General features: G+C 69.2%; 60 protein-coding genes (1 of these 60 cut by a window edge). 36 read left to right on the forward strand and 24 right to left on the reverse strand.

Annotated features, from left to right (window positions below; genetic code table 11):
- Positions 1-169: 169 nt before the first annotated feature.
- The 3 genes from AC0B9F_RS20535 to AC0B9F_RS20545 are packed head-to-tail and all read right to left on the reverse strand — an operon-like array spanning position 170 to position 1,824.
- Complete coding sequence (locus tag AC0B9F_RS20535) at positions 170-802, reverse strand: class I SAM-dependent methyltransferase (RefSeq protein ID WP_472004598.1); 633 nt, start codon at positions 800-802, stop codon at positions 170-172.
- Between the two features lie 27 nt (positions 803-829).
- Positions 830-1,144, reverse strand: coding sequence for an AzlD domain-containing protein (locus AC0B9F_RS20540; protein WP_472004601.1), 315 nt, complete (start codon positions 1,142-1,144; stop codon positions 830-832).
- Positions 1,141-1,824 carry an AzlC family ABC transporter permease gene (locus AC0B9F_RS20545; protein WP_472004604.1) on the reverse strand — a complete coding sequence of 228 codons (684 nt, stop codon included), beginning with the start codon at positions 1,822-1,824 and terminating at the stop codon, positions 1,141-1,143. Before AC0B9F_RS20545 ends, AC0B9F_RS20540 begins: the two co-directional genes overlap by 4 nt.
- A 71-nt stretch (positions 1,825-1,895) precedes the next feature.
- Between AC0B9F_RS20545 and AC0B9F_RS20550 the strand changes: the two genes are divergently transcribed.
- Entirely contained in the window at positions 1,896-2,471 is a 576-nt protein-coding gene (locus AC0B9F_RS20550) for a helix-turn-helix domain-containing protein (RefSeq protein ID WP_472004606.1), read from the forward strand.
- Between the two features lie 102 nt (positions 2,472-2,573).
- Here AC0B9F_RS20550 and AC0B9F_RS20555 read toward each other — a convergent pair whose 3' ends face one another.
- Complete coding sequence (locus AC0B9F_RS20555) at positions 2,574-2,777, reverse strand: cold-shock protein (protein ID WP_067240544.1); 204 nt, start codon at positions 2,775-2,777, stop codon at positions 2,574-2,576.
- 288 nt (positions 2,778-3,065) lie between these two features.
- Between AC0B9F_RS20555 and AC0B9F_RS20560 the strand changes: the two genes are divergently transcribed.
- On the forward strand, positions 3,066-3,914 hold the full coding sequence (locus AC0B9F_RS20560; RefSeq protein WP_472004610.1) for a menaquinone biosynthetic enzyme MqnA/MqnD family protein: 849 nt from the start codon (positions 3,066-3,068) through the stop codon (positions 3,912-3,914).
- Between the two features lie 366 nt (positions 3,915-4,280).
- On the opposite strand, the gene AC0B9F_RS20565 is transcribed toward AC0B9F_RS20560, so the two are convergent.
- Complete coding sequence (locus AC0B9F_RS20565) at positions 4,281-8,831, reverse strand: FtsK/SpoIIIE domain-containing protein (RefSeq protein ID WP_472004612.1); 4,551 nt, start codon at positions 8,829-8,831, stop codon at positions 4,281-4,283.
- Positions 8,832-9,087: 256 nt separating this feature from the next.
- On the opposite strand from AC0B9F_RS20565, the gene AC0B9F_RS20570 reads away from it, so the two are divergent.
- The 4 genes from AC0B9F_RS20570 (at position 9,088) to AC0B9F_RS20585 (ending at position 13,411) form a co-directional block, all read left to right on the forward strand.
- Positions 9,088-9,393 carry a WXG100 family type VII secretion target gene (locus AC0B9F_RS20570; protein WP_472004614.1) on the forward strand — a complete coding sequence of 102 codons (306 nt, stop codon included), beginning with the start codon at positions 9,088-9,090 and terminating at the stop codon, positions 9,391-9,393.
- A 600-nt stretch (positions 9,394-9,993) separates the two neighbouring features.
- Positions 9,994-11,397, forward strand: coding sequence for a hypothetical protein (locus AC0B9F_RS20575; RefSeq protein WP_472004616.1), 1,404 nt, complete (start codon positions 9,994-9,996; stop codon positions 11,395-11,397).
- Positions 11,398-11,732: 335 nt separating this feature from the next.
- Positions 11,733-12,392: a hypothetical protein gene (locus tag AC0B9F_RS20580; RefSeq protein WP_472004618.1), complete on the forward strand. Its 660-nt coding sequence runs from the start codon at positions 11,733-11,735 to the stop codon at positions 12,390-12,392.
- An 11-nt stretch (positions 12,393-12,403) separates the two neighbouring features.
- Complete coding sequence (locus AC0B9F_RS20585) at positions 12,404-13,411, forward strand: hypothetical protein (RefSeq protein ID WP_472004620.1); 1,008 nt, start codon at positions 12,404-12,406, stop codon at positions 13,409-13,411.
- Between the two features lie 200 nt (positions 13,412-13,611).
- Here AC0B9F_RS20585 and AC0B9F_RS20590 read toward each other — a convergent pair whose 3' ends face one another.
- From AC0B9F_RS20590 to AC0B9F_RS20615, 6 genes are all read right to left on the reverse strand, one after another.
- Complete coding sequence (locus AC0B9F_RS20590; RefSeq protein WP_472004622.1) at positions 13,612-14,049, reverse strand: hypothetical protein; 438 nt, start codon at positions 14,047-14,049, stop codon at positions 13,612-13,614.
- Between the two features lie 118 nt (positions 14,050-14,167).
- Complete coding sequence (locus tag AC0B9F_RS20595) at positions 14,168-15,058, reverse strand: hypothetical protein (protein ID WP_472004623.1); 891 nt, start codon at positions 15,056-15,058, stop codon at positions 14,168-14,170.
- 3 nt (positions 15,059-15,061) lie between these two features.
- Positions 15,062-15,727 (reverse strand): hypothetical protein, encoded by a 666-nt coding sequence (locus AC0B9F_RS20600; RefSeq protein WP_472004625.1) that lies wholly within the window; start codon positions 15,725-15,727, stop codon positions 15,062-15,064.
- Positions 15,724-16,425, reverse strand: coding sequence for a hypothetical protein (locus tag AC0B9F_RS20605; RefSeq protein WP_472004627.1), 702 nt, complete (start codon positions 16,423-16,425; stop codon positions 15,724-15,726). The genes AC0B9F_RS20600 and AC0B9F_RS20605 overlap by 4 nt, the downstream gene beginning before the upstream one ends.
- Before the next feature lie 15 nt (positions 16,426-16,440).
- Positions 16,441-17,691, reverse strand: coding sequence for an enoyl-CoA hydratase/isomerase family protein (locus AC0B9F_RS20610; RefSeq protein WP_472004629.1), 1,251 nt, complete (start codon positions 17,689-17,691; stop codon positions 16,441-16,443).
- A 7-nt stretch (positions 17,692-17,698) separates the two neighbouring features.
- Complete coding sequence (locus AC0B9F_RS20615) at positions 17,699-18,007, reverse strand: hypothetical protein (protein ID WP_472004631.1); 309 nt, start codon at positions 18,005-18,007, stop codon at positions 17,699-17,701.
- Between the two features lie 571 nt (positions 18,008-18,578).
- Between AC0B9F_RS20615 and AC0B9F_RS20620 the strand changes: the two genes are divergently transcribed.
- The 6 genes from AC0B9F_RS20620 to AC0B9F_RS20645 all read left to right on the forward strand — a co-directional run bounded on the left by AC0B9F_RS20620 (position 18,579) and on the right by AC0B9F_RS20645 (position 22,509).
- Positions 18,579-18,884, forward strand: coding sequence for a WXG100 family type VII secretion target (locus AC0B9F_RS20620; protein ID WP_472004614.1), 306 nt, complete (start codon positions 18,579-18,581; stop codon positions 18,882-18,884).
- Between the two features lie 172 nt (positions 18,885-19,056).
- Positions 19,057-19,362 (forward strand): hypothetical protein, encoded by a 306-nt coding sequence (locus AC0B9F_RS20625; protein ID WP_472004633.1) that lies wholly within the window; start codon positions 19,057-19,059, stop codon positions 19,360-19,362.
- Entirely contained in the window at positions 19,359-20,648 is a 1,290-nt protein-coding gene (locus tag AC0B9F_RS20630) for a putative T7SS-secreted protein (protein WP_472004635.1), read from the forward strand. The genes AC0B9F_RS20625 and AC0B9F_RS20630 overlap by 4 nt, the downstream gene beginning before the upstream one ends.
- Before the next feature lie 45 nt (positions 20,649-20,693).
- Positions 20,694-21,281, forward strand: a complete 588-nt coding sequence (locus AC0B9F_RS20635; RefSeq protein WP_472004637.1) for a hypothetical protein — start codon at positions 20,694-20,696, stop codon at positions 21,279-21,281.
- Positions 21,281-21,949, forward strand: coding sequence for a hypothetical protein (locus AC0B9F_RS20640; protein ID WP_472004639.1), 669 nt, complete (start codon positions 21,281-21,283; stop codon positions 21,947-21,949). The genes AC0B9F_RS20635 and AC0B9F_RS20640 overlap by 1 nt, the downstream gene beginning before the upstream one ends.
- Entirely contained in the window at positions 21,946-22,509 is a 564-nt protein-coding gene (locus tag AC0B9F_RS20645; protein ID WP_472004641.1) for a hypothetical protein, read from the forward strand. Before AC0B9F_RS20640 ends, AC0B9F_RS20645 begins: the two co-directional genes overlap by 4 nt.
- 158 nt (positions 22,510-22,667) lie before the next feature.
- Here AC0B9F_RS20645 and AC0B9F_RS20650 read toward each other — a convergent pair whose 3' ends face one another.
- From AC0B9F_RS20650 to AC0B9F_RS20665, 4 genes are all read right to left on the reverse strand, one after another.
- A complete protein-coding gene (locus AC0B9F_RS20650) occupies positions 22,668-23,261 on the reverse strand; it encodes a hypothetical protein (RefSeq protein ID WP_472004643.1) in 594 nt (197 codons plus the stop codon).
- A gap of 14 nt (positions 23,262-23,275) precedes the next feature.
- Complete coding sequence (locus AC0B9F_RS20655) at positions 23,276-24,334, reverse strand: hypothetical protein (RefSeq protein WP_472004645.1); 1,059 nt, start codon at positions 24,332-24,334, stop codon at positions 23,276-23,278.
- Entirely contained in the window at positions 24,322-24,996 is a 675-nt protein-coding gene (locus AC0B9F_RS20660) for a hypothetical protein (RefSeq protein ID WP_472004646.1), read from the reverse strand. Before AC0B9F_RS20660 ends, AC0B9F_RS20655 begins: the two co-directional genes overlap by 13 nt.
- A gap of 372 nt (positions 24,997-25,368) precedes the next feature.
- Positions 25,369-26,115, reverse strand: coding sequence for a hypothetical protein (locus AC0B9F_RS20665; RefSeq protein WP_472004648.1), 747 nt, complete (start codon positions 26,113-26,115; stop codon positions 25,369-25,371).
- Positions 26,116-26,525: 410 nt separating this feature from the next.
- Between AC0B9F_RS20665 and AC0B9F_RS20670 the strand changes: the two genes are divergently transcribed.
- The 11 genes from AC0B9F_RS20670 (at position 26,526) to AC0B9F_RS20720 (ending at position 34,840) form a co-directional block, all read left to right on the forward strand.
- Positions 26,526-27,242, forward strand: coding sequence for an SAF domain-containing protein (locus tag AC0B9F_RS20670; protein ID WP_472004651.1), 717 nt, complete (start codon positions 26,526-26,528; stop codon positions 27,240-27,242).
- A gap of 17 nt (positions 27,243-27,259) precedes the next feature.
- Entirely contained in the window at positions 27,260-28,108 is an 849-nt protein-coding gene (locus tag AC0B9F_RS20675; RefSeq protein ID WP_472004653.1) for a hypothetical protein, read from the forward strand.
- On the forward strand, positions 28,105-29,412 hold the full coding sequence (locus AC0B9F_RS20680) for a CpaF family protein (protein WP_472004655.1): 1,308 nt from the start codon (positions 28,105-28,107) through the stop codon (positions 29,410-29,412). Before AC0B9F_RS20675 ends, AC0B9F_RS20680 begins: the two co-directional genes overlap by 4 nt.
- Before the next feature lie 41 nt (positions 29,413-29,453).
- Positions 29,454-30,386 (forward strand): type II secretion system F family protein, encoded by a 933-nt coding sequence (locus AC0B9F_RS20685; protein ID WP_472005307.1) that lies wholly within the window; start codon positions 29,454-29,456, stop codon positions 30,384-30,386.
- On the forward strand, positions 30,383-31,303 hold the full coding sequence (locus AC0B9F_RS20690) for a type II secretion system F family protein (RefSeq protein WP_472004657.1): 921 nt from the start codon (positions 30,383-30,385) through the stop codon (positions 31,301-31,303). Before AC0B9F_RS20685 ends, AC0B9F_RS20690 begins: the two co-directional genes overlap by 4 nt.
- Positions 31,304-31,379: 76 nt before the next feature.
- Complete coding sequence (locus AC0B9F_RS20695) at positions 31,380-31,631, forward strand: hypothetical protein (protein ID WP_472004659.1); 252 nt, start codon at positions 31,380-31,382, stop codon at positions 31,629-31,631.
- A gap of 102 nt (positions 31,632-31,733) precedes the next feature.
- Positions 31,734-32,159 (forward strand): TadE family protein, encoded by a 426-nt coding sequence (locus tag AC0B9F_RS20700; RefSeq protein WP_472005309.1) that lies wholly within the window; start codon positions 31,734-31,736, stop codon positions 32,157-32,159.
- The gene (locus tag AC0B9F_RS20705; protein WP_472004661.1) at positions 32,160-32,591 is read left to right on the forward strand and encodes a TadE/TadG family type IV pilus assembly protein; all 432 of its coding nucleotides are present in this window, start codon (positions 32,160-32,162) and stop codon (positions 32,589-32,591) included.
- Positions 32,588-33,073, forward strand: a complete 486-nt coding sequence (locus AC0B9F_RS20710) for a TadE/TadG family type IV pilus assembly protein (protein WP_472004664.1) — start codon at positions 32,588-32,590, stop codon at positions 33,071-33,073. The genes AC0B9F_RS20705 and AC0B9F_RS20710 overlap by 4 nt, the downstream gene beginning before the upstream one ends.
- A 55-nt stretch (positions 33,074-33,128) precedes the next feature.
- The gene (locus AC0B9F_RS20715; RefSeq protein ID WP_472004666.1) at positions 33,129-33,785 is read left to right on the forward strand and encodes a hypothetical protein; all 657 of its coding nucleotides are present in this window, start codon (positions 33,129-33,131) and stop codon (positions 33,783-33,785) included.
- On the forward strand, positions 33,785-34,840 hold the full coding sequence (locus tag AC0B9F_RS20720; protein WP_472004669.1) for a hypothetical protein: 1,056 nt from the start codon (positions 33,785-33,787) through the stop codon (positions 34,838-34,840). The genes AC0B9F_RS20715 and AC0B9F_RS20720 overlap by 1 nt, the downstream gene beginning before the upstream one ends.
- Before the next feature lie 238 nt (positions 34,841-35,078).
- Here the strand turns inward: AC0B9F_RS20720 and AC0B9F_RS20725 are convergent, their stop codons facing one another.
- The 6 genes from AC0B9F_RS20725 to AC0B9F_RS20750 all read right to left on the reverse strand — a co-directional run bounded on the left by AC0B9F_RS20725 (position 35,079) and on the right by AC0B9F_RS20750 (position 38,831).
- Positions 35,079-35,270: a SitI3 family protein gene (locus AC0B9F_RS20725; RefSeq protein WP_472004671.1), complete on the reverse strand. Its 192-nt coding sequence runs from the start codon at positions 35,268-35,270 to the stop codon at positions 35,079-35,081.
- Positions 35,271-35,292: 22 nt separating this feature from the next.
- A complete protein-coding gene (locus AC0B9F_RS20730) occupies positions 35,293-35,427 on the reverse strand; it encodes a hypothetical protein (protein WP_472004673.1) in 135 nt (44 codons plus the stop codon).
- A 99-nt stretch (positions 35,428-35,526) separates the two neighbouring features.
- Complete coding sequence (locus AC0B9F_RS20735; protein WP_472004675.1) at positions 35,527-35,862, reverse strand: hypothetical protein; 336 nt, start codon at positions 35,860-35,862, stop codon at positions 35,527-35,529.
- Between the two features lie 15 nt (positions 35,863-35,877).
- On the reverse strand, positions 35,878-36,504 hold the full coding sequence (locus AC0B9F_RS20740) for a hypothetical protein (protein ID WP_472004677.1): 627 nt from the start codon (positions 36,502-36,504) through the stop codon (positions 35,878-35,880).
- On the reverse strand, positions 36,501-37,202 hold the full coding sequence (locus AC0B9F_RS20745) for a hypothetical protein (RefSeq protein ID WP_472004678.1): 702 nt from the start codon (positions 37,200-37,202) through the stop codon (positions 36,501-36,503). The genes AC0B9F_RS20740 and AC0B9F_RS20745 overlap by 4 nt, the downstream gene beginning before the upstream one ends.
- Positions 37,203-37,253: 51 nt before the next feature.
- Entirely contained in the window at positions 37,254-38,831 is a 1,578-nt protein-coding gene (locus tag AC0B9F_RS20750) for a WXG100 family type VII secretion target (RefSeq protein WP_472004680.1), read from the reverse strand.
- 424 nt (positions 38,832-39,255) lie between these two features.
- Here AC0B9F_RS20750 and AC0B9F_RS20755 point away from each other — a divergent pair, with 424 nt between their 5' ends.
- The 5 genes from AC0B9F_RS20755 to AC0B9F_RS20775 all read left to right on the forward strand — a co-directional run bounded on the left by AC0B9F_RS20755 (position 39,256) and on the right by AC0B9F_RS20775 (position 45,719).
- Positions 39,256-42,255, forward strand: coding sequence for a BTAD domain-containing putative transcriptional regulator (locus tag AC0B9F_RS20755; protein ID WP_472004682.1), 3,000 nt, complete (start codon positions 39,256-39,258; stop codon positions 42,253-42,255).
- Positions 42,252-43,004 (forward strand): prepilin peptidase, encoded by a 753-nt coding sequence (locus AC0B9F_RS20760; protein WP_472004683.1) that lies wholly within the window; start codon positions 42,252-42,254, stop codon positions 43,002-43,004. Before AC0B9F_RS20755 ends, AC0B9F_RS20760 begins: the two co-directional genes overlap by 4 nt.
- An 85-nt stretch (positions 43,005-43,089) precedes the next feature.
- Positions 43,090-44,289, forward strand: coding sequence for a cyclic dehypoxanthinyl futalosine synthase (gene mqnC / locus AC0B9F_RS20765; RefSeq protein ID WP_472004685.1), 1,200 nt, complete (start codon positions 43,090-43,092; stop codon positions 44,287-44,289).
- Between the two features lie 7 nt (positions 44,290-44,296).
- Positions 44,297-44,902, forward strand: coding sequence for a hypothetical protein (locus tag AC0B9F_RS20770; RefSeq protein ID WP_472004686.1), 606 nt, complete (start codon positions 44,297-44,299; stop codon positions 44,900-44,902).
- 121 nt (positions 44,903-45,023) lie between these two features.
- Complete coding sequence (locus tag AC0B9F_RS20775; RefSeq protein WP_472004688.1) at positions 45,024-45,719, forward strand: demethylmenaquinone methyltransferase; 696 nt, start codon at positions 45,024-45,026, stop codon at positions 45,717-45,719.
- Here AC0B9F_RS20775 and AC0B9F_RS20780 read toward each other — a convergent pair.
- Both AC0B9F_RS20780 and AC0B9F_RS20785 read right to left on the reverse strand, forming a co-directional pair.
- Positions 45,706-46,038, reverse strand: a complete 333-nt coding sequence (locus AC0B9F_RS20780) for a PASTA domain-containing protein (protein WP_472004690.1) — start codon at positions 46,036-46,038, stop codon at positions 45,706-45,708. The two genes, AC0B9F_RS20775 and AC0B9F_RS20780, sit on opposite strands and share 14 nt — an antisense overlap.
- Positions 46,039-46,132: 94 nt before the next feature.
- A complete protein-coding gene (locus AC0B9F_RS20785) occupies positions 46,133-46,639 on the reverse strand; it encodes a GNAT family N-acetyltransferase (RefSeq protein WP_472004692.1) in 507 nt (168 codons plus the stop codon).
- Positions 46,640-46,736: 97 nt separating this feature from the next.
- Here AC0B9F_RS20785 and AC0B9F_RS20790 point away from each other — a divergent pair, with 97 nt between their 5' ends.
- Entirely contained in the window at positions 46,737-48,029 is a 1,293-nt protein-coding gene (locus AC0B9F_RS20790; protein ID WP_472004694.1) for a geranylgeranyl reductase family protein, read from the forward strand.
- A gap of 337 nt (positions 48,030-48,366) precedes the next feature.
- Here AC0B9F_RS20790 and AC0B9F_RS20795 read toward each other — a convergent pair whose 3' ends face one another.
- Positions 48,367-49,206, reverse strand: coding sequence for a C40 family peptidase (locus AC0B9F_RS20795; RefSeq protein WP_472004696.1), 840 nt, complete (start codon positions 49,204-49,206; stop codon positions 48,367-48,369).
- A 766-nt stretch (positions 49,207-49,972) separates the two neighbouring features.
- Here AC0B9F_RS20795 and AC0B9F_RS20800 point away from each other — a divergent pair.
- The 7 genes in view from AC0B9F_RS20800 to AC0B9F_RS20830 are tightly spaced (at most 14 nt apart) and all read left to right on the forward strand, a layout consistent with a single transcriptional unit that may run on beyond the window.
- Positions 49,973-50,332, forward strand: coding sequence for an NADH-quinone oxidoreductase subunit A (locus AC0B9F_RS20800; RefSeq protein WP_003992243.1), 360 nt, complete (start codon positions 49,973-49,975; stop codon positions 50,330-50,332).
- A gap of 14 nt (positions 50,333-50,346) precedes the next feature.
- Positions 50,347-50,901: a NuoB/complex I 20 kDa subunit family protein gene (locus AC0B9F_RS20805; protein ID WP_007383964.1), complete on the forward strand. Its 555-nt coding sequence runs from the start codon at positions 50,347-50,349 to the stop codon at positions 50,899-50,901.
- On the forward strand, positions 50,898-51,653 hold the full coding sequence (locus AC0B9F_RS20810; protein ID WP_472004698.1) for an NADH-quinone oxidoreductase subunit C: 756 nt from the start codon (positions 50,898-50,900) through the stop codon (positions 51,651-51,653). The genes AC0B9F_RS20805 and AC0B9F_RS20810 overlap by 4 nt, the downstream gene beginning before the upstream one ends.
- Entirely contained in the window at positions 51,650-52,990 is a 1,341-nt protein-coding gene (locus AC0B9F_RS20815; RefSeq protein WP_472004700.1) for an NADH-quinone oxidoreductase subunit D, read from the forward strand. Before AC0B9F_RS20810 ends, AC0B9F_RS20815 begins: the two co-directional genes overlap by 4 nt.
- Positions 52,987-53,853 (forward strand): NADH-quinone oxidoreductase subunit NuoE, encoded by an 867-nt coding sequence (gene nuoE, locus AC0B9F_RS20820; RefSeq protein WP_472004702.1) that lies wholly within the window; start codon positions 52,987-52,989, stop codon positions 53,851-53,853. Before AC0B9F_RS20815 ends, nuoE begins: the two co-directional genes overlap by 4 nt.
- Positions 53,853-55,199, forward strand: a complete 1,347-nt coding sequence (gene nuoF, locus AC0B9F_RS20825) for an NADH-quinone oxidoreductase subunit NuoF (RefSeq protein WP_472004704.1) — start codon at positions 53,853-53,855, stop codon at positions 55,197-55,199. The genes nuoE and nuoF overlap by 1 nt, the downstream gene beginning before the upstream one ends.
- Positions 55,196-55,633 carry the 5' portion of an NADH-quinone oxidoreductase subunit G gene (locus AC0B9F_RS20830; RefSeq protein WP_472004706.1) on the forward strand. The gene runs 2,067 nt beyond the window's last position, so 438 of the gene's 2,505 nt are visible here — the first part of the coding sequence; the start codon lies at positions 55,196-55,198; the stop codon falls past the right edge of the window. The genes nuoF and AC0B9F_RS20830 overlap by 4 nt, the downstream gene beginning before the upstream one ends.

Here is a 55,633-nt window from a genome sequence, read left to right on the forward strand (position 1 = left end):
GCGGGGGTGGGGGGTGTCCGTCCTCGGTCCGGCCGGCCGTTTCCGACGCGCTCGCTGTTGGTCGGTGCCGGACGCTGCGGGCGGACACCCCCCACCCCGTCCCCTTCCCGCCGCGCGCGACTGCGGCGCCATCGTGGCGGGTGTCCGTCGTGCTGCTGGGGCAGGTGCGTCAGGCGCGGCGGGTGATCAGGAAGGCCTGCCGGGCCGTTTCTCCGCGGGCCGTGTCCTGCTCCTTCAGCGTTCGGGACAGGGGGGTGAAGCCCGCGGAGGTGAGCAGTGTGGTCATGTGCTCGGGGTCGCGGCGCAGGAAGTCGAGTGTGACCGGGTGGCCCCAGGGTTCGCTGAGGCGGCGTGGTTCGGCGCCGGCCTGGAAGGCGAGGAGGAGCGGGGCGCCCGGGGCGAGCACCCGGTGGAGTTCCGCGAACAGATCGGGGAGTTCGTCCACGGGCGTGTGGATCGACGAGTACCAGGACACCGCTCCGGCGAGAGCCCCGTCGGGCAGGTCCAGCTTCCGCATCGAGCCCTGGACGAACCGGAGGCCGGGGTACTCGCGGCGGGCGACCGTGAGCATGGCCTCGGAGAGGTCGAGGCCGAAGACGCGCAGTCCCAGGGATGCCAGGTGCGCCGTGGTCCACCCGGGACCGCACCCCAGATCGGCCACCTCGCCGCCGGAGTCGACGAGTTCGGCGAACGCGGTCAGCAGCGCCCGCTCCAGGGGCTGCGCGGCCAGCGTGGTCCGGAAGTGCTCGGCGTAGTCCTCGGCGACGGCGTCGTAGAAGGCGCGGGTTTCGGTGTCTGTCATGACGGCGCACCCTAGTGGCGGCCACTGTCAGGCGACCCCCGCCGCCCGCAGCAGCGCCGTCGTCGCCGCCGCGCCCAGGACGACCACGACGAACGGGGCCCGCCGCCAGGCCAGGACGCCGCCGGCCAGCACCCCGGCCGGCCGTGCCCAGCCCGCGAAGCCCCCGGCCTCGGTCAGCGCCCCGGTCGCCAGCAGGGCGACGAGCAGGACGACCGCGCCCGTCGACAGCAGCTCCTGGAGCCGGGGCGGAACCGTGACGCGTCCGTGCAGCACCGGGCCGACCAGCCGGAACGCATACGTTCCCGCGGCCAGCGCGAGGATCATGGCGGCCGTCGCGTTCATCGCCGTATCCCCTTCACGGCGGCCAGCCCGGCGAGCGCCAGCAGGACGGGGACGCCGGCCGGGACGAGCGGGGTGGCCGCCACGGCGACCGCGGCGCCGAGCAGTGCGCTGCGCCGTACGGCGGAGTCGGCGCGCAGGGCGGGCAGCACCAGCGCGACGAGTACGGCCGGGAAGGCGGCGTCGAGGCCGTAGGTCGCGGTGTCGCCGAGCGCGCTGCCGGCCAGGGCGCCGCCCAGGACGCCGAGGTTCCAGACGGCGAACAGGCCGATGCCGGAGATCCAGAACGCGGCCCGGCGGCGCGCCGGGTCGGACTGGGCAAGGGCGAAGGCCACGGTCTCGTCGGTGACGAGGTGCGCGCCGACGAGCCGGGCCAGGCGGCCGGTGCCGATCACGTCGGCCACGGCGAGGCTGAAGGCGATCGTGCGGGTGTTCAGCAGCAGTCCGGTCGCCGCGGCGGCGAGCGGCCCGCCCCCGGCGAGCAGGATGCCGACCGCGCTGAACTGGGCCGACCCCGCGTACACCAGCAGGGACATCACCACCGGCACCCACATCGGCAGCCCGCCCGCCACGCAGACGGCGCCGAAGGACACGCCGACGACTCCGCTGGCCACCCAGACGAGGGAGGCGTCGCGGGTGAGAGGTGTCAGGATGGACGGTGGTGTTCGGAGCAGCGAACGCATGTTTTCTACGATGAACGGCCGGATGGGCGTTCGTCAAGGCGAACGATCGTAGTGATGGAGCGAACAGGATCATGACTGCCGACGGTTCCCCGACCCCGCCCCGCCTGCCGCTGGAGTGGATCGCCGCGAGCCTGCGGCGCGAGCGCAACCGGGCCGGCCTGTCCCTGTCGGAGCTGGCCAAGCGGGCCGGGATCGCCAAGTCGACGCTGTCCCAGCTGGAGGCGGCGAGCGGCAACCCGAGCATGGAGACGATCTGGGCGCTTGCGGTGGCGCTCGGAGTGCCGTTCTCCACGCTGGTGGAGCCGCCGGCGCCGTCCGTGCGCGTGATCCGCGCGGGGGAGGGGCCCACCGTGCACTCCGAGCAGTCGAGCTACCTGGCCACCCTGCTGTCGGCGAGCCCGCCGGGCGCGCGGCGCGACATCTACGCGGTGACCCTGGAACCGGGGACGGTGCGCGACTCCGAACCGCACATCCCGGGAACGGTGGAGCACATCGTGGTCAGCGCCGGGCGGGTGCAGGCGGGACCGCGCGGGGAGGCGGCGCAACTGGGGCCGGGGGACTACATGTCGTACCGCGGTGACGTGCCGCACAGCTACGAGGCGCTGGAGACGGGGACGACGTTCGTCCTGATCATGCAGCACGTATGAGGAGAAATCGCCAGGAATGCGTGCGGGAGGGGCTCCCGGGAAAGGGCAGGAGCCCCGTCGCCGGATGGCGCGGGGCTCCTTGGGTACTGCGCTAGGACGCGATCAGACCGGAGTGACGTTCTCCGCCTGCGGGCCCTTCGGGCCCTGGGTCACGTCGAAGCTCACCTGCTGGTTCTCCTCCAGGGAGCGGAAGCCGGTGGAGTTGATCGCGGAGTAGTGAACGAAGACGTCGGGGCCGCCGCCTTCCTGGGCGATGAAGCCAAAGCCCTTTTCGGCGTTGAACCACTTAACGGTTCCGGTAGCCATAAGCCCTCCTTGGGCCCAAAGGGTTGCCCTGCTCCAGAACCTGCAAGTGTGAAAACACGTCATGCATTCTTCTGAAAACGACTAGAGCCCGCGGTCACATGCTCCGCAGGCTCTGTACTGCAAGGGAAACCAAACTGCAACTTGCGGCGAGCCTAGCACGCGGAGGCCCGGAAGCAATAGAGGTCAAGATCACCTCACTCGAATGTTTGACACGTGTGCGGCCGGTTGACGCAACGCGCCGCCGGGGTCGCCGGTGGCGGGGTGACCGATGGGGTCTAGTCTCGCGATGTGGACATTTCTCGCACCCGGCCGCGTGTCGGCCACATCCAGTTCCTCAACTGCCTGCCCCTGTACTGGGGGCTCGCGAGAACGGGCACGCTCCTCGACTTCGAGCTGACCAAGGACACGCCCGAGAAGCTCAGCGAGCGGCTGATCCGCGGCGACCTCGACATCGGGCCCGTCACGCTCGTCGAGTTCCTGCGCAACGCCGACGACCTGGTCGCCTTCCCCGACATCGCCGTCGGCTGCGACGGTCCCGTCATGTCCTGCGTGATCGTCTCGCAGGTCCCCCTCGACCGGCTGGACGGCGCCCGCGTCGCCCTCGGCTCCACCTCCCGCACGTCCGTCCGCCTCGCCCAGCTGCTGCTGGCGGAACGCTTCGGCGTACAGCCCGACTACTACACCTGCCCGCCTGACCTCAGCCTGATGATGCAGGAGGCGGAGGCCGCGGTCCTGATCGGCGACGCGGCCCTGCGCGCCAACCTGATCGACGGCCCGCGCTACGGCCTCGAGGTGCACGACCTCGGGCAGCTGTGGAAGGACTGGACCGGCCTGCCCTTCGTCTTCGCCGTCTGGGCGGCCCGCCGCGACTACGCCACCCGCGAGCCCGAGATCACCCGCCAGGTCCACGAAGCCTTCCTGGCCTCCCGCAACCTCTCCCTCGAGGAGGTCACCAAGGTCGCCGAACAGGCCGCCCGCTGGGAGGCCTTCGACGAGCAGACCCTCGCGCAGTACTTCACCACCCTCGACTTCAGCTTCGGCCCCGGCCAACTGGAAGCGGTCACGGAGTTCGCCCGCAGAGTCGGCCCGACGACAGGCTTCCCGGCGGACGTCCGGGTGGAGCTGCTGGGAGCGTAGGACAGCCTCCCCACCCCCGGCCGCCCGCACCCATGCGCGCCAAGGCGTCCCCGCACCCGCGTACGGCGGGAAGGGGACGGGGTGGGGGGTGTCCGCCCGCAGCGGCCGGCACCGGCGGAGGGCGCCCTCATCGGAAACGGGCGGCCGGACCGAGGACGGACACCCCCCACCCCGGCCCCGACTCAGAAACCGGCCGCAGGCGCTAGACCAGCCACGACGCGACCGCAACGGGCCGCCGCAGGCATCAAGGGGCGCGGGGCTGCATTCGATTTGCGGCTCCGCCGCGTGGGCGCGACCAGCCACAACGCAAGCCGCGGACGAACCACGACCCAGCGCCGCAGGCCCAACGCGCCGCGAACGGCCGCGTCACACCGGCGTAGTCACCGTCACATGCTCCCCACTGCCCAGATGCAGCATGCCCTTGCCCGGGCTGATCGGGCCGCCCACCATGCTCCGGTTGGTGCGGATGCCGATCAGCTCGCCGGCGGAGCTGTCCTGCGGGGACAGCAGGATGCCACGGCGGGCCTTCTTCATGTCGACCTGCCAGCCGGAGAAGCCGTCACAGATCTCCTCCTCGTCACCGGCGATGACGACGGCCAGTCCCTCGTCCGCGCCGCGTTCGACGATCCGCTTGAAGACGTCCTCGGCGTCGCAGTCGTCGTAGACCTCCGCGTCGTCGGCGAGGACGACGATCGGCTGCGAGGGGTCTGCCGAGCCGATGATCTCCTCCAGCTCGTCCTCGTCGATGTCGCGGCCCGTGAAGAGCTTGAGGACACCGTCGTGGCCCTCCAGTTCCCGCAGCGGAGACGGACGCGGGGCGGCCAGGACGAGCCGTGCGCCCTGTTCGAGAAGGGAGCGGGCCATGGTCAGCAGGACCGTGCTGCGTCCGGACTTGGCGGGGCCGCCGATCACGAATGCCGGGATGCCCTGCCCGAGATCCGGCCCGAACGCGGTGAGCTCGTCGCCGCCGACCCCGACCAGCGCCCACAGCGGGGACGCGCTGGTGGCGGGGTCCCGCATCGCCCAGGCGTCCGCGAAGGAGATACGGCTGGGCAGCACGTCGACCCGGAAGGGGCGCCGGGAGCGGGGTACGGAGGCGTCCCGGCCCGCCGCGGCCTCGCCGATCTCGACGAGCGCGGCGGCCTGGCCCTGACCGGTGGTGTCCTCCGCGAGCAGCGCGAACTGGGTCTCCGTGGCCGTCTCGCCACGGTAGGCGCGGCCCGGCGGGATCTCCTCGGGGACCTTGCGGGCGTTGATGTCCAGCATGGAGAAGTCACCACGGTCGGCGAGGCGCAGACCGTACTTGTCCTCCGTCAGGGAGGAGATACGGCCGGTCAGCAGCTGGCGGTCGCCGGTGATCACCATGTGGATGCCGACGCTCGCGCCTTCGCGCATCATGGCGAACAACTGGTCGGTGAGGTCCCCGTGGTTGTACTCGCCGAGCGTGGGCAGCCAGCCCTCCCAGCGGTCGAGCAGGACGACGATGTGCGGCAGACGCTCGTCCTCGGCGACGGCCGCCCGCTGCTCCCCGATGTCCGCGAAGCCCTTCTCCGCCAGCAGGTCCTGACGACGGGTGAGTTCGCCGGTGAGCCGGTTGAACAGGCGGACGACCCGCTCCAGTTGGTTACGGCCGACGACCGCGCCGCAGTGCGGCAGCCGGGTCAGCGCGTTCAGCGCGCCGTTGCCGCAGTCGATGCCGTACAGATGGACGTCCGCGCACGACAGCGTGCGGGCGAGTGAACCGGCGATGGTGCGCAGCACCTGGGAGCGGCCGCTGCGCGGCGCGCCCGCGACGAGCAGATGTCCGAACGTGGCGAAGTCGACGGCCACCGGGCGGCGGGTCTGGTCGGCCGGCAGGTCCGCGACACCGTACGGCGCGGCCGGCAGCGTCCCTTCGCCGCGCACCGCCGGGATGGCGTCCAGCAGCAGCGTCTCCTCCAGGGCGGGCAGCCAGGGGGAGTGCTGGGCGGGGATGGCGAGGGCCTGGTTGGCCGCCCGTACGGCGTCCACCAGCACCTTGAGGTCGGTGATCTCGTCGTCCTCGCGTGTCTCCGTCTTCGGCTTGGCCAGTGCGGCCCGGCCGAGATCCTGCCAGGACAGCTGCCCGGCCCACGGCGCCAGCGTCAGCGGGTCGGCGGCGCCCGGGCGGCGGCCACCGACACGACCCGACTGGAAGGGGATCAGGGAGGCGTGACCGAGCCGGACGTAGGCGCGCCCGGGCGTGGACTTGCTGATGTGTCCGGCCTCGGGTGCGTCGATGACGTCCGTCGACTCGCCCGCGTCGGTCACCCGCAGCGCGATGCGCAGGTTGGTGTTGGCGCGGATCTCGGGCGAGACCACGCCGCTCGGCCGCTGGGTGGCCAGCAGGAGGTGGATGCCGAGCGAACGGCCACGCTGGGCGATGTTGACCAGGCCGGTGACGAAGTCGGGCAGATCGCGCACCATGGAGGCGAACTCGTCGATGACGATGAGCAGTCGGGGCACCGGCGGGTGTGACGGGTCGCGGCGCACCAGGTCCTGGTAGTCCTCGATGTCCTTGGCGTCGGCGGCGGCGAGGATGTGCTCGCGCCGCTTCAGCTCGGCGCCCAGCGACTCCAGGGCGCGTTCGACGAGGTGCGCGTCGAGGTCGGTGACCATGCCGACGGTGTGCGGCAGCTTCACACAGTCCTTGAACGCCGAACCACCCTTGTAGTCGACGAGCACGAACGTCATGTTCTCCGGCGTGTTGGCCACCGCCAGCGACGCCACGATGGTCTGCAGCAGCTCCGACTTACCGGAACCGGTCGTACCGGCGATCAGGCCGTGCGGACCGTCCCTGCGCATGTCGATGCCGAACGGGCCGTCGTACGACTCACCGATGACCGCCATCGTCGACTGGCCGCCCATGCGCCAGCGCGCCGCGATCGCGTCACTGGTCGGCGGTTCCAGTTGCAGCACGTCCAGCAGGCGGCTCGCCGACGGCAGTGCGGAGTCCTCGGTCTCACCGCTGATGTCGCGCAGCGGCGACAGCGAGCGCGACAGCCGGGCGCACCAGGCGGGCGAGACGAAGTCAGGCCGTACGTCCGTCATCCGGCGCGCGCCGCTCTGCTGCACCCGCAGCCGCAGTTCGGGCGCCTGCTCCTGGTCGTCGTAGGCGGCCTGCTCGGTGGCCTGGTGCCAGGCGTGGAAGGACGGGAAGCCGCCGGCGGCGGGCTGCGGTACGGGCGTTGTGGCCGGGGCGGCAGGGTCGTCGGTGCGCCGCGGTTCGGCGACGACGACGCCCTGGCACTCGCCGGGCAGGAACCGTTCCTCCTCGTCCAGGCAGATGGCGTAGATGCACACGGCCGGCCCTTCGCGCAGCAGCCGGACGACACCGGGCAGGGAGCGCAGCCGGCGGGAGCCGTCCCAGACGACGACGACGTCGGGGTCGGAGAACGCCGGCCCGTCACCGCGATTCCCGGTCTCCTTCAGCGCCTTCTGCCGGGCGTCGAGCAGCTGGGTCAGCTCGCCGACGCGCGCGCCGACGGTCTCGGAGTCGGTGCCGATGAGGACGTTGACGTCCTGTCCGCTGGAGGGGTGGGTGTGCGGCAGCCAGCGCACCCAGTCCCAGCGGGGGTGGGCCTCGTTCTCGGTGAGGACGTAGAACTGCACGTCCATCGGGCTGTGCAGGACTGCGCTCTGGGCGACCACCCACCGCCCGAGCGCCTGCGCGGAGTCACCGGGGCCCGCGATGCCGATGACGCCGAGGTCCTTCAGCGGCAGCGCGACCGGGGCGTCCTCGATGTACCAGCTCACCTGGCGCTTGTGCTCGTCCTGCTCCGGGTCGTCGAGGACGACTTCGGAGCGGACCCGGCCCGTGCCCACACGCATCAGCAGATGGTCGGCGTCGGTGCGGCGGCGTTCCCACAGGCGGGTACGCGGCCCGGTGCCGAAGGCGAGCACGGCGGCCGGGTCGGGGATCGCGGCACGGCGGTCGGCGCGCTCGGTGCGCAGCGCCTCCTGGGCGTCGGCCTCGATCCGGGCCTTGTGCTCCTTGTACTCCTTGAGCTGCTTGGCGTGGGACTTGCGGCCGTGTTTCTTGTCCATGTAGTAGTTCGCGAAGAGCATGATCGGGCTCATCACGGCCATGATCAGGTAGTACCAGCGCTTGAAGACCATGACGGAGACGACCGCGCCCACCAGCGGCATCAGCGCCATCAGCCAGGGCAGGGGCCGCGCCTCGAACTCCTTGACCGGCGTGGGCAGCCGGAAGTGCGTCGTGCGCTCCGGCGGGCGCAGCCGCGGCGGCCGGTTGTAGTCCAGGCCGATCCCGTCGTCCGACCACTTCAGGGCCGCGTCCGGAGCCGTGTACCGGGAGAACTCGAACAGGCTGTTTCCCAGGGCGAGTTGAGCGCCCAAGGGCCAGCTGTCCCCCTCGAACGGCTCACCGTCGAGACGGGCCTCGCCCTTGTCCTGGTGTACGGCGAGCGTGCAGGTGCCGTCGATGGCGATGGACAGGGTCGCGGCCCGGTCGGCGAGTTCGGGGTCCTCCACGCGCAGCGGCGCGGCCGGTCCGCTGCCGATGTCGTACCGGCCCACCCCGAGCCGGTGCACGGCGCCGGCCGCAGGGCCCCCGACGACACGGAACTCCACGACACCGGTCGGCTCCCCGAACACGCACCCGGCCGGGTCGTGGAGGCTGACGACGGCGCCCTCGCGCAGCGGCGATCCGACGACGGTCGCGGAGGGATCCAGCGGGTAGCCGTCGACGAAGGCGACGGGGGCGCCCCCCTGGGTGCGTTGGCCTCCGATGGGGATGATCTGTGCGCCGTCACCCGCACCGACCTGCCGCGCCAGCTCCCGAGTGATGTCGCCGACCGACGACTCCGGATCGGCGTCGAGCACCACGTCGGTACTGGCACCGACGATGGGGTCGACGACGGTCAGACTCAGGCGCACGTTCGTCCTCCTCGCAGGGCTGGAGCCGCCCCCGGAACGCTCAACACAGTCGCAGCGACCTTAGCCGCCTTCGCTTTCGGGGCGACAACGGGATACGCGCGGGTTCACCAATCTCTCGCACAACCGGCCTGCGGTCCCGGTGGCCCCACCCGTAGGATCTTTGCTCGTGCGGACGCTCCGGGGGTGTGCCCGAGGTGCCGCGTGACGTCAGCCACGGGGGAAGGCCCTGAGGCGTTGTGAACGGGAGGGAGCCGTCATGGCCGGCAAGAAGGACACAGACCTTACTTACTCCGAGATGGAGAAGAAGGCAGGTGACCTCATCAAGGCGATGCACGACATGGAAGGCCAGCTGAAGGGCATCGAGCGTGGCGTCGAGGAGCTCGTCGCCAACGGCTTCACGACCCAGAAGGCCTCCGGCGCCTATGAGGACTCCATCAAGGACTTCACCAAGGGCGCCGCGAAGACCATCCAGGGCCTGCACGGCCTGTCCAAGTTCCTGACGAACGCGAAGCAGGCGTACGAGGACCTGGACCACCAGCTGTCCCAGGGCGCCAAGGGCTGACCGGACCGGCTGAGGGTCCATCGGTGCGGCGGGACGCTCCAGTCCCGCCGCACCGCGCTGGTTTCGTGCGGTCGGCCTCGAGCCGGCGGATCGACGTCATGGGGGCGTTGTGGGCGACGGAAGCGATTACCAACGGCTTGATCCCGACGTGATCGAGAGCATGGGCAAGAGACTGAGCAGCATCAAGAAGGCGTTCGACGGAATCAGCTGTTCGACACGATTGCGGAAACGCTGCACTGGGCCTTATCGGCATCCGTGAATCCTCAAGGCCGGGGCCGTCGCGGGAACGGCCGCTGCAGTGCTCGGCGTCGGTGCGGACCCGTCGGCTTCGGGATCGTCTGCGGCGCGGTCGGGCTGACCGCAGCCCTCGCCGTCTGGAAGCTGCATGGCACACCTGCCGTTCGTACCACCAGGGATGCGAGTACACCCCCGGCTCCTGGCCGGCCCTGACCGCGTGTGTCGCAACGGTGGCACTGGCGGGCTGGGCGACGTGCCGCGTCCGCACGTCCCGCACCGAGCGGCGCCGGGCCAGGAGCGGGAACGGATGCGTAGGCTGCGAAAGAAGGGCAAAGGGAAGAGCCGGAAGGGGGTGTGAAGGGCTTGGACCAGGCGGAGGAAGTCTTCGACCCGAACGGGAAAGGTGATCGACCGTTCGCCGTTTCCGGCACCGCCCCTACCTCGGCGCATGCCATACGGCCGCGCATTGCGCCCTTCTACGCCGTCGACCGTGTGCGTCACGCCCGTATCTACGGAGACGGCCGCACCCTGGTCGTCCGCGACCGGAGACGGAGAGAACGCCGGTATCCCGTGGGTGAAGGTGGCGTGGTACGCGCGGTTTTCGTGCCGCCTCCCGATGGCTCCGCCGCGATGAAGGCGCCGTCCGCGGAGCGGTGGGGTGTGGTCGACTTCCAGGCAGCCGACGGCAGACCGATCCTGCGTGTCCCGCTGGCCGACTGGCTCCCCGAGGCCGGAATCGTCGGCCTGCTCCATCTGAGCCCGGAGAAATGCCTCGAACGCACCGGTCTGCGTACCGTCGCCGCGGAACTGGGCATCTCCTGGGGCGGGGCGGAGCCGGCACCGCGGAGTGCGGACTCCGGCGCGCGCACCGAGCGGGCGACGCAGCGCGATGTCTCTGCCTGGCACAACTGGGGCCGCGGCCTCGGCATGCTGGTGTGGTTTGTGTTCTTCCTGGTCCTGCCCATGACCGGCACCGGATCAGCATGGACCCTTCTGACCGCGACCGCCGGGCTGTTCCTGCTGCCGGCGAGTGACTTGCTGATCCGGCTACTGGCATGGTCACGCACCCGGAACGACTTGGTGGTCCGGGCGGCAAACGTGATCAGGCCGTCGCCTCAGCCGGGAGTCACCGCGACCCGCCGATTCATCAGTACGGCGGCCGTACGGATTCTGCCGACGGATGTCGTTCTGACGAACGCGGTGGGCGAGGAACGTTGGCTGTCGAGGAACAACGCTCACGGGACTCATGGAGTCGCGCGTCTGGTGCGTCTGCTCGACAGAAGGTCGGGCGCGGTGCTCGGCGTCGAACTACGGGACGGCTCCGGCGCCGCACGGGCCGTTCTCCCCTGGCAATGGTGGTTCGCCGGCCCGTCGGGCCCGGAGAACTGGACCCGGCTGGTGGCCGCCCTCCGCGTACCGACGGCGGACGAAAAGGTACGGCCGTCTTCAGCCGCCCGTTCATGGTGGGAGGGGCACACCCTGGCAGCCGAAGTCAGGACGATGTCACCCGTCGGGGCCAAGGAGGCGCGTGCGAGGACCAGTTGGCACGCATCGGTCGTAGGTGGCCCGGAACCACTGGTGGTCGCGGTGTTCAGCCTGATTCCCCTCATCGGGATCGCTTCCCCCCACGCAGACGCCAGAACGGCTGGAGTCCTGGCCGCGCTCACCATCCTCGCCGAACTCGTGCCCGTCATCGGTCACCAGGTGAACAGCCGCGTGAACCTGGACCGTCCGGTCCTTGCGGAGAAACAGGGCAGGCGCCTCTGAGGATAGCCCGAGCAGTGCCATTGCGGTTCTGCCCTTGCTGGTTACTCACACTCATCACAGCGGCGGCAAGTTTATGGTCCCGGTTCACGGACCTGATGGGAGCAATTCCCCGGACGGTGTCCTTTGTGGATCCCCCCGAGGGAACGATGGAAACGGTGGACGGCAACTTCTGAGGGTTCGCCGACGCACTGCCGGCGGGTCACCTGGGCGATTGTGAGACATCTTCGCGAATTCGGCAGAGTTGTAGCAGTCACGGCCGACCGCTTCGCCGTGCACATGCTCATCGTGCGATCATCTGTTGACACGCCGACCCATCGACCCTGAGGACGAGCGCCATGCTGACCACGCGACAGAGGGCGGCCGCAGTCGGCCTTCTAGCTGCTGTCACCTTCTCTGTGACTGGTTGCACCAGCGATTCCGGTGACTCCTCGGCCGACGACGCAATCGCGGGAGCCGAAACGGCGAGCGGCGTGCCCACCCCGTCCGCCGCCGTGCCCGCGGAGAAGGACGCGCCGAGCTTCACCTACCCGTCCGGCCTCAGTGTGAGCGTGGACCGGCAGCCGACCGGGGATGCGGCCAAAGACGCCATCCTGCGCGACACGGCCTACTCGGCACAGGCCAACATCGAGGCGTTCGCCCAGGGGAAGGGGCAGACCGCCAACATGAACCGCTACTTCGCGGGTTCTGCTCTGACTTACTGGGTGAAGCAGGTCGAGAAGTTCAAGAAGGACGGTCTTACGCTCACGGGTGAGTACCGCTACTACGGTTTCGCGGTCACGGACGTGGCGAACAGCAAGACTGCCGCTGTCCGTTACTGCGAGGACCAGAGCAATGCCTTCAGTAAGGAAATCAAGACCCAGAAGGTGCTCCGCACCAAGCCCAGCGACAAGAGCTTCGTTCTCTACACCCTCCAGGCCCAGAAGGACGCGGCCGGCGACTGGCAGGTGACTCAGCAGAACTGGAAGAAGGGGGACGTCTCATGCGTGCGGCGATAAGGGTGGCAGCGGTGGTCCGGCCGGTTGTCGGCACACTCGCGACAGCGGCCCTCGTCATGGCCATGGGGACGGGCTTCCCGGCCCACGCCGACGACACCAGGGGCGGTGACTCGGGCGGTACCGGCACGCAGCCCGGTACCGATCCGGGCGCCGAGTCCGGCAACGGCACCATCGGAGCCCACATCCGCATCAGCCAGAGCAAAGCCGGTTCAGGGGGTGGCTCCACCGCTACTGCGACCTCCTCGAGCGCTGACTGGAAGCCGCCTGTGTGCTGGTACGAGCCCATGTACACGCCGGAGGAGTACGAGAAGTTCATCAAGGATGCCTACGGCGGCGCGCTGGAGCCCGCGGCCAGCTATGCCCGCAAGCGGGACACAGAGAAGTACCACAAGGGTGACAAGGGCCTGTGGTGGCAGGTGAAGTTCCGTAACGACGACTACACCACCGCGTGCCCGGTCACCACCGACAACTGGGAGATCTGGGTCCCGCCGGCCGACCCGAAGCCGGACCCGAACAAACTGACTCCGAAGATCCTCTCCGAACTGGCCTACAACTCGACGAAGCTGCCCACCCCGCCCGTCGAACTCAGCCCCCGCGCCGACCGTCTCGTGGTGAACCTCGGTACGAGGGTGAAGCTCGACGGCGACTTCGATCGTGTCTGGACGACGGCCAGCATCAACTACAAGGGGGTGCAGATGGCGGCCACCACCGTCGCCACACCCGTGGCCCTCAGGGTGGACGCGGGCACCTCCGACGCCGATCCGCAGAGTTGCGCGTATGACCTGATCAAGAGCCAAGGCGGCTATGCGGTCGACAGCAAGGACGCAGGCTGCAATGTCACCTATCGCCGTTCCTCCGGCAGCGGCACCTACCGGTTCAAGGCGTCCATCACCTGGAAGGTGACCTGGACCGACTCGGCCGATCCGGACGGGCCGCCGCAGCAGCCGGGCCTCCCGGACGGGCTGTCGACGTTCGAGCAGGCGGTCACGGTGAAGGAGATCCAAGCCGTCAACCGGTAGGCGACGGTGCGGTGCTGTGCCCACACATTCGGCCGTTTCCGGAGGCCTCCGGGGCATCCTCCTGATGTGGGCGGCTCCGCGCCTCCGCCGACCAGGCACTCTGTTCGCCGGGTCGTCGGCAACAGAACCGGGGCCTTGGTGACCCATTGGCAACGGGCACGCTTGCGCACAGGGCGGCGACGAGTGTGCGTTCCGTCGGATCACGGCTCGGCGCGGAAGCGAAGACTGCGGGCGAAGTCGTCGATCGCGTCGAATGATGCCTCCAGCAGAGCGGGGTCGTCGTAGTGGCCCTTGAAGAGCAGGTCGATGTTGTGGGCGGGGTCGTTCCATGCGTAGGCGACGGACAGCATGAGGCCACCGTCCGGGCGGGGCCAACTGCGCAGGCAGCGCAGGCTCTCGCCGAAGCGGCGAGAGCCGAAGGGCACTGTCTCCACCCGGTGGTTGCCGTCGGCGGTCGAGGGGTCGGGCTCGGCCAGCATGCTCAGGTGCAGCTCACTGTGCTCCTCGTCGCAGGCGAACTGTTTGGTGAAGAAGACCAGAGGGGTCGCCTGGGGTGGGACGGTCCCGAAGACGAAGGCCTGATCGGCTTCGACGCGGTCGTGCAGACTGGCGGCCGAGGCATGGAGGAACGTCTTCATCTGCCGCTTCTCGCGCCAGCCGAGTGTGCGCCGGTGGAGCAGCGCGCTCGCCTGGAACTGGAGCTCCAGCCACTCCTCGAACTCCCGCTCGGGCTGGGACGGTGCGCTGTCGCGTGGGCTACAGGTCGCCCGGCCGCGGTCTGGCTGCCTCCCCGGACGGACCCATGAGGACGGCGTGCGTGTCGTAAGTGTCCCGTCCCGCCTTGGACGGGACCTGGACCTCGACCCGGACGATGCCGCTCGGCAGGCGGGTGAGGACCGGCGGCTTGGCCGTGGTCGGGAGCTCGGAGAGGAGACGGGCCACGCGGTCGCGCTGTCCTTCGCTGAGTTCGCTCTCGGACACGGCCGACGCGGCCCCGGTGAGCAGCTGGGCGACGCGTTCCGCGCTGTCCGGGTTGCCCGTGAACAGGCGGACCCAGGAGCCGTCGGCGAAGGTGAGGCGTACGTCCGCCTCCACCTCGCTGTACGTCATCCGTCTTGCGCCGGTCAGGGACTCCTGTGGGAATTCGGCCAGTACGTCGGCCTTGTCCAGCGTGCCCACGCGGTTGCCCAGGAAGAGCAGACGCCGGCTGGTCAGGACCAGGTCGGTGACGTAGCCCTGGGGGCGGCGCCCCGGGTCCAGTTGCCAGGGGACCGTGCGGGCGAGGGTGCCGGGGGCCGCCCACATGACGGGAAAGTCATCGACCTCGTTCTCCGGTTCTTCCGGCTTGCCGCGCACGGGCACGTCACCGAAGGGCGTACCGGGTGCCCCGCCGATGTTGGCGATGAGGTTGGCGATCAGCGGGATGCCGACGAGGAAGGCACGGCCTGCGCGACGGGCGACGCGGTCACCGGTCGTGTGCGGGGAGTGGACGGGGCCCTCGGGCCATCCGGGCAGTTCGCTCTGGATGTCGTTCCGGTCGGTGTCGCGGAACCAGCGGGCGCCGGCCACCGCGGGCGCGATGCCGGTGGCGAAGGCGGCCGAGGTGCGCAGGAGCAGATCTTCGGCGGCGTCGGGGTACCAGTCCATGCGTCAGTCCGCGTTCTCGCTCTCGAAGACCACCGTCTGCAGGATCGCCGTTGTCATGTCGCAGAACTCGCCCCAGTACGCGAGGGCCGCGGTGTCGAGGGTGAAGACGGCGGTGAAGGGGCCGGTCGGAAAGGGCACATGGACCTGGATCTGGCCGGTGACCAACTGGGCCGGTTCGCCCGAGGCGGTGAGGTCGGGGCTGAGGGTCAGCTCGCGGACGGTGATGCAGGAGACGGCGGGGCCGCACGGCAGGTCGAGCCAGCGGGCGTCGTTGAGAGGGTCGTCGCCCAGCGCGGCGAGGATGCCCTGGGCGGCGATCTCCGGGTCGTCGTGGTCCGAGGTGTAGGCGGCGACGGCGAACGAGCAGTGCGCCACGCCTCCGCCGTCGATGCCGAACAGGCCGAACGCGGAGTAGGCGAGGCCCGCGTGGGCCATGGCCGTGGTGACCAGTTCGTAGAAGGGGGCCGCCGACTGCCAGAGCGTGTCGTCGCCCCCGGGGTAGAGGTCGTGTACGAAGCTTGCCGTAGCCGCGGAGCGGTCGTCGGCGGTGGCGTCGACCGGTAGCGCGTGGAAGCCGTCCGGGACGACGAACGACACAGGTGGGATGACCTGTGCGTCGCGCGTGCTGCCCAGCCGGGTCAATGCGACGAGTTCGCTCGGTTCGATCACTGGGGCGGATCCTCCTGGCGTACGTCCCCGGTCGCCGGCGGTCGCCGCTCATCGCTGAAACGGTCGACCAGCTTGGCCGCGTCACCGACCTTCCAGCGCGTCCAGGAGCCATCCGTGAAACGGATCCTGACGTCGGAACCGTTTTCGGAGTACGTCATCCGATCCATGGCCGCGAGCGTGTCGCGCGGCGTCTGCCAGAGTTCGTCGGCCGGTGCCAGACCGGCTGCCGTGCTCACTCCGAGGACGAGCAGACGGTGATCGGTGAGGGCCAGTTCCGTGCGGTACCCCTTGGGGCGGCGGGCGGGGTCCAGTTGCCAGGGCAGGGTGCGGGCGAGGGTTCCGGGGGCTGCCCAGATGACGGGGAAGTCGTCGACCTCGTTCTCGGGGTCCTGGGGGCGGCCCGGGCTCTGCGGGTCGCCGAACGGGGCTCCGCTGGGCAGGACGGCGTTCGCGGCCATGTTGAGCAGGCGGGGGATGCCCAGCAGGGCGATGTCCAGTGCCCTCACGCCGGCTCGGTCGGCCTTGCCGCGCGGGGCGAATCCGGGGCCGGGCGGCCATCCGCTCAGCTCGCCTTCGATGTCGCGGCGCTCGGTGTCACGGTAGGAGCGCAGACCGGCGACCCGGGGTGCCAGACCGGTGGCGAAGGAGGCGTTGACCCGCAGGAGCACGGTCTCGTCGGCGGGCGGGTACCAGTCCACGGTTTACGGGTCCTCTCAGTGCGCCGTCGCGGAGTCATGGAAGCGGTCCCCCAGGTGCATCATCTCTCCGACGTGCGACGGGATCGAGAACGCCTTGGGCGCGAGTTTGATCGCCGCGTCGATGCCCCGGCCCAGGTTGCTCATCGAGTCGATCTTCTTCAGGCCGGGAATGCCGCGGGTGCCGAGCCACTGTCCGTTGCGGACGTTGTTCTCCGCCACCAGGCTGATCCGGTTCATGATGCCGCCCTCGGTGGAGATGAACCCGCCGGCCTTGAGGCCCCACAGCCCCACCTTGCGGCCCTTGACCGTGAACTCCATCGCACCGGCGACCTTGTCGCCGACACCGACGAGGTTGCGCCCGATCGTGGTCACGCCCTTGAAGCCCTCGCCGAGCTCTGCCGCCCGGGCGGCGGCGACCGCGCCGTCGGCCACCTTCACACCCTTGGCGAACGCCCCGATGCCGGGCAGCGAGCCGAGCGCATCGAAGCCGATGGACACCCAGCTGACGTCGGCGCCTGCTGCCATGGCCACGAGGTGGGAGACCAGCGCGAGCCCGCTGGTGACGACGGCGGCCGCCGCGAAGATGGCGCCGATGGGCTCGAACGGGGCGGTGATGATGGCCAGTACGCCGAGAATGCCGCTCAGGTCGCTGAGCAGGTCGCCGACCAGCTTGATCACATCGGCGTGGTCCTTGAACCACTGCCCGGTCGCGTCCCACGCGTCCGCGATGCCATGCCCCAGCTTGTCCCAGAAGCCGGGCTCGTCCGGGGCGATGTCGGCCGCCTTGTCGAGGTCGCGGGCGATGAGGACGGCCGCCTTCTTGTAGCGGTCCTCCAGATCGTGGACCTTGCGGATGACGCCGTCCACGGCGCTGGACGCCTTGCCGAGGTCGTCGCTGCCCTTGTCGCCGGCCTTGGCCTTGGCCTTGCTCTCGGCGTCCAGCTTCTGCCCGGCCTCGGTCTCCAGGCGGTCGGTCTCCTCCTGGAAGCCTGCCAGCTGACCGGCCCATCGGTGCAGGGCGCGGGCGGCCTTGTCGAAGGAGTCGTAGCTCTTCTTGATCAGAGGGGTGACGTCCGTGGAGATGTGCTGACTGAAGGCGCGGGCGGTCTCGCCCTTCCACGCCCCGCACTCGATCTGCTCCAACTCCCTTATGGCCGTGCCGAGCTCGCCGGCCAAGCCGCTGAGCTTCTTCGCCAGTTCGCGGGTCTGCTCGACGTCACCCGGGGTGGGGTCCCAGCCTATGTGGGGGAAGGAGCGGCCTCCCATGGTGCGGTCAGTGCCCCTTCTTCGTGGCGTGGGGTGACTTCATGGACGCGGCGAGCTTCTGGTCGAGCTCCCCGAAGCTGGTGTCGATCTTGTTGATCATCTTGACCGCGCCATGCGTGTGCTTGCCGAGCTGCTTGATGCCGTACGCCCAGTCGTCGGCGAAGTCGTGAACGTCGTCGATGAGCTGCGGTGCGCCCACGACCGAGCCGTCCGTGGCGCGCAGGGTGCGGCGGGCGGCGTCCATGCGGTCGGAGATCGTCGAGAACGTCCGCTTCAGGTCCTCGAAGATCGTGCCTTCGAGTCGTAGATCACTCACGGTGGTTCCGGTCTTCGGCGGAGGTGGCGGAGGTCTGGCCTCGGGCGGGCCCTGGTGATCGTAGGCAGTAGACAGTGAGGGCGCGGGGTCGGGGGCTAAGAAATGGGCGCCGTTTGGGGTGCCAGTGAGGTGCCCTTTGCGTGCGGTTGGGGTTGTTCGCATTGGTGCGTCGCTGGTGTGAAGGAAGCTTCACCGCACCACCTACCCGGCATCACTTCTCGGTGCGGAGGTCGAAGGCGTAGGCCGCGCTCCGGGCCAGCGGGAGGCACTCCTCGAGTGAGCGCCAGCGCCACAGGAGCGATTCTGCGCCGGCGACAGGACGGCGACGTCCGATAAGCCGAGGAACCGACAGCCAGCCGATGGCGATCCTCCCTGCTTCCCGGTCTTGTCGGCATCTCGCCGTCTTTGCGCTCGTACTGCCCCAACTCCCTTGCACAGCCGGCCTGCAGTCCCGGTGGCCCCACCCGTAGGATCTTTGCTCGTGCGGACGCTCCGGGGGTGTGCCCGAAGTACCGCGTGACGTCAGCCACGGGGGAAGGCCCTGAGGCGTTGTGAACGGGAGGGAGCCGTCATGGCCGGCAAGAAGGACACAGACCTTACTTACTCCGAGATGGAGAAGAAGGCGGGTGACCTCATCAAGGCGATGCACGACATGGAAGGCCAGCTGAAGGGCATCGAGCGTGGCGTCGAGGAGCTCGTCGCCAACGGCTTCACGACCCAGAAGGCCTCCGGCGCCTATGAGGACTCCATCAAGGACTTCACCAAGGGCGCCGCGAAGACCATCCAGGGCCTGCACGGCCTGTCCAAGTTCCTGACGAACGCGAAGCAGGCGTACGAGGACCTGGACCACCAGCTGTCCCAGGGCGCCAAGGGCTGATCAGCTCACGGGCCTGTCAGGGGACGGGCGCGACGGGGCGGCGTCGCAAGGCCGCTGACCCCGCGGCGTGCATGTCTTCACTCACCACCGCCGGTGCTTCGGCTCAGGTAGGGCGATCGACCGGCGAAGTCTCATCGACAGCTGACCGCATGCGCTTATTGGGGGATCTTGAATGGCGGACGGGCAATCTTACGACCTGGACATGATCAAAGGCTGTTCCCGAACACTCGGAAAGCTGCACCGTGAGTTCGATCAGCATGGCAATCCTGCTGACCGGCATCAAGACGAACTGGGGCATGAAGGTTTGAAGGACGCCTTCGACGAGTTCGGCACCACGTGGAAGAAAACCAGGAAAAAGCTGTCGAAGGAACTCAAGAAGTTGGCCGACTTCACCTCTGCTGCAGCGCAGAAGTATGAAGAGATCGATCACGAGTTGGCGAAGGCCATCGCCGGGGCTATGGGGAAGGGCAAGAAGTGAGCAGGCGATCCAGTGACTGGCCTCCGCTGTGGGACGGCGACCCCACGCCGGGCGATCCGGAGGAAGTGGCTGCACTAGGGCGCGAACTCCGGAAGATGGCCGACATGATCGACGAGCAGGCGCGCGTCATCAAGGCGCTGTCGTCCGTGGAAGGCTGGGACAGCGAAGCAGGGCGTGCGTTCAACGAGATCGCCGACGGTGCCGGGGACCGGCTGAAGAAGGCGTTCGAACGGTACGACGAAGCCGCCAAGGCCGTCGGCACCAAGGTGAGTGACGGTTCGTCGAAGGAGTACGCCAGCGAGCTCCATCGAGCCCAGCACAAGGCCGACAAGGCCCTGGCTGACTATCGTGAGGCCGAGAGGGATCACGACCTGGCGGATCGGGAAGTGAAGAAGTTCACCGACAAGCACCCTCTTGGTGACATTCCCGAGGCGGACCGCACAGAGTACGAGCGATGGAAGAGAAAGCGGGCCGACGCGCTGCTCCGGATCGGACAGGCCCGCAAGGACGTCAAGGACGCCCGGGACATCTTCGATGACGCCGGGGACCGTGCGGCGAGGCACATCAAGAACGTCGTACACCATGACGCGGTGAGGGATCCCGGCGGATTCATGAACTGGTTGGCAGACTGGGCGGACATGTTCTCCAACATTTCTGCAATCATGTCGGTCCTCGCGGTCGTGTGCGCCTTCATTCCCCCCTTGCAATTCCTGGTCCCTGTTTTCGCCACGCTGGCCGTCCTGACCAGTGCTGCGGCACTCGCAGGGCATGCGTACGACATGTCGGTGCGCGGTGGAAAGGTGAATTGGCTGAAACTCGGTACTGACACGCTGGGCATCCTGCCCGGCCTTGGTGCGCTCAAGGGTTTCAAGGCGCTCAAGGGGCTCAAAGGCCTCGCCAAGCTTCGCGGGCTGGGCAAGCTGGGAACCCTCGGGGAAATCGGTGGCGGTGCGCTGAAGGGCGTCGGTCACAACTTCCTCAACGGCGTCAGCGTCAAGCTGACGAACAAGGTTTTGGCAAGGGGTATCAAGCTCGGTGAACGACTGAAGGTGCCCAACCTGCCCAAGGAGTTCGAGCCGATCGGCGGCAGGGAGATCACCGCGGCCATCAAGGGAACCGGCCTGGCGAGCGCCCTGCATCGGATGTTCAGCGGGCACAATGGTGGGACGACTGGCTATCAGGAGCCCGAGACGAGCAAGCCCCTGCCGAAGCCCACTCCGGCACCCGCCCCGAGCCCCTCTCCCGGCCCGTCGCCGCAGCCGTTCCACGCCGCCCTTGCCGCGTAGTGGTCGAGCCATGCTGACCGCCGGGAGACGAAGGAGGACTTCCTCATGACGGATTCGATCGAAACCGGAGAATACGAATTTATCGGTCGTAGAGGGAGCGAGCCGGTGCGGTTGATCCCTGGTCGGCTGATCGCGGCGGTGCCGGCCGCGAAGGCCATGGCGGAGCAAGCCGGCCGGGAACTCCGCTTCGACTTCTTGGACGACCGGGCCGTGCTGCACATGCTCCGCCTCCGCCATCGGGACGAGGAGGCCATGTTCAACGCAGGCCTCAAGATCGGTGCCCCCTTGGCGATCGTCCTCTTCGGTGCTGGAATCTACTGGGGCGGTGTGGCGCAGTACTGGGAGTCGAGCAGCGCCCGTACGGGTTTCCTGGCCTCCGCGACGGTAGCGGTGCTCGCGTTGCTGGCCCTTTATGTGCGCACTGCCAGGAAGCACTGGGGTGATCCGGCCCGGCAGAACCTTCGCGCGCGCGCTCGCGCATACCGCGAGCTGGCGCATTTGGCTCGCAAGGAAGGGGCGGAGGTCCCGGCCCATTATCCGCACTACGGGCCCTACCCGTTCGCGGCCACCTTCCACCCCGAGGTGGACGAAGCGGCGTGGGAGGAACAACTCACCGAAGGAAAAGAGTCGTAGTGAGCACGGTAGTCGCTGAGAACGACCGCACTGGTTCGCTCGCGGGCCAGGGGATCGAGGCCCGTTGGATCATGCCTGAGGGATTCTTCGAGATCCCGATGGACTCGGAGGATCTGGACGAGACCGCTGAGCAACTGGTCGAGCTGGCACGTGATGTGATGCCGGAAGCAACGTTCGAGGTGCAGCTCGAATGGGCGGTGATGGTGGCCGCGCACTATGACTCCTTCATCGACGCCGGTGTGCAGTACGCGGGCTTCGTACTGACCGAGGTGGACGGAAGTCGTTGCACTGCAACGGTCACGGTGAGCCTCATCGACCTCGACGAACAAGCAGGTCCGAATCCGGTCGGGTTCCTGGGGTCGTCGTTGCGTCACTTGGGGATCGGTAAGGTCAGCGAGATCGACCTCCCCTGCGGTCCTGCAGTCTCCTGCGTGGGTACCCGAACGGCCAGCTTGGACGCAGGGCTTACGGCCTCAGGGGCTGCAGAGCCGGTGCTGACGTCCTTCATTCAGGTTCAGGTTCCGCTGAACAACGGCACCCTTCTGGTGCTGGAGATGGGCACCCCGACGCCCGAGGGCTGGGATGTCTTCTCCTCCATGTTCGCGGGCGTCGTGAAGAGCGTTCGCCTGTTCGATGAGGCAGGCAAGGAGCTCGTGATGCCGGCATGACGGCCGAACAGTTCGTGGAAGCTCCCCCCAGGGACTACCGACTGCTTGTTCCTCGGGACTGGTTCCGGATCGATCTCGCACAGGATCGCTGGCGGGGCCAGTTGAAGACGTTCATCGACCGCCAGGCGGAGGGTAAGGGCGTTCCGGCCCAAGCCAAGCAGGAGGCGTGGGCCCTCCTGCGCAACACAGCAGAATCCGGGTTGCGAAGCGGAGCCCTGGAGTTCTTTCTGAGGCCGGAGATGGGTGGCGGTTTCACCGTGCCGGCCTCGCTTCTCGTCTCGTTGCTCCCGCGTGCCGGCTCGGTAACTCCCACGGATCTCCTCCATCTGTTCGGGGAGAAGGAGGAGCAGGGTTCACGTGACAGCGAGACGTCCATTGTTGCGCTGACGGCGGGCCAGGCGACGCGGATCATCACACCCACCAGGCTGGACTTTTACGTCCAGATGCCGGGCGCCGTCGGGTACCTGGTTCTCTCGTTCACCGTGCCGATTGCCGGCATGTCCGGACCGATGTATCGGCTGTGCACGGCCATAGCGGACTCGTTGCGTTGGATCACGTGAACGACGAGAGTTGCAGGACGCACTCGAATTCAGGCAGTTCGTCGGTGGCAGGGGCAGAACTCGTGAAGTGGTCCCGCCCCCTTCGGCTTCGGTCGGCGCGGGAAACTGGAGCGGTAGGGGAGATCCAAGCCGTCAACCGCTGACGTGGGCGGGACCCTTCACGGTGATGCCTCGGCGGCGGGTCGGCGGTCGCGTCGATGATGGTAGAAGGCGTAGACGAGCACGGTCAGGGTGAGGACGGAGGCCAGCAGGCCCACCGCCCACAGCCAGGGGTAGTGGCGAAACGCCCAGCTCGGCGAAGTGGAGTGGCCTCGTCCCCACTTGCCCGTGTTCTGTGCGTTGAACACGAGAGTGACGTACGGGACCAACGCGGCCGTGGAGGCCAGCGCGAGAGCGGTCCGCGACAGCGAGCGGGCCATGTGCTCTTTCCAGGACTTCCAGTTCATCGTGAAGAGGCAGTACCACGCCAGTACGGCGAGGCCGGGGCCCGCGGCGCCCACGCAGGCGGCGAAGGCGTACGCGCCTCCGGGCCAGTGGGAGGCGGCCCACCGGTACGTGCCATCGCCCCAGAAGTGGTCCAGGACCGCCAACAGGAGGATGGGGCCCGCGACGCCGAGGAAGATCAGACAGCCGGAGACGCTTGGCCCCTTCTCTGCCGTCTTGCCGGCGCGCTCCCGCCCCTTGGGCCCCCGCTCGTACCGCAGTGAAGCAGGGGCGGCCTTGCGGCGCCCCTGCTTGGCCGCCTTGGGCATGCTTTGCTAGCGCCTCACCTGTTGACTGCCTGGATTTCCTGAACGGTAATGGCTTGGTCGTTGCCGAACGTGCCCTTGGGCAGGTCACCGCTGGTACCACCGGTGCCCGTCCAAGTGACCTGCCAGGTGAGCGTCGCCTTGAGGGTGAAAGTTCCGTTTCCGGAGGACCGGAGGTACCGGATTCCGCACGGTGGATCCTGGTTGGCCTTTCCCTTGGCGTATGGCTCGCCGATCGAGCCCCCGGCGTTGAACGCGCACTCACCCGAGGCCGGATAGGTCTGGGCGTCGGGAGTGCCGGGCTCGAGCTTGAGAGAGATCGGCTTCGCGGTGGTCGTGGCCTGGATGTTGAGACCTGGGGCGTTGAGCGATGCGGTGACGGAGACGGGTTGGAACTGCCCCTGGTCCAGCCAGGCCCAGGTGGGCAGGTTGACCTTCGTGACGTTGGCCGGGGCCAGTGTGACCTTCGTACCCGGGACCTTGATGTGCTCGTATGCGAGGCCCGCGAGCATCTCCGGTGTGATGGCGTTCTCGACCTTCGGAGTCTCGCCGTTCTTCACCCAGAAGGGCAGCGTCGAATTGCAGGCTGTTCGCTCGAGTATGGGCGCGTTCGGGTTCTCGACCGGGCCCCACCACATGCCCTCGTCCTGCTTGTCGAGGTTGTAGTTCTTGTACTTTCCGTCCTTGTAGATCTCCCGGAATTCATACGTTGCCGCACGCGCGTGAGGTGGCTGATTGGGGTCGTTCGATATCTGTTCGTAGCCGTCCTCGGTCTCCTTGGCGAATTGCTTCGCCGTCCACTGCGGTGCGAGCCAGCAGGCGGGCGGGCTCCAGTCGCTGCCAGTCACCTCGACCGGACCGACAGAGGGTCCTGAACCGTTCTGGGAGGTGTCGAACGTGATGGCTGCGGCCTTGGCGTAAAGGGAGTCACCGTTGAGGCCGTTGGCGGTTTCCGCATGGGCTGAGCCCGAACTCTTATCGGTGGGGCCGCCGGCGAACGCCATCTGTGTGGAGGTCGTCAGCAGGGCGATCGTCACGCCGGCGACCGCAACGGTGCGAGACTTCAGGCCCTGCATTGGGCGGCCTCCTTCTGGACGTCGACGACCTCTGCGAGCCACAACCCCTTCGCCTCCTTGGAGGCCGTCATCACGATTTCGAAGAAGTAGTAGTCCTTGAGGCTCGGCTGGGTCTTGAGCACCTTGTTGCTCTTGACCTCCTTGCCGTAGAACTTTGAGTCGTCATCGCAGAAGGAGACCTCGGCGCGGTTTCCGTCGCTCGTCAGGTCGACCTTGCCGCGGGTGTAGCGCTGAGTGCCAGTGATGGTCCAGCCGCCGTCGATGTACTGCTTGATCTGCTTCTTGGCGTACGACTGCGCGTTACTGCCCGGAGTGGAGTAGAACTTGTATGCGGCGTCTTCGGCGTTCTGTCGGACAATGCCGTAGTTGATGGCCCGGACGAAGTTCTCCGCGTCATGGAGCGCCGCCGCCTTCTTGGCGTCGGAGGGCTCGGGGCGATCGAACACCATGGTGAAGTCCTTGGGGAACACGATCGCCGGTCGGTCGACGCTGTCGGGCGCGACCGGTGCGCTCCGCGATGGCGACGCCGAAGCCCCGCCGGTGTCCGCCCCCGCGATCTTGTCGTTGTCCTCGGACTTCCCGTTGCCGCCACCGCAGGCCGTCAGCAGCAGGGCTGCGGTCGCGGTGAGCGCGGCAGCAACGGGCAAAGTGCGGCGCTTCACAGTGGACTCCCCGTGAGACAGGTGTTCAGTCAAGGGCACAGACGGTATCGGCGTGACCGCTGGTTTCGCCAGAGCGAACCTTCCTGAGCATCAGGGCAATACCGACGTCAAAGGGGCTCGGGGGCCGACTTGGTCTGGTCGCAGCTGAGCGGGGCGGTCACGGCGATTGCAGGGCGGTGCCGGTCAGGCGCGGCGCGGAGGTGGCGAGGAGCGGGGTGGCGGGTGCGGTGCGACCCGGTGCCTCCCGGCCGTACGGCGCACCCGGATCACCGGGCCGTGCGGTCCCGGCTCCAGGAAGCGTGCGGTGGGCCGCGGTAGGCCGAGTCTGCCGGTTGTCGGCCTCGTACCTCTCGTCGGTCTCGGCGGTCCCGCTCAGCCGAGTCTGGCGTTCTGCGCGGTCACCACAGACGGCTCGAGCTTGGCGTCGCTGGGCTGGTTCCTGGTCATGGCCATGCCGTTGACCGAGAAGTACACGGCGACGACGTCGCCCGCGCGTACGGCCTCGGTGTGCAGGGTGTGGGTGACGCCGTTGACGGTCGTCGTGGCCTTGAAGGCGACGGACTGGTCGCCGGCCGGCGCCGGTGGCTGTTCGGGTGTCACCGAGGCGTACGCGTTGCCGCTGTTCTTCGACTTGGCGGTGAACCCTCCGCCGCAGGCACCCACCGCCTTCTCCAGGCCGGACAGGGCCGACCGGGCGCCGTCCCGGGCGTAGGTCGTGAGCGTGATGTAGGTGGGGGCGTCGGTCATGCTGTCGTTCTTCACGACCCGTGTGAGGTCGGCCTGTGGCTTGCCGAGCGGCAGCTGGTTCATGGCGTACGCCAGCGGGGCGCAGGCGGCCTTGTCCACCTGCACCTCGCTGGAGGACTTGGCGAAGAGGAACTCGTCGCCGACCTTCTCCACCGTGCGGCCGCTCACCTGTGCCGGGGTCACCATGAGCTGGGCCAGGCGTTCGGCCGGGGTTGCCTGCCGGGTCTGGGAGGCCGAGGCGCTCGGTTTGTCCGAGGCATCCGAACCGTTGCCCGAGCAGGCGGTGAGGGCGGCCAGGGCCAAGGCGGTCAGGCCGGACGTGGTCAGCGCGGCCGTGGTCAGTGCGGCTCGCCTCTTCGGCGTGGACGTCATGGGCAAAGATCATGGCATGCCCCTTCCATGCCTCCGTGAGTGAATCGTGCAGGGATCGTGCCTGCGGGGTGACGGAGCGCCGGTCGGTGGCGGGTCGTTACAGGGGCGCGGATTCGCTGGCGCACAGCTGGTGCGGGCCGGTGTCGTCCGCTGTTCAACGGTATGAGGGACTGCGGTAGTTGCAGATGAACAATCGGGTGTGCGGTGCACCGCAAGGGGCCGGGCTCGCCTTGAGGGCCTTATGCGCGGCTGATACCGTGCGATCGCTTGACACTCACGCTCGCGCCAGTTAAACGCGCGGATCTCGACAGGTCTCTACGGATCTCTGCGGGTCTTTGGTGAAGTGTCCGGATTTGCAATGAATGCAAAGAAGTTGACCGACAACAGCTTGGTGTACGGGGAGCGGTTGCGTGAAGATCCAGGAGCGTACGGGGGCGGGCGCGGGACGTTCCGCGGCTCCGGCTCAGCCGATGGTCGGTGACCGGCTTCCCACGCCGCCGCGGGAGCGCAAGCCGGCGCTCGCGGCGCTGGCGGTGCTGTTGATCCTGGTGGGCGCGCTGGGCGCGACGATGCTCGTGCTGCGCGCCGGCAACCGGGTGGAGGTCGTCCAGGCCAAGGCCGACATCCAGGCGGGACAGTCCGTCTCCGGCAGCGACGTCACCTCGGTGATGGTCGCCGCGGACGACAGCATCCACTACATCAAGTGGTCGCAGCTGGGCGCACTGAAGTCCCTCAAGGCCAAGTCGACCATCTACACGGGCACGGTCCTCGTCGGCGAGATGTTCGCCCAGGGGGAGAGCACGCCCGCGGGCAAGGCATCCGTCGGCGTGGCGCTGAAGGAGGGCCAGTACCCGGCGGACATCAAGAACGGTGACACGGTGTCCGTCTACAACGTGGACTCGGCATCCTCCGGCTCCGGCTCGGACAAGTCCGGCTCCGCATCCGCCTCCTCCGGTGGCCTCCTCGTCGCGAAGGCCAAGGTGGGCAACGTCGCCGAGAAGAGCGACTCCACCGTCAGCACCGGCAACCTCTCCCTGACGCTCCTCGTCGACCAGTCGGACGCCGCCGCCGTGGCCCGTGCCGCCTCGGCGAACGCGGTCGCCATCGTGCGCGTCTCCGGCAACTAGAAGGCGGCACCCGACCCATGGCCCTCATCGCCCTCGCCGCCGACAAGGGTTCTCCCGGCGTCACCACCGCGGCCGTCGCCCTCGCGGCGGTCTGGCCGCGGCGCGTGCTGCTGGCCGAGACCGACCCGGCCGGCGGTGACCTCGTCTACCGCAGTGCCGCCGCGCACGGAGGACCGCTGAACCCCAACCTCGGCATGCTGTCGATCGCCGCGACCGCGCGCCGCGGCCTCGTCCCCGACCAGCTGTGGGACCACGTCCAGCCGCTCAGCGGCGGCCTGGAGGTGCTCGTCGGCCTCGGTGTCGCCGAGCAGGCCGCGGGTCTGGCCGGACTGTGGCCGACCCTCGGGCACGCCTTCGCCTCGCTCGCCGACTCCCCGCACGCCCCCGCCGACGTCATCGCCGACTGCGGCCGCATCAGCGGGGACACCCCGGCCGTCGAACTGTTCCCGCACGCCGCGCTGGTGCTGCTGATCGCCCGTACCGAGGCCGAGTCCCTCGCCCGCGTCCGCGACCGCGCCGCCGCGCTCGCAGCCAAGCTGCACGGCGGGCCGCGCGGCGCCGCGAGCCTGGCGAACCCGGTGATCGGCGTCGTCCTGGTCGCCGACCCGGGCAACGCGGGCAAGCTGGTCAACCAGGTCAACGACATGCTCGTGCACGCGCAGACCGGCGCCCGCGTGGTCGGCACCATCGCCGACGACCCGGCCGGCGCCGAGCAGCTCGCCGGCCGCCGGCGCGGCCGCCTCGACAAGTCGCTGCTGATCCGCTCCGCCCGCAAGGTCACCGCCGACCTCCACCAGAGTTACGGCGCCGCCTGGTCCGTACCCGCGAACGGTCCCCTGAACGGGCACGCGGGGGCCGGGCGATGACCGCTGTCGACCACCAGTTGGTCAAGCGGTTCCGGCAGGAGGCCGGTGACCGCATCGCCGAGCAGCGGCGCCTGGACCAGGCGAGCGGCGTCACCCCGATGTCCAGCGAGGACGAGCGGCAGTACGCCCGCGCCGTCATCGCCCAGATACTCGAGGAGTACGCCCGCACCGAGATCAACGCGGGCCGTACGCCGCTGGACGCGGAGACCGAGGAGCAGTACGCGGCCGCCGTGCACGCCGCGCTCTTCGGCGTCGGCCGGCTCCAGCCGCTGCTGGACGACCCGCAGGTCGAGAACATCGACATCAACGGCTGCGACCAGGTCTTCATCGGCTACGCCGACGGCCGCGAGGCCAAGGGTGAGCCGGTCGCCGAGACCGACGAGGAGCTCATCGAGCTGATCCAGGTGCTCGGCGCGTACTCCGGTCTGTCCTCGCGTCCCTTCGACTCCGCGAACCCGCAGCTCGACCTCAGACTGCCGGACGGTTCGCGTCTGTCGGCCGTCATGGACGTCGCCCGGCGGCCCGCGCTGTCCATCCGGCGGGCCCGCATGGGCAAGGTGTTCATCTCCGACCTGGTCGGCAACGGCACCCTCACCCCGGAGCTGGGGCACTTCCTGGCCTGCGCGGTCCGCGCGCGCAAGAACATCATGATCGCGGGCGCGACCAACGCCGGCAAGACGACCCTGCTGCGCGCCCTCGCCAACGAGATCCCGCCCCACGAGCGCCTCATCACCGTCGAGCGCGCCCTGGAGCTGGGCCTGGACACCTTCCCCGATCTCCACCCGAACGTCGTCGCGTTCGAGGAGCGGCTGCCCAACTCCGAGGGCCAGGGCGAGATTTCGATGGCGGAGCTGGTGCGCCGTTCGCTGCGTATGAACCCCTCCCGGGTCATCGTCGGTGAGGTCCTCGGCGACGAGATCGTCACCATGCTGAACGCGATGTCGCAGGGCAACGACGGCTCGCTGTCCACGATCCACGCCAACAGCTCGCACGAGGTGTTCAACCGCATCTCCACCTACGCCCTGCAGGCCACGGAACGACTGCCCATCGAGGCCAGCCAGATGCTCATCGCGGGCGCGGTGAACTTCGTCGTCTTCGTCCAGCGGCGCAACAACTACCAGACCGGCGGCCGCCTGCAGCGCGTGGTCACCTCCGTGCGCGAGGTCAACGGCGTCGACGGACGCGTGCTGTCCAGCGAGGTGTTCGCGGAGGCGCCCGACGGCCGGGTCGTACCGCACGCGCCCATCGCCTGCCTGGAGGACCTGATCGCACACGGCTACCAGCCGCACGGAACGTGGGGGTGAGCGGCATGACGACCACCATGGCCCTCGGCTCGCTCGGCGCGATGGGCGGGCTGTTCTCCCCGGCCGTCCTGTACGCCCTCGCCTGTGGCGTCGCCGTCGGCGGCGGACTCGCGCTGCTCATGCTGGCGATCCGCGGCCTGCCCGCGAAGCCCGAGCACGAGAAGCGGCAAGCGAGCGAGCGCGCGAACGAGCTGATCCGGTTCGCCGGGCAGCGCGGCTCGCTCGCGGTCATCGTCGGTCTGGCCGTGCTGCTGCTGACCCGCTGGGTCGTGGCCGGCGCCGCCGCGGCCGTCCTCGTCTTCTTCTGGGACCGCCTCTTCGGCGGCGCCGCGGAGGAACGCGCCGCCATGCGCCGGGTGGAGGCCCTCGCCTCCTGGACGGAGTCGCTGCGCGACACCATCGCCGGCGCGGTCGGCCTGGAGCAGGCCATCCCGGCGTCCGCGCGTGCCGCCGCCCCCGCCCTGCGGCCCCACCTCGACTCCCTCGTCGACCGGCTGCGCTCCCGCACCCCGCTGCCGGACGCGCTGCAGGTCCTCGCCGACGAGATCGACGACGCCTCCGCCGACATCATCGTCGCGGCCCTCATCCTCAACGCCCGGCTGCGCGGCCCCGGTCTGCGGCAGGTGCTCGGCGCGCTCGCCAAGTCGGCCCGCGAGGAGGTCGACATGCGCCAGCGCGTGATGGCGCAGCGCTCCTCGACCCGCCGCTCGGTCCAGATCGTCGTCGCGGTGTCCATCGCGTTCGTCCTCGGACTGGCCATCTTCAACCGGGACTTCGTCTCCCCCTACGGCACGCCGGTCGGCCAGCTCGTCCTCGCCTGCGTCTGCGGCCTGTTCGCGCTCGGCTTCTGGTGGCTGCGCAAGCTGTCCACGATCGAGACGCCCGAACGCTTCCTGGTGCGCGACGAGTCGTCGGTGCGGTTCGTCCGTCCCCGCACGCCCGTCCAGCAGCAGGAGGAAGGGGTACGACGGTGAACCTCACGATGCCGATCGTGATCGGCGTGATCTTCGGCCTGGGCGTCTACGCCCTCGTCCGCGCCCTGATGCCGAGCAGGCGCAGCCCGTTGCAGCAGCTCGCCCGGATCGACGCGATGCGGGCGCGCGGCTCGGCGTACGGGACGCAGACGCGGGCCCGGGAGACCGGCCGGTTCGGCTCGCTCCGCGCCCAGGTCGGCGAACGTGTCGCGGAGTTCTACCTCCAGCAGGGCTGGGAGCAGCGCTCGCTGCGCGCGGATCTGGCGGTGCTGGACCGCAGCTGGGAGAAGTTCCTCGCGACCAAGGCGCTGCTGGGTGTGGCGGGCCTGTTCTTCGGCCCGCTGCTGTTCGCGGTGGTCTGGACGCTGGGCTTCGGCCGGAGCCCGATCATCCCGGTGTGGCTGGCGCTGATGTGCGGCGCGCTGTTCTTCTTCCTGCCCGACCTGGAGGTACGGCGCGACGCCGCCGACAAGCGGCGCGACCTGCGACGCGTCATCGGGGCGTATCTCGACCTGGTGTCGATGAGCCTCGCCGGCGGCCGGGGTCTGCCCGAGGCGCTGATGGCGGCCGCGGAGATCTCCGACGGCTGGGCCAACCAGCGCATCAAGCACGCCCTCGCCGACGCCCGTATCACCGGCGTCAGCCAGTGGCAGGCGCTCGGAGCGCTCGGCGAGCACCTGGGCGTGGAGGAACTGAAGGACCTCTCGGCCTCCCTGGCACTCGTCGCCGACGACGGCGCCAAGGTCCGCGAGTCGCTCGCCTCCCGCGCCGAGACCATGCGCCACCGCGAACTCTCCGAGATCGAGGGCAGCGCGGGCGAGAAGTCGCAGTCGATGCTCGTCGCCCAGCTGCTGCTGTGCGCGGGATTCCTGGTCTTCCTGATCTTCCCGGCGGCGATGCGGGTGTTCCAGGTCTGACACGTCTCACCTCTGCACACCGTCTTCAGCCAACCGTTTGCCAGCCTTCGACAGGTCTTCGAGAGGACAACTCACCATGAACGGACGGAACTTCGCCACCGGCATCCCCGCCGTGGACTTCCTGGTCACCTTCCTGCGCGGCCGCGTCGAGCGCGCCCGCTCCGGCGAGCTGGACCGCGGTGCCTCCGCGGTCGAGTGGGTCATCATCTCCGCGGTCGTCGTGGCGATCGTCGGCGTGGTGGCCGCGATCATCAACTCCGCGCTGAGCGAGGGCGCCAACAAGGTCGGCGACTGCATCAAGGGCGCGGACGCGGGCAAGACCTGCTGATCCGTCGTACGGACGCATCGGGTCGTACGGACTGACGGGGTGACGGGGTTGCACGTGGGCGTGGGCGAGAGCACGGGCGTGGGCGGATGGGTGCGCCGCAGGATGTCGTCCGCGCGCGAGACGGCGGGCGCCCGGGGCGACTCCGGCATGACGGCGATCGAGTTCGTGCTGCTCACGCCCGTCCTGTTCTTCATGATCTTCGCCACGGTGCAGTTCGCGCTGTACTCCTTCGCCGACCACGTGGCCCAGGCGGCCGCCCAGGCCGGCGCCCGCAAGGCCCGCGCGACGGCGCACGAGGAGCCGGGCGCGTGGCGGGGCAAGGCAGGTGACGTGGTCGACGACTACATCCGCCAGCTCGGCCCGCAACTGGTGCTGTCGCCGGACGTGAAGATGCTCCAGCCGGAGCAGAACACGGTCGGCGTGGAGATCTCGGCCCGTATCCCGACGGTGTTCCCGGGCCTGGACCTCACCGTGCACGCGCAGTCGGTGGGGCCGGTGGAGCGGTTCGTGAGGGAGGGGGAGAGGTAGATGACCTCCCTGAGGGAACGCCGGGAACGCCTCCGGCGCGATGACCGGGGCCTGTCGACGATCGAGGTCGTGATCCTCGCCCCGGTGATGATCCTCTTCATCCTGGTGCTGGTCGCCTTCGGGCAGCTGGTCGAGGGCCGCGGAGCGCTCGACGGGGCCGCGCGGGACGCGGCGCGCGCGGGGTCGCTGCAGTGGGACGTGGGCAACGCGCTGGCCGAGGCGCGCAAGGCTGCCGAGGCCGACCTGACGGATGTCTGTTCCGGTCCGGTGACCGTGACCAAGACCAGCGCCGGTTTCCAGGACGCGGAACTGTTCACGGTGGAGGTGAGCTGCCAGGTGCGAGGTCTGGCCATGCTGGGTCTGGACGTGCCGACCCGGCTGACGAGCTCGTTCACCGCTCCACTGGACCCGTTCAAGAGGAAGGCGGGGTGAGCGCGGTGAGAGAAGCGGACGTGCGCGGCGCTCTGGGCGACTGGATCGCGTCGCGCCGGAGGCGTCTCGACGACCGCGGCTCCGGTGCCGGCGCGGTCATCATCTTCGCGATCGTCTTCCTCTCCCTGTCGGCGTTCGTCATCGACGGCGGCCTGTCCATCTCCAAGCGGGAACGCGCGGCCGACATCGCCGAGCAGGCGGCGCGCTACGCGGCCCAGGACATCGACAAGGAAGCCCTGTACGGCAACCAGGGCGGCTCGGCGCCGATCAACTACCAGGACTGCGACGCCCGCGTGAAGGCCTTCGCCCGCGAGATGGACATGACCGGCGCCGACATCGCCGCGACCCACTGCGTGACGGCCGACGCCCAGCAGGTCGAGGTCGAGGTCCAGCTGACGTACAGCCCGGTCTTCACCGGCATGTTCTACGGCGGCGACGTGGTGGTCCACGGGCAGGCGGTGGCGGAGAACGAGGTGGGCTGACGTGCCCTCATTGCTGTCCCTTTGTGAACGATCCCCCCTCGGAGGTTACGACCCGATGCGCACACGCACGACGACGGCAGTGGCGGCTGCCCTGACGACGACGGCGGTCCTGCTGCTGTCCGCCTGCGGCGGCGGCTCGGACTCCGCCGACAACGACAAGATCGCGGGCGCGGACACCGGCGCATCGGCCGGCGCGTCACCGACGCCTTCGGCGAGCGAGGGCAAGATCGTGCGGCCGGAGATCAAGCTGCCGAGCGACATCCAGAACGTGTTCGAGGGGGAGACGACCGGCGATCCGACGAAGGACGCGGTGCTGGCGGACAACGAGCGGCGCATCAACTCGATCACCGAGGCGATCACCGTGGACGCAAAGGAGCACCCGGCCCTGACGTTCTACTCCAAGGGCGACGCTCTCCTGACGTCCTACTCCTTCATCAAGGGCTTCTACGACAAGAACCGCAGTTATGTCGGCAAGGCCCGCTACTACGACCGGGAAGTCACTGTTCTCTCGGAAGGCGTTGCCGCGGTCACCTACTGCGAGGACGGGACGCAGACCTACCCGAAGAATCGCAAGACGGGCAAGGTGGACCGTTCCATCAAGGGATCGGCCAGCGACTACGCCTTCTACAACACCCGCCTCGAGCGCAATGCCCAGGGTGTCTGGCAGACCACGAGCGTGTCCTCCACCGAGGCGGCGAAGAGGTGCATGTGATGCGGAGCAAGCGGTGGTCCCGGCTTTTGTTGGTCCCGGCGGTGGCGGTCGCGTTGACGGCTGTGCCGTCCCAGGCGTTCGCCGGTGGCGGCATCGGCGGCGGGGGAGGCCGTGAGGGGAACGCCAGCGGTTCGGCCAGGCGCGGCGTCATCCAGGCGCAGACCAAGGTCACCACGACGGTCAACGGCGGCGGCGGCTCCCACTCGGCCAAGACGGGAACGCTCACGCCGGGCAACAGCAACTGGACACCTCCGCCGTGCTGGTACGAGCCCTCTTTCTCGCCCAAGGAGATCGAGACGACGGTCAAGGCGATCCGCAGCGTCGACGCGTTGCCGTTCTTCACCGGTATCGGGACGGCCATCGGAGACATGCTCGACGGGTACTACAAGGACGGCGACCCGTACAAGAACTACAACCTGGACCAGCAGGGCAAGGGAATGTTCTGGGCGGCGGTCAAGAACCCGAACCGCAAGGACGACCCGGAGGCCAACGCCTGCAACAAGCTGCCCTTCTGGGTTCCGGCCGGCCAGGCCCCGAAGAACGAACCCCTCGCCGTAAGCCCCAAGGTCCTCGCCGAGTACGCCTACGACGAGCTGCCCATTCCCGGCATCGACGTCAAGACGGCGCCGGCCGGGCCGTCGACGGTGAATCTGCCGACCTGGATCTGGCTGGACAAGGCCGACTTCCACCCGGTCTCCGTCACCGCCAGCCTGCCCGGCACCGGCCTGTCGGCGACCACGACCGCCACACCCGAATCTCTGCACATCGACCCCGGGACGAGCGACGCCGAGACCTTCCCGGCGTCCGGCGACTGCATGTTCGTCAACGGCGCCATCGGTGAGCCGTACGAGAAGGGCAAGGCGAACCAGACCCCGCCCTGCGGCGTCCGCTACCTCCGCTCGACGGGTGCGAACGGCTCGTACGCCCTGAGGGCCACGGTCACCTGGAAGATCAGCTGGACCAGCACGACCGACCCGGGTGGTCCGCTGCCGGAAGGCACCTTCGGCACCACGCAGAACGTGACCGTGCGGGAGATCCAGTCGGTGAATCGCTGAAGAGAAGCGCTGCGCCTCGGGCCGCGAGAATGCACCGGTGCGCCACCGCGTCACGGCTGCCGGACGTTCAGCTTGCCTGATCCACGGCGCGCCGGCCGTCGAACACCCCTGCAGCGCACCTGGGAGCTCAGGCAACGGGGACAGCTCGACCGCCAAGGCGGTGAACGATGTGGACTCGCTGAAGCAGACGTTCCGCGCGGGCGTGTGGTGAGAGTGAAGCGTGCACTGCACTGCGGACTCATTCCATGGTGTGGGTTTCGCGGCGGTGAGGCTGCGGTACGAGAGCCAGGCGCTGCGGTCGCCAGATGTCGTCCTCCTCGTTCAGGCTCAGTTCGCCGTCCCGGCGGAGCAGCCAGATCTGTTCGAACTGGAGGTGCAGCACCACGTCACCGTCGATCCGCTGCAGCAGCGGTGCCACCAATCGGATCATGTCGTCCTGCTGATCGGACGCCTCATTTTGCCTGCCGAGGCGGAATGTCACAGAAACAGTCAATGACACCCGATTGCCGGCCGATCTCGGTCAATCGGGATGCGATGCCGACCGGGGACAACTGCGTCGCGCAGTCAAGGGCGTAGTCGATCGCCATGAAGGGTGACTCCTTCGACAGGCAGGGAGCGGTCCCTCGCGGCTGTGAGTCTCCGAACCGCTCAGTGCGTCAGGGGAGGTTTCTCGGTCATCGACGCTGTCACTTGCCGCCCTTGCCCCCGCCCTGTTCCTCCGTCTTCACGCCCTCGCTGACCTTCTTCGCCAGGTCGTCGTCGAGCTTCTTGAACTCGCGGACCACCGCGTCGGCCATGTCGGAAAGAGCGTCGAGTTGCTGGGTGATGTCCTCGCGTCCGTCTTCCCAGTTGGACTCGAAGTCGCCGAGGGCGTCGTTGACACTGGCGTCGCCAATGTCGTCCCGGAACGACTCGAAGAGCTTCTTCGTGTGGTTCAGTCGCGACTTGATGGACCGCAGCCGACCCCCGTAACCCTCCAACTCCGCCAGAGGCAGCGCGAGATCGGGCTTACCCTTGCCCATACCAGGTCTCCTCTGTCAGACGAAGCGGAACGTACTCGTCACCGCGTCGAAGATGTCGTGGAACGCCTCCGCGAGGTCGAGCACCGGGCTCGCCCCGGAGACGAGGACGATCCGATCGGTGGTTCCGGGGATCGGGATGTACGTCTGTGTCAACACCATGCGCAGCATACGAGTGTCGCCCTCTGCCACCGGCACATCCTCGACGCCGTAGGTCCGGGCCGCCGCGCCGACTCCGGGGATGTCGACGGTGGTCACCTTTCGCCAGGCGTCGCCCTCCCGGCGGGGCGTGACGGCACGCAGGGTGCCGGCGATGGCGCCGGGGTCGGTGGACAGGGCCGCGCCCTGCTTGTCCTTCGCACCGACGACGGAGACGGTGACGGTCGCCGTCAGAGGTACACCGTCGAAGTTCTCGGCCATGCAGCCAAGGTAGAGCGCGCCGGAGTCGTGGGCGTCCTTGGCCATCTTGCGGAGCACGGCGGTCAGGTCGGAGCGATAGGGGGCGAGTTCGGGTGTCACGCCTATCCGTTGCTCAACGAGTGTGCGGATCGTCGCATCGCGCGCCTCCGGCCGAGCGTCGAACTCCCACCACGACTCCGGGACCGCAAGGGATACACCGAGAGGTGCGGTGTTCGAGACGGTCATGCTTCCTTCTCGTCGTCGTAGGAAACCGGTGTGTACCCCTCCGCTCGGTGCGCCAGGAACACGCGTGCCTCGTCGGGGAGGTCCAGGGGGGCCCGGGTCGCATACTCGAGAATGCGTTTGGGTGGATAGTAGTCCAGGCATTCGTACTCGATCTGGTCCAGCTCGGCCGGAGGACCATAGCGATCGGCGACGCCGAGTGCAGTGAGAAGTTCCCGCAGGCCGTAACTGTGGACATCGTCTCCGATATCAACAGGAAGGCGGTAGATAGTGACGTCCGACGGCGAGCGAGGTACGGCTCCGCGTGCAATGTCCAGGAGGTCCTGATAGCGCAAGGGCGTCCAGGACCCGTCAGCCTTCACCACCATCCAGCGATCGGTGAGGGTGCTCTGGAAGACGGAGCTGACGCTGCCGGAGAAAACCTCCACCATGCTCAGCCCCATTCTGGTGAGGGGAGGCGGGGAGCCGTCCAGGCTGGCCACCTCCTCATGTCCTGCCCGGAGCATGTGGGTGAACTCCCGGAGGAACTCGCTCTTCTTCTCCGATTTGGCGATGCAGGAGAAGTGCAGGTTTCCATCCAGGAAGGACGGAGTCGGTGCCCATGGGTCCCGGATCAAGCGATATCCGGTGACGCCGTCACAGCGTCCGGGAAGGGGCGGAGCCGGGGCTCCGCAGATCTGACAGTTGTTGACGTCCGGCATCTTGGCTGCCTGTCTTGTGCTCGTTGCAGTGCGTGGGAGGAGGCGCGGTCACTATAGGCCCGAGACGGGTACGATCCCGCCTCGGTCGCTGATCGGACCACCCGGTGGGTAGGTTCCCTGGGGGAGTTCGAGGACGCCGTTGTTGTCGAAGAAGCGAACGTTGCCGTCACGGCTGATGACTGCTTCCATGTGCGGCGTCCGCTTGTTCTCGAGGTCGCGACTCATGCTGTTCTTCATTCCTCGCGCGGCCTCCAGTTCGTCCGGTGGGCCGGGGATTCGATCTTCAGGATGCGTGTGCACGGTGAACTTGTAACCTTCGTCGCGCAACTCCCTCGGGACGATCGTCGTCACCTGGTCGCCTTGAAAGAGCCGCATTTCGCCGGCTGGGTTCTGCACCACTGCGTGTTCGACACCGTGGAATTTCTGCAGTTCGGCCATGTGAGAAATATTCACTTCGTTCGGCGAGATGCGGACTGGTCCCTTGGTCAGTGATCTGGCCAGCTGACGGGCCTTGGGTGAGAGGGCGCGGTAGGGGATCGTTCCGCCGAACAGGCGGGCCGAGCCCTTGAAGGGCCGGTAGACGGCGCGGAGGCCTTCGCCGGACCGGAGTTGCTTGAGCAGTCCGCCCCCGATGCCTTTCATGAAAGCTCCGGCCATACCGCGCAGACCACCGGCCTTCCACAGCTTTCCGAGCTTGGCCAGGCTGGTGAACCCTTTTGTCGCCGGAATGCAATCCAGGGCGGCGAACAGCAGGTCACCCCACCCGGCTTGGCCCTTCAGCATTTTTCTCACCGTGTCCGCCAGGACCACGAGTGCGGCGGCGAAGACGAGCCATCCAAGTGGCCCGCCCACGATCATCACGATGACGCCGACGACGGTCACGACCCACTTGCACACCGTGACGATCTCGTCCCAGTGGTCGGAGACCCAGTCGGCGACGTCCTCCCACCAGTGCCGGTTCGGAATGCCGGCGTCGGAGGCCTCATGGAGCTTGGCCACGGTTCGGCGGGCGGCCTCCTCGCGCAGCCCCTTGGCTTGGAGTGCGAGTTTCTTCGCGGCGTCGAGGGTGCCCTGCGCGGTGTCGACGTCCCGCTGGGCCGCGGTCTGCCGTTCCTTGGCGTGCTGGGCGTCGCGGGTGGCGCGGCGGACCTCTGACTCGTCAGGCTTGGGGACGTCCTTGCCGGCGCTCTTGCTCGAATCGTACGATTCGGCCTTCCCGGTCGCCGTCCGTACCCAGTCCTGGGCTCCGACGAGCGCCTTCTGGGCCGTACCGAGGTCGTGTTGCGCCTGGCGTCCGTCGCGCAGGGCCTTGTCCGCCTCCTGCTGGGCGTGTTCCAGATCGGGCCAGAAGGAGGCGAGCGCGTCGCCGGCGAGCTCGTAGGACTTCTTCAGCTTCCGCAGCTTCTTGGGTGCGTCCGAGAACTCGTCCTGGAAGACTTTCGCCGTCTTGCCGGCCCAAGCGAGAGCGTCGTGGTCCTTTGCCAAACCCTTGAGATCACGCAGCGCCTCGCCGACGTCGTCGGCGAAGTCCTGTAATTTTCCCGCAAGTTGCTTGATGCGGTGCGGATCACCGGGAGTCGGGTCCTGGTCCAGGTCGAGTATGTGCCAGTCCGTCGGCCTGTGGGACACCGCGTTACCCCCATAACACTCACAACGTCTTGATCGGACCCGCCGATCAAAATACCGGCTCTCATCGCCGCACGGCCCTTCAACAGGTAACGCGGCCTGACCGGTCGGAAGACCGGGGCGATGACAAGTGCGACGCACCGCGAAGGTCTGAACACGGCCGGATGCACGTCAAGGGAAGGCGCCGGACATGTGAGGGAGCCGCGACGAGGTTCGCAGGCCTGGGGATGGAGCAACTCGGGCTTTTCCGGCGCCTCGTGAGCAATCCTCCGTGCAGCGCCTCCCTGTGGGTTCCGGTTCCGTCCCGGGCCCTCCGCGCTGTCGGTCCCACTCCATAAGATCTCTGTAGGCTCGAACCACCCACCCCCCCCCACGCACCAGACCGTCACCAGACCACCCCTCCACACTCGACCCCAGGACATCCGCCATGGCGCGACGCAGGACTTCCAGCTCGACGGGAAGCTCGGGCAATTCGACGGGCCCGCGGAACCGGACTCCGCAGCCGGTGCGGGTGCGGCGGCGTACGTTCGGAGACGTCGTGAAGGCGTTTCTCGCCTTCGTCGCCCTCGTCGTGCTCGTCGTCGGTGTGCCCCTTGCGCTGGCCTCACAGGTCGGCTGGCCGCTGCCCAGCGGTGTGCCGAGCCTGGACTGGCTGCAGCAGGAGATCACCGTCCAGACGTTCCTGCACATCCTCACCGTCGTCGTGTGGCTCGCCTGGGCGCAGTTCACCGCGTGCGTGCTCGTCGAGGTGAAGGCCGCGGTGTCGGGGGTCGGCGTGCCGGGGCGGGTGCCCGGTGCCGGGCCCAGCCAGCTGCTCGCTCGGCAGCTCGTCGCCGCGCTGCTGCTCGTCGGCGCCACCGCCGCCAGCCTCACGCCGGGGCTGTCGCAGCTGGGGCACAGCCTGGAGGGGAACCAGAAGCCGGCCGTCGCCGCCGCCCAGCAGACGCCCGGGCTGTTCGCGCAGACGCAGGGGCAGACCGCCGACGCGGCCTCCGCGATCGCCGAGCAGGCCTCACACGCGCGTGCCGACAGCCATGCCAAGCACGGGGAGACGAAGTACTACCGGATCCAGCCGCCGGAGGGCCGCCACCACGACTCGCTGTGGGAGATCGCCCAGCGCCACCTCGGCGACGGCCGCCGGTACAAGGAGATCTACGAGCTCAACAAGGACCGGATCCAGCCCGACGGTTCCCGCCTGTCGGAGGCCAGCCTCATCCGGCCTGGCTGGATCATGGAGATGCCCGGCGACGCCCGCGGCGGCGACCTCGTCGAGATGGCCGACCCCGCCGCCCAGGTCTCGCCCGAGATCCAGCATCAGATCCACGACTACGCGAAGAGCGGCCAGCACGCCCAGGGCGGCGACCACGCCCAAGGCAGCGGCGCCCAAGGCGGCGCCCAGGCAGGTGGCCAGGCAGGTGGCCAGGGCGGCGGGGCCCACAGCGGCAGCGGGCACGTGCCCGAGCAGCGGCCCGCGCCCGACCAGCAGCATCAGCAGCACGGCCAGCAGCACGCCCAGCAGCACCAGAGCACCGACGACTCCTCCTTCCGGCTGGGCCAGGCCCTCCTCGGCGCCCCCCTCCTCGCCGCCGGTCTGCTCGGCGCCCTCGGCCGGCGCCGCCGGCAGGCGCTGTGGCAGTCGGCGATCAGCACGGTGCGCGGGCGCGGCATGGAGCCGCCCACGCCGACCGGTGACGCGCTCGACGCGCAGGACGCGCTGCTCGTCGGCGCCGACCCCGAGGGCGTACGCCTCCTCGACCGCTCGCTGCGCGGCCTCGCCGCCGCCCTCGCCGCCGAGTCGCGGCCGCTGCCGGTCGTCTACGCGGCGTGGCTGACCGGCGGCGAGCTGCACCTGCAGCTCGCCCAGCCCTCCGGCAAGCCGCCCGCGCCCTGGCAGCTCGGGCAGGACCAGACGTTCTGGGTGCTGGCGGGCAGCGACGCCCGGTCCTACGGCGACAGCGACACCGCCGCGCCCTACCCGGGCCTGGTCAGCCTCGGCACCATGGACGACTCCCGCCTCCTGCTCAACCTGGAAGCCGTGCCCGGCATCGTCTCGCTCAGCGGCCGCGAGGCCGACCGGGACGCCGTCTTCGCCTCCGTGGCCGCCGAGCTGGCCACCAACGGCTGGTCGGACCGCATGACCGTCACCCTCGTCGGTTTCGGCGAGGACCTCACCGCGCTCGCCCCCAACCGGCTGCGCCACCTCGACGGCATCGAGGCCCTGCTGGAGACCATGGAGGCCGAGACCCGGCAGCGGCGCGGCGCCCTCGGCGCCGCCGGGCACGACTCGGTGCTGACCGGCCGTACCGGACCCGCACAGCACGCCCGCTGGGCGCCGCACCTCGTCCTGCTCGCCGCCCAGCCCTCCGCCGAGGACGCCCGCAGGCTCGCCGAACTCGCCGCCGACGCCAGCCGGCTCGGCATCGGCTACCTCGTGGGCAGCGAGAGCGGTGAAATGCCCGGCGCCGCCTGGGAGATGGAGGTCTCCGGCGACGGCAAGCTGCGCGCCCCGCTGCTCGGCCTGGAACTGGACGCCCAGTTGCTGCCCGCCGCACTGCGGCAGGCCGTCGTCGAACTGTTCGTCACGGCCGACCCCGAGCACGGCGGTCCGGACGGGCCGACGACCACCCCGCCGTTCCTCGTCGACATCAGCGAGCAGGGCCGCCCCGCGGTCTACGCCCGCCTCGTCGGGTCGTACGAGATCATCGGTCTCCAGGCGCCGGACGACGAGCGCAGCGCGCTGCTGCACGAGGCGCTCGCCCTGCTGCTCCTGCACCGCGAGGGCGTGCACCCGCGCGTGCTGTCCTCCGCGCTGTGGCCGCGCGGTGTCACCGACGACGTCCGCGAGGCGATGCTGGAGCGGCTGCGCGCCTGGCTCGGCGCCGACCCGGACGGCACGCCGCGCCTGACCACCGACGCCACCGGCCGGCTCGTCCTCGCCAAGTCGGTCGTCTCCGACCTGGACGTGCTGCGCTCCCTCTACCACGAGGCCACGCAGGGCCGCGGCGTCGGCAGCCGCGCCGTGCGCGGGCGGCTGCTCACCGACGCGCTCGTCCTGGTGCGCGGCCCGCTGCTCGCCGACCGGCCCGCAGGCCGCTACCGCTGGCTCACGCACGAGATCGTCGACGCCCAGCTGCCGCTGCTGGTCGCCGACATCGGGCTCGCGCTGTCGGAGTTCCACCTGGAGAAGGAGCGCGCCGAGCGGGCCATCGAGGCGCTGAACGCCGCGCTGAAGACCGCCCCCGACGACGAGCGCCTGTGGCACGAGCTGCTGCGCGCCACCCACGCCACCGGAGACCCGGAGCGGCTCGCGGCGCTCGCCGCCGACCTCGTCACCCGCAGCGGGGCCCGCGGTCTGCCGCCGCGCACCGAGGCCCTCCTCGACGAACTCCTGCCGACGTGGCGCGAGGGCGCCGCGGCCGTCGGATGAACGACCTGATCCTGGCGGCGGTCGCCGCGCTGTGGGGTGCGGTGGCGGGCGCACGGCTGCCCCGGGCGGCGTACCGCTTCAGCGTGCCCTCGGCCGCCGAGGGCGAGGAGCAGGAGGGCTGGCGGCGGACGTGTCCGCACGGGCACCCTGTGCGGGGCTGGCTCGGCCCGGGCCGTTGCCGGCAGTGCCCGCCCGCCACGGCGTCGTACGGCCCGCACGCGGTGCCCTTCGCCGTCGTCACCGCGCTGCTGTGCGCCGCCGTCGCCGCAGCCACCGGCACCCGGCCCGAGCTGTTCGTCTGGCTGCTGCTGACGCCCGTCGGTGTGCTGCTCGCCGTCGTCGACCTGCGGGTGCAGCGGCTGCCCGACCCGCTCACCCTGCCGCTCGCGGGCGCCGCCGCCGTCCTGCTGGGCCTGGCCGCGCTGCTGCCCGAGCACGCCGGGCACTGGACGACGGCCCTGCTCGGCGGTCTGGCGCTGGGCGGCGGCTACTTCCTGCTGTTCCTGATCAACCCGTCCGGCATGGCCTTCGGCGACGTGAAGCTGGCCCTCGGCGCGGGCGCCGCCCTCGGCTGGTACGGCTGGCCGACGCTGCTGCTGGGCACCTTCGCCGGTTTCCTGTTCGGCGCGCTGTACGGCGGTTTCCTGGTCGTCGCGCGGGGCGCCGGGCGGCGTACGGCGATCGCGTTCGGGCCGTTCCTGCTCGCGGGGGCGTTCGCGGGGGTGCTGGTGGGGGCGTACACGGCCTGAGGGCGGCAAGGCCAAGGTCAGCGGTGTCGGACCCCTGGCGTACGCTGGTTCGGTCCGTTACACCCCTTATGAAAAGGACGCTCCGGTGACCGAGAAGGCCGACCTCCAGTCCGTCCTCGACCGTGCCGCCGCGGGCGGACGGATCACGCCCGAGGAGGCGCTCGACCTCTACCGTGACGCCCCGCTGCACGCGCTCGGCGCCGCCGCCGACGCCGTGCGCCGCCGCAGGTACGCGGGCACCGAGCACATCGCGACGTACATCATCGAGCGGAACATCAACTACACGAACGTGTGCGTCACGGCGTGCAAGTTCTGCGCCTTCTACGCCGCCCCGAAGGACACGGCGAAGGGCTGGACCCGCGACCTCGACGACATCCTGCGCCGCTGCGCGGAGACCGTGGAGCTGGGCGGCACGCAGATCATGTTCCAGGGCGGCCACCACCCGGACTTCGGTGTCGAGTACTACGAGACGCACTTCAAGGCCATCAAGGACGCGTTCCCGCAGTTGGTGATCCACTCGCTCGGCGCGTCCGAGGTCGAGCACATGGCCCGGATCAGCGGTGTGTCCGTCGAGGAGGCCATCACCCGCATCCACCGGGCGGGCCTCGACTCCTTCGCGGGCGCGGGCGCCGAGCTGCTGCCGGAGCGGCCGCGCAAGGCCATCGCGCCGCTGAAGGAGTCCGGCGAGCGCTGGCTGGAGATCATGGAGACCGCGCACCGGCTGGGCGTGGAGTCGACGTCCACCATGCTGATGGGCACCGGCGAGACCAACGCCGAGCGCATCGAGCACCTGCGGATGATCCGCGACGTACAGGACCGCACGGGCGGCTTCCGCGCGTTCATCCCGTACACCTACCAGCCGGAGAACAACCACCTGAAGGGCCGCACGCAGGCGACCCTGTTCGAGTACCTGCGGATGATCGCGATCGCCCGCCTCTTCCTCGACAACGTCGCCCACATCCAGGGCTCGTGGCTGACCACGGGCAAGGAGGCCGGCCAGCTCTCCCTGCACTACGGCGCGGACGACCTCGGCTCGATCATGCTGGAGGAGAACGTCGTCTCCTCCGCCGGCGCCAAGCACCGCTCCAACCGCATGGAGATCATCGACCTGATCCGCAAGGCGGACCGCGTCCCGGCGCAGCGCTCGACGACGTACGAGCACCTGGTCGTGCACGACGACCCGGCGAACGACCCCGTCGACGACCGCGTGGTCTCCCACATCTCCTCGACCGCGATCGAGGGCGGCACGGCTCATCCGGAGCTGAAGCTGCTGGCGTCCAACTGACCCCGCCGTGCTGACGATTCACGCCGACTCCCGGGGCCGGGCCCTGGTCGTGCAGGGCGAGTGGATCGCCACCGCCGGGCCCGTGGAGGAGGCGCGCGCCGCATATCCGGGGGCGCGCGTGCGCGAGTGGCCCGGCATCCTCAGCCCGGGGCTGGTCAACCTGTACGGCACCGAGCTGCTGGAGGAGGCCTACCACCCGGACCCGCGCGAGGCCCACGAGCTCGGCACCGAGCCGCTGACCGGCGACGCGCTGGCGATGCTCGCCCTGGACGACGCCCGCTGGGGTGCGAGCGCCCGGCGCGGAGTGCAGCGCATGCTGGCGCACGGCACGGTCGCGGTGGCCTGCGAGCCGGTGCGCAACCGCGCGGTGAAGGACGCGGTACGGCGCACCGGGCTGGGTGTGGTGGGCCGGATCGGCAGGCCGGAGGGGCCCGCGTCGCTGGACCCGTACGCCTGCGGCGCGCCGGTGCAGTTCGCGCCTGAGCGGGAGGCGGGCTCGGCCGCCCGGTTCGCCGTGTTCGACGTACGGGACGAGACGGAACTGGCGGAACGCGGGGCCGGAACGTGCGTGGCGACGGTGGTGGCCGGACGCTTGGTCCACCGGCGCAGATGACCGCCGACGAGGGGCGCGGGGAACTGCGCGGGCAGCCTCCGGCGTGCGGGTGGGTGGAGGACGTGGCGGCGCGCCAGAAGCCGGGGCTCCTGCGCGCGGGGCCCCCTGCCACAATGGTGCGGTGACCCGCGCATCCCTGGACAAGCAGCCGCACGAAGTCGCCTCGATGTTCGACGACGTGGCGGACCGGTACGACCTGACCAACGACGTGCTGTCCCTGGGGCAGGACCGCCGCTGGCGCAAGGAGGTGGCCAAGGCGGTCGACGCCCGGCCCGCGCAGAAGGTGCTGGACCTGGCCGCCGGTACGGCGACGTCCTCGCTGCCGTTCGCGCAGACCGGCGCCTACGTCGTCCCCTGCGACTTCTCCCTCGGCATGCTCCAGGTCGGCAAGAGCAAGCGCTCCTGGCTGCCCTTCACCGCCGGCGACGCGACGAAGCTGCCGTTCAAGGACGACACCTTCGACGCGGTGACGATCTCCTTCGGGCTGCGCAACGTGCAGGACTACGACACGGCGCTGCGCGAGATGCACCGGGTGACCCGGCCCGGCGGCCGCATCGTCATCTGCGAGTTCTCCCACCCGACGTGGGCGCCCTTCAGGACCGTCTACACCGAGTACCTGATGCGGGCGCTGCCGCCGGTCGCCCGCGCGGTGTCCTCCAACCCGGACGCGTACGTGTACCTCGCCGAGTCCATCCGCGCCTGGCCGGACCAGCCCGCCCTCGCCGAACACCTGCGCAAGGCCGGCTGGACGAAGGTGGCCTGGCGCAACCTGACCGGCGGCGTGGTGGCACTGCACCGGGGGTTCAAGGAGAGCTGAGGCTTCGGGGCTCCTCCAGCTCCCGTTGCAGCCCGCCGTGCGGTGGCTGTGTCGGGCGCGGCTCGTGCACGCCCGCTCCGCCTCCTCCCTCTCCCTCGCCGAGGTCGAACCACACGGTGATCACGGCCCCGCGCGGAACGGCGACGCCGGGCGGCGGGTACTGCCGTACGACGTAGTCGACGACGGTCCGGCGGAAGTCGGGCCGGTCGGGGGCGGCGAGCAGCACGCCGTGCGTGGTCGCTCTCTCGCGCGCGTCGACGGCCATGAGGCCGACGAACCTGGGCACACGGACTTCCGGAGTTCTGGGTGTTATCGGCATAGATGTCACCCCCCAGCGGTACTGGCAGGGTAGCCGCCCGGGGGTGCCCACCGGAAGCCTTCTGTCGCTTTCCGTAGCGGAGGGTTACTCAGGGTTACAGGTCGAGTCGGTAGCAGTGGCCCTGGCGCTCCGACTCCGGCGTCACGAACGTCTGCGCCAGCCGCATGCCCAACCGCTGCGTGACGGCGATCGAGCGGGCGTTGCGCGCGTCGACCAGGGCGACGACGCTGCCCACGCCCGCCGCGCGCACCCGCTCCACGGTCATGAGCGCGGCCGCGGAGACGTACCCCTTGCCCCAGTGCTCCCGGCCCAGCCGCCAGCCGATCTCGATCTCGCCGGCCGGTCCCCACGCGTGCGGCCATGGCTGGGCGCCGGTGAAGCCGATGACCCGGTCCTGCTCGTCCACCATGGTCCACAGGCAGAAGCCCAGCTCGGCGTCGTGTCTGCGCTGGCGGGCGGTGAGCTCCTCGTAGACGGACAGCTCGGCCGGTCTGCCGCCGTGGAACTCCATGACGTCCGGGTGTGCGAAGACCCGGTGCCAGGCCACCGCGTCCTCGTCGGTGGGGACACGCAGCCGTACCACGGGGAGAGTTCGGTTCACGGGGCAGCCCTTCAGCCGTTTGATCAATGCTGCTGAATAGACTGCCCATGTCCCGTGCCGGTCGGCACACAGATTTCGAACTTGGGGAGATCCCGCCGTGAGTGTCGTGACCGAGCCGCTCTCCGAGAACACCGCCGATGTGATCGTCGTGGGCGCGGGCCCGGCCGGCTCCACCACCGCGTACCACCTCGCGCGGGCCGGGCTGGACGTGCTGCTGCTGGAGAAGACCGCCTTCCCCCGGGAGAAGGTGTGCGGTGACGGCCTCACCCCGCGCGCCGTGAAGCAGCTCGTGGCGATGGGCATCGACATCTCCGAGGAAGCCGGCTGGCTGCGCAACAAGGGCCTGCGCATCATCGGCGGCGGGGTGCGCCTGCAGCTGGATTGGCCGGATCTCGCCTCCTTCCCCGACTACGGCCTGGTCCGCAAGCGCGACGACTTCGACGAGCAGCTGGCCCGCCAGGCCCAGAAGGCGGGCGCACGCCTCTTCGAGCGCTGCAACGTCTCCGGCCCGGTCGTCGACGACCGCACCGGCCGCATCACCGGCGTCACCGCCAAGCTCGGCGAGGAGAAGCGCGAGGTCACCTTCCGCGCGCCGCTCGTCGTCGCCGCCGACGGCAACTCCACCCGCCTGTCCCTGGCGATGGGCCTGCACCGCCGCGAGGACCGTCCGATGGGCGTCGCGGTCCGGACGTACTTCGAAAGCCCCCGCCACGACGACGACTACCTGGAGTCCTGGCTGGAGCTGTGGGACCGCCGCGGCCCCCAGGACCGGCTGCTGCCCGGCTACGGCTGGATCTTCGGCATGGGCGACGGCACCTCCAACGTCGGCCTCGGCGTGCTCAACACCTCCGACTCCTTCAAGGAGCTCGACTGGCGCGAGGTGCTCAAGGCCTGGTGCGCCTCCATGCCGGAGGACTGGGGCTACACCCCCGACAACATGACCGGCCCGATCCGCGGCGCCGCCCTCCCCATGGCCTTCAACCGCCAGCCGCACTACACCAAGGGCCTGCTGCTGGTCGGCGACGCGGGCGGCCTGGTGAACCCCTTCAACGGCGAGGGCATCGCCTACGCCATGGAGTCGGGGCAGCTCGCCGCCGACGTCATCGTCCAGGCACACGCGCGTGCCACGCCCGGCCAGCGCGAACTCGCCCTCCAGCGCTACCCGCGCATCCTCAAGGACACCTACGGCGGCTACTACACGCTCGGCCGCGCCTTCGTGAAGCTCATCGGCAACCCGAAGGTCATGCAGATCGCCGCCCAGCGCGGTCTGACCCACCCGGTGCTGATGAAGTTCACCCTCAAGCTGCTCGCCAACCTCACCGACCCCACGGGCGGCGACGCGATGGACCGCATCATCAACGGCCTGAGCAAGGTCGCGCCGAAGGCGTAGCCCCACCCGGACCGACACCGACGGCCGGCGCTTCCCTCGAGGAGCGCCGGCTTTCGCGTACCGGGGCCGCGGAGGGGCAGAAGGTTCCGGCGCGGCGCCCGTGGAGGCGCGGAGGCTTCCCGGCGCGGCGTACCGGAGCCGCGGAGGCGCTGGCTTCCCGCGCGGCGTACGCCGACGGGTTGGGCGAGTTGAGCGAGTTGAGCGAGTTGGGCGAGTTGGGCGAGTTGCGCGAGGCCCGAGCCGAAGCCGGCCGCGTTGCGCCCGCGTACGCCGAAGGGCCGCTGCCCTGGTGCGGCTGCGACCCTTCGTCCCTTTTACGGTTGTACGTGCGCGTGTGTCAGAGGACGCGCACCGCACCGCTCGGCGGGTCGTACGACAGGTCACGCTCGACGACGCCCGTGGACGGGTTCTGCGCACCGACGAACATGCCGTCACCGACGTACACGGCCACGTGGTAGGCGCTGCCCGCACCGCCCCAGTAGAGGATGTCGCCCGGCTGAAGGTTGCTCAGGGAGACCTGGGTGCCGGCGGTGGACTGGTCCTGCGAGACGCGCGGCAGGTCGATGCCGACCTGCTTGAAGGCGGTCTGCACCAGGCCGGAGCAGTCGTAGGCGGACGGGCCGGTGGCGCCGGAGACGTAGGCCTTGCCGACCTGCGCCTTGACGAAGTCGACGACGGCGGCGGCCGAACCGGTCGCCGAGGACGAGCTGGTGGAGACGTCGGCGCTCACCGAGGCGGAGAGCGTGGGGCGCTCGGAGCTGCGGGAGGCGCGCTGTGCGGTCTGCTGGGCGGCCTGCTCGGCGGCCGCCTTGCGGGCGGCCTCCTCCTCGGCCTTCTTCTTGGCCTCCGCGGCCTTCTTCTTGGCCTCGGTGAGGTTCTTCTGGGCCTGCTGGGCGGCCTTCGCCGCGGCCGCGTCACGCTCGGCACGCAGCTCGTAGTTCGCGGCGGCCAGCTGCGTGGCCTCAGCGGACTGGGCGACCTGGGCGGACAGGTCTGCCGTCAGGGTGGGCAGTTCAAGGGTCTGCGTCACCGGCTCCGCGGCGTTCGCCGACGAGGCCGACGCACCGGCGACTGCCAGGGTGCTGAGGACGCCACCGGCAACTCCGGCCCGCATCGCGATTTTCGACGCGCTGCGGCGGGGTTTCCGGTGGCTGCGTATGTGAGCGGTGTGGGACATGGGTACAACCGGTATCAGGGGCTCCTTCATACCTTCAAGAAACGTGTGCTGCGCCACAGTTGCTCAGCCGAGACACCGAATCCCGGGCGTGTCGTTCTTTATTGACGCCGTAACGGACATTGCGGACGCCGCTCAACACGGCTTTGATCACGTACTTTCGTCATTACGCCCGAATTGCCCGCCGCCTACCACTGGTTGGGCTCGATGGCCAAGCCCGGTTCTCGCAGGCCCCTCCCGGGTGTGGCGGAGGTCACGGAACGGTCTCCGGTCGGCCCGCGTCCGCGCAGCATGATCACATCCTGATCACGGCGCGATCTCGACGCCGCGACTTCGTGAACGCGTGCACGCGTCCACGGCGTGCACCGCGGGTCCCCCTGATGTGTGAACGCGGCCGCTAGCAAGAGATCAAGTCCAGGGCGAATTTGCCTCGTCTCGAAGTCTCTTGATATGGAGACGACCCCTCTGAGCTGCCCCGACGAGCGGAAATGTCACGTCTGGTGATCACTCGGACGCTTCCTGTACGAAGATCACCGCTCATACGACTTCATGATCCTTCGTCAGGTGGTGGAGATCACAAAGCTTGTGCAATACCCCGTGTCGCAGATCACAGACCGGCGGGCATAAGATGCACGCGGTTGGGCTTGTGACCTGCTTCACATGTTCCCGATCTCCGCCGGGGCGGGCGGGGTTCGTGGGGCCGACGAGGCAGTTGTGAGACCGACCGCAACCGCCAGCAGTCAGTGCCGACTGAGAGGAGCGAGGAGCGGTGAACGCGTATGCGCCCATCCTCGTACTGGGAGCCCTCGGGGCAGGCTTTGCGATCTTCTCCGTGGTCATGGCCACGCTGATCGGTCCGAAGCGGTACAACCGCGCCAAGCTCGAAGCCTACGAGTGCGGTATCGAGCCGACCCCCACGCCGGCCGGCGGCGGGCGCTTCCCCATCAAGTACTACCTGACGGCGATGCTCTTCATCGTCTTCGACATCGAGATCGTCTTCCTCTACCCCTGGGCCGTCACCTTCGACGCCCTGGGGATTTTCGGGCTCGTGGAGATGCTGCTCTTCGTGCTCACCGTCTTCGTCGCCTACGCCTACGTCTGGCGGCGCGGCGGCCTGGAATGGGACTGAGGGGCCTCAAAGACATGGGACTCGAAGAAAAGCTTCCGAGCGGCTTCCTGCTGACCACCGTCGAACAGGCCGCGGGCTGGGTGCGCAAGGCGTCCGTGTTCCCCGCGACCTTCGGCCTCGCCTGCTGCGCCATCGAGATGATGACCACCGGCGCCGGCCGCTACGACCTGGCCCGCTTCGGCATGGAGGTCTTCCGCGGCTCGCCCCGCCAGGCGGACCTGATGATCGTCGCCGGCCGGGTCAGCCAGAAGATGGCGCCGGTCCTGCGGCAGGTCTACGACCAGATGCCGAACCCGAAGTGGGTGATCTCCATGGGGGTGTGCGCCTCCTCGGGCGGCATGTTCAACAACTACGCGATCGTCCAGGGCGTCGACCACATCGTCCCCGTCGACATCTATCTGCCCGGCTGCCCGCCGCGCCCCGAGATGCTGATGGACGCGATCCTCAAGCTCCACCAGAAGATCCAGTCCTCCAAGCTCGGCGTGAACGCCGAGGAGGCGGCCCGGGAGGCGGAGGAAGCGGCGCTCAAGGCCCTGCCCACGATCGAGATGAAGGGGCTGCTGCGGTGAGCGACGCGAACCACAACGGGGCCGACCACAACGGGGTGAACCCCGAGAAGGACCTGTCCGCCTCCAACCTGCCCGGCCAGCGCGGTGAGGGCGGCGAGGAGATCCGCGTCCAGCGCGGCATGTTCGGCGCCGACAACGGCGGCGACACCTCCGGCTACGGCGGCCTGGTCCGCTCGGTCCGCCTCCCGGGACCGGCGAGCAGGCCGTACGGCGGCTGGTTCGACGAGGTCGCCGACGAACTCGAGGGCGCGCTGGAGGAACAGGGCCTGCTGCCCGAGAACGCCATCGAGAAGACGGTCGTCGACCGCGACGAGCTGACGTTCCACATCGAACGCGAGCACCTGCTCCGCGTCGCCCGCACCCTGCGCGACGACCCGGCGCTGCGCTTCGAGCTGTGCACCGGCGTCAGCGGCGTGCACTACCCGAACGACAAGGGCCGCGAGCTGCACGCCGTCTACCACCTGCGCTCGATCACCCACAACCGGCTCGTCCGGCTCGAGGTCAGCTGTCCCGACAGCGACCGGCACATCCCGTCGCTGGTCTCCGTCTATCCGACGAACGACTGGCACGAGCGCGAGACCTACGACTTCTTCGGGATCGTCTTCGACGGTCACCCGGCCCTGACGCGGATCATGATGCCGGACGACTGGCAGGGCCATCCGCAGCGCAAGGACTACCCCCTCGGCGGCATCCCCGTCGAGTACAAGGGCGCCCAGATCCCGGCTCCGGACCAGCGGAGGTCGTACTCGTGAGCAACACGCAGTCACACGCCGCGTCGGCCGCCTCGGCCCGCGAGACCACCGAGGGCACCGTCTACACGGTGACCGGCGGCGACTGGGACGAGGTCGTCCAGTCCGCCGCCAAGGCCGACGACGAGCGCATCGTCGTCAACATGGGTCCCCAGCACCCCTCCACCCACGGCGTGCTGCGCCTGATCCTGGAGATCGAGGGCGAGACGGTCACCGAGGCCCGCTGCGGCATCGGTTACCTCCACACCGGCATCGAGAAGAACCTCGAGTACCGGACCTGGACGCAGGGCACCACGTTCGTGACGCGCATGGACTACCTGACGTCCTTCTTCAACGAGACCGCCTACTGCATGGCCGTGGAGAAACTCCTCGGCATCGAGGACCAGATCAGCGAGCGGGCCAAGATCATCCGGGTGCTCCTGATGGAGCTGAACCGGCTCTCCTCCCACCTGGTGTGCATCGCCACCGGCGGTATGGAGCTCGGCGCCACCACGATCATGATCTACGGGTTCCGTGACCGCGAGATGATCCTCGACATCTACGAGCTCATCACCGGCCTGAGGATGAACCACGCGTACATCCGCCCCGGCGGACTCGCCCAGGACCTGCCGCCCGGCGCGGTGGACCACATCCGCGAGTTCGTGAAGAAGATGCAGAAGAACCTCCCGGAGTACGACAAGCTCGCCACCGGGAACCCCATCTTCAAGGCCCGTATGCAGGACGTCGGCTACCTCGACCTGGCCGGCTGCATGGCCCTCGGCGCGACGGGACCCATCCTGCGCGCCACCGGCCTGCCGCACGACCTGCGCAAGACACAGCCCTACTGCGACTACGAGACGTACGACTTCGACGTCCCGACCGCCGACAGCTGCGACGCCTACGGCCGCTTCCTGATCCGGCTGGAGGAGATGCGCCAGTCGCTGCGCATCGTCGAGCAGTGCCTGGACCGGCTCCAGCCCGGCCCGGTCATGGTCGCCGACAAGAAGATCGCCTGGCCGGCCCAGCTCGCCCTGGGACCGGACGGACTGGGCAACTCCCTCGACCACATCAAGAAGATCATGGGCACCTCCATGGAGGCCCTGATCCACCACTTCAAGCTGGTCACGGAGGGCTTCCGCGTCCCGCCGGGCCAGGTGTACGCGGCGGTCGAGTCCCCCAAGGGCGAACTCGGCGTGCACGCCGTCTCCGACGGCGGCACCCGCCCCTACCGGGTCCACTTCCGCGACCCGTCCTTCACCAACCTGCAGGCCATGGCGGCGATGTGCGAGGGCGGCCAGGTCGCCGACGTCATCGTCGCCGTCGCGTCCATCGACCCCGTGATGGGAGGCGTCGACCGGTGACCACCTCTTCTTCGGAGCGGGGCGTCAGCCTGGGGATGCCCGAGCTGCCCGCGCCCGACTACCCGGACGAGGTCCGAGCCCGGCTGGAGGCGGACGCGCGCGAGATCATCGCCCGCTACCCCGACTCCCGCTCGGCGCTCCTTCCGCTGCTGCACCTCGTGCAGTCGGAGGAGGGCCACGTCACGCGCACCGGGATGCAGTTCTGCGCGGACGTGCTCGGCCTGACCACGGCCGAGGTCACCGCGGTCGTCACCTTCTACACCATGTACCGGCGCAGGAAGAGCGGCGACTACCAGGTCGGCGTGTGCACCAACACGCTGTGCGCGGTGATGGGCGGCGACGCGATCTTCGAGCAGCTCCAGGAGCACCTCGGCGTCGGCAACGGCGAGACCACCGACGACGGCAAGGTCACCCTGGAACACATCGAGTGCAACGCGGCCTGCGACTTCGCGCCCGTCGTCATGGTCAACTGGGAGTTCTTCGACAACCAGACCCCCGACAGCGCCCGTCGTCTCGTGGACGACCTGCGCGCGGGACGCCCGGTCACGCCCACGCGCGGTGCGCCGCTGTGCACCTTCAAGGAGACCGCGCGGATCCTGGCCGGCTTCCCCGACGAGCGGCCAGGGGCCGTCGAGGCAAGCGGCAGTGCGGGACCGGCGTCGCTGGTGGGCCTCCGCCTGGCCAAGGGAGAGGCCGCACCCGCGCGCGTGGTCCATCCGCGCGGCGGTCCTCATCAGGAGCCGCAGGACCGGGTGCACGAGCCGTCGCCGGCCGAGCACCTCAGCTCCCATGACGCGCCGCAGGACACATCGGCCTCCGACCCCTCCCACCCGGCGGGGCCCGCAGCCGAGGAGGGGGAGTGATGACCTTGGCACCCGAACTGAAGGAAAACAGCCCCGAGGAGCTGCTCGCACCCGTGCTGTCGTCCTTCTGGGACGAGGACCGGTCGTGGTCCCTGGAGGTCTACCGAAGGCACGAAGGGTACGAGGGGCTCCGCAAGGCGCTCGCCATGTCGCCGGACGACCTGATCGCGTACGTCAAGGACTCCGGTCTGCGCGGGCGCGGCGGCGCGGGATTCCCGACGGGCATGAAGTGGCAGTTCATCCCGCAGGGTGATGGAAAGCCGCACTATCTAGTTGTCAACGCCGACGAGTCGGAGCCCGGGACGTGCAAGGACATCCCGCTCCTCTTCGCGAACCCGCACAGCCTCATCGAGGGCATTGTGATCGCGTGCTATGCCATCCGGTCGTCGCATGCCTTCATCTATCTGCGTGGTGAAGTCGTCCCCGTTCTGCGGCGGTTGCACGAGGCCGTGCGCGAGGCCTACGAGGCCGGCTACCTCGGCGAGAACATCCTGGGCAGCGGGCTCGACCTGAACCTCACCGTGCACGCCGGCGCCGGCGCGTACATCTGCGGTGAGGAGACCGCGCTGCTGGACTCGCTCGAAGGCCGCCGGGGTCAACCGCGGCTCCGTCCCCCCTTCCCTGCTGTCGCGGGCCTGTATGCCTGCCCGACTGTTGTGAACAACGTCGAGTCGATCGCGTCGGTTCCCGCGATCCTCCATCGGGGCAAAGAATGGTTCCGGTCGATGGGCAGCGAGAAGTCCCCGGGCTTCACGCTCTACTCCCTCTCCGGCCATGTCGCGAGCCCCGGGCAGTACGAGGCGCCGCTCGGGATCACCCTGCGCCAGCTCCTCGACATGAGCGGCGGCATGCGCCCCGGGCACCGCCTGAAGTTCTGGACGCCGGGCGGCTCCTCGACCCCGATGTTCACCGACGAGCACCTCGACGTCCCCCTCGACTACGAAGGGGTGGGCGCCGCCGGTTCCATGCTCGGCACGAAGGCCCTGCAGTGCTTCGACGAGACGACCTGCGTGGTGCGCGCCGTGACCCGCTGGACGGAGTTCTACGCCCACGAGTCCTGCGGAAAGTGCACGCCCTGCCGCGAGGGCACCTACTGGCTGGTGCAGTTGCTGCGGGACATCGAGGCCGGCAAGGGCGCGATGAGCGACCTCGACAAGCTCGCCGACATCGCCGACAACATCAACGGCAAGTCGTTCTGCGCCCTCGGCGACGGCGCGGCCTCGCCGATCTTCTCCTCGCTGAAGTACTTCCGTGAGGAGTACGAGCAGCACATCACGGGCCGCGGCTGCCCCTTCGACCCGGCCAAGTCGACGGCCTGGGCCGACCGCACGGAGGTGAACGCATGACCGTGACCACCAACGCCCCGGCGGGCGGGGGAGAGGCGGCGGTCCCGCCGGAGGACCTGGTGACGCTGACCATCGACGGCGCCGAGATCAGCGTGCCCAAGGGCACCCTGGTCATCCGGGCCGCCGAGCAGCTCGGCATCGAGATCCCCCGGTTCTGCGACCACCCCCTGCTCGACCCGGCCGGCGCCTGCCGCCAGTGCATCGTCGAGGTCGAGGGCCAGCGCAAGCCGATGGCGTCCTGCACGATCACCTGCACCGACGGCATGGTCGTGAAGACGCAGCTCAGCTCCCCGGTCGCGGAGAAGGCCCAGAAGGGTGTGATGGAGCTGCTGCTCATCAACCACCCGCTGGACTGCCCGGTCTGCGACAAGGGCGGCGAGTGCCCGCTGCAGAACCAGGCGATGTCGCACGGCAACGCCGAGTCCCGCTTCGAG

It is taken from the genome of Streptomyces sp. NPDC097129 (assembly GCF_055668065.1).

Bases quoted from the DNA above. Each gene is read 5' to 3' on its own strand.
- AC0B9F_RS20535 (WP_472004598.1), bottom strand. From the start codon at position 802: ATGACAGACACCGAAACCCGCGCCTTCTACGACGCCGTCGCCGAGGAC.
- AC0B9F_RS20540 (WP_472004601.1), bottom strand. From the start codon at position 1,144: ATGAACGCGACGGCCGCCATGATCCTCGCGCTGGCCGCGGGAACGTAT.
- AC0B9F_RS20545 (WP_472004604.1), bottom strand. From the start codon at position 1,824: ATGCGTTCGCTGCTCCGAACACCACCGTCCATCCTGACACCTCTCACC.
- AC0B9F_RS20550 (WP_472004606.1), top strand. From the start codon at position 1,896: ATGACTGCCGACGGTTCCCCGACCCCGCCCCGCCTGCCGCTGGAGTGG.
- AC0B9F_RS20555 (WP_067240544.1), bottom strand. From the start codon at position 2,777: ATGGCTACCGGAACCGTTAAGTGGTTCAACGCCGAAAAGGGCTTTGGC.
- AC0B9F_RS20570 (WP_472004614.1), top strand. From the start codon at position 9,088: ATGGCCGGCAAGAAGGACACAGACCTTACTTACTCCGAGATGGAGAAG.
- AC0B9F_RS20580 (WP_472004618.1), top strand. From the start codon at position 11,733: ATGCTGACCACGCGACAGAGGGCGGCCGCAGTCGGCCTTCTAGCTGCT.
- AC0B9F_RS20590 (WP_472004622.1), bottom strand. From the start codon at position 14,049: ATGAAGACGTTCCTCCATGCCTCGGCCGCCAGTCTGCACGACCGCGTC.
- AC0B9F_RS20595 (WP_472004623.1), bottom strand. From the start codon at position 15,058: ATGGACTGGTACCCCGACGCCGCCGAAGATCTGCTCCTGCGCACCTCG.
- AC0B9F_RS20610 (WP_472004629.1), bottom strand. From the start codon at position 17,691: ATGGGAGGCCGCTCCTTCCCCCACATAGGCTGGGACCCCACCCCGGGT.
- AC0B9F_RS20620 (WP_472004614.1), top strand. From the start codon at position 18,579: ATGGCCGGCAAGAAGGACACAGACCTTACTTACTCCGAGATGGAGAAG.
- AC0B9F_RS20625 (WP_472004633.1), top strand. From the start codon at position 19,057: ATGGCGGACGGGCAATCTTACGACCTGGACATGATCAAAGGCTGTTCC.
- AC0B9F_RS20635 (WP_472004637.1), top strand. From the start codon at position 20,694: ATGACGGATTCGATCGAAACCGGAGAATACGAATTTATCGGTCGTAGA.
- AC0B9F_RS20645 (WP_472004641.1), top strand. From the start codon at position 21,946: ATGACGGCCGAACAGTTCGTGGAAGCTCCCCCCAGGGACTACCGACTG.
- AC0B9F_RS20650 (WP_472004643.1), bottom strand. From the start codon at position 23,261: ATGCCCAAGGCGGCCAAGCAGGGGCGCCGCAAGGCCGCCCCTGCTTCA.
- AC0B9F_RS20655 (WP_472004645.1), bottom strand. From the start codon at position 24,334: ATGCAGGGCCTGAAGTCTCGCACCGTTGCGGTCGCCGGCGTGACGATC.
- AC0B9F_RS20665 (WP_472004648.1), bottom strand. From the start codon at position 26,115: ATGACGTCCACGCCGAAGAGGCGAGCCGCACTGACCACGGCCGCGCTG.
- AC0B9F_RS20675 (WP_472004653.1), top strand. From the start codon at position 27,260: ATGGCCCTCATCGCCCTCGCCGCCGACAAGGGTTCTCCCGGCGTCACC.
- AC0B9F_RS20680 (WP_472004655.1), top strand. From the start codon at position 28,105: ATGACCGCTGTCGACCACCAGTTGGTCAAGCGGTTCCGGCAGGAGGCC.
- AC0B9F_RS20685 (WP_472005307.1), top strand. From the start codon at position 29,454: ATGGGCGGGCTGTTCTCCCCGGCCGTCCTGTACGCCCTCGCCTGTGGC.
- AC0B9F_RS20695 (WP_472004659.1), top strand. From the start codon at position 31,380: ATGAACGGACGGAACTTCGCCACCGGCATCCCCGCCGTGGACTTCCTG.
- AC0B9F_RS20700 (WP_472005309.1), top strand. From the start codon at position 31,734: ATGTCGTCCGCGCGCGAGACGGCGGGCGCCCGGGGCGACTCCGGCATG.
- AC0B9F_RS20705 (WP_472004661.1), top strand. From the start codon at position 32,160: ATGACCTCCCTGAGGGAACGCCGGGAACGCCTCCGGCGCGATGACCGG.
- AC0B9F_RS20715 (WP_472004666.1), top strand. From the start codon at position 33,129: ATGCGCACACGCACGACGACGGCAGTGGCGGCTGCCCTGACGACGACG.
- AC0B9F_RS20720 (WP_472004669.1), top strand. From the start codon at position 33,785: ATGCGGAGCAAGCGGTGGTCCCGGCTTTTGTTGGTCCCGGCGGTGGCG.
- AC0B9F_RS20725 (WP_472004671.1), bottom strand. From the start codon at position 35,270: ATGATCCGATTGGTGGCACCGCTGCTGCAGCGGATCGACGGTGACGTG.
- AC0B9F_RS20730 (WP_472004673.1), bottom strand. From the start codon at position 35,427: ATGGCGATCGACTACGCCCTTGACTGCGCGACGCAGTTGTCCCCGGTC.
- AC0B9F_RS20735 (WP_472004675.1), bottom strand. From the start codon at position 35,862: ATGGGCAAGGGTAAGCCCGATCTCGCGCTGCCTCTGGCGGAGTTGGAG.
- AC0B9F_RS20740 (WP_472004677.1), bottom strand. From the start codon at position 36,504: ATGACCGTCTCGAACACCGCACCTCTCGGTGTATCCCTTGCGGTCCCG.
- AC0B9F_RS20745 (WP_472004678.1), bottom strand. From the start codon at position 37,202: ATGCCGGACGTCAACAACTGTCAGATCTGCGGAGCCCCGGCTCCGCCC.
- AC0B9F_RS20755 (WP_472004682.1), top strand. From the start codon at position 39,256: ATGGCGCGACGCAGGACTTCCAGCTCGACGGGAAGCTCGGGCAATTCG.
- AC0B9F_RS20760 (WP_472004683.1), top strand. From the start codon at position 42,252: ATGAACGACCTGATCCTGGCGGCGGTCGCCGCGCTGTGGGGTGCGGTG.
- AC0B9F_RS20780 (WP_472004690.1), bottom strand. From the start codon at position 46,038: ATGCCGATAACACCCAGAACTCCGGAAGTCCGTGTGCCCAGGTTCGTC.
- AC0B9F_RS20795 (WP_472004696.1), bottom strand. From the start codon at position 49,206: ATGTCCCACACCGCTCACATACGCAGCCACCGGAAACCCCGCCGCAGC.
- AC0B9F_RS20805 (WP_007383964.1), top strand. From the start codon at position 50,347: ATGGGACTCGAAGAAAAGCTTCCGAGCGGCTTCCTGCTGACCACCGTC.
- nuoF (WP_472004704.1), top strand. From the start codon at position 53,853: ATGACCTTGGCACCCGAACTGAAGGAAAACAGCCCCGAGGAGCTGCTC.